Raw genomic sequence first — 56411 nt, forward strand, 5'->3', positions numbered from 1 at the left:
ATCAACGCCGCCGTCAATCTGCTGGAGGGACGCAGCAAGAATCTGCCGCACACCATCCTGATCAACCTCGGACTGGTCGACCAGCAGAACTACGCCAGCTATCCCTTCGATACCTCGATCGCGCCGGAAGGCTACAAGGTCGTATTGTCCTACGATCCGGCCAAGAACTGACCAGGGCTGCCGCTTCAGTGGCGCGCCGCCTGCGCCAGGGCGCGCGCCAGATAGGGCGCGGTGCGGCTATCCGCGCATGCGGCCACCGCGGACGGCGTGCCGGCGGCGACGATGCGGCCGCCTTCGTCGCCCGCCCCCGGCCCGACGTCCACCACCCAGTCGCTGGCGGCCAGCACTTGCACGTTGTGTTCCACCACGATCACCGTGTTGCCCGACGCGACCAGCCCCCGCAGCTGTTGCAACAGCAGGTCGATATCGGCCGGATGCAGGCCGGTGGTCGGCTCGTCCAACACATACAGCGTGTCGCCGCGGCTGGCCCGCTGCAGTTCGGTCGCCAGCTTGATGCGCTGCGCCTCGCCGCCGGACAACTCGGTGGCGGGCTGCCCGATACGCAGGTAGCCCAGGCCCACCGCGCGCAGCACCTCCAGCGCATGCCGCAGCGCCGGCACGTCGTCGAAGAATTCCCGGGCCGCGTCCACGGTCAGCGCCAATACATCGGCGATATTGTGGTCGCGGTAGCGCACCGCCAGCGTTTGCGGGTTGTAGCGCGTGCCGCCGCACTCGGGACAAGGCGTGTACACGCTGGGCAGGAACAGCAGCTCCACCATGACAAAGCCCTCGCCGGAACAATGCGCGCAGCGGCCCTTGGCGACGTTGAAGGAAAAGCGGCCGGCGTCGTAGTGCCGCGCACGCGCCGAGCGGGTGGCGGCGAACAGCTTGCGGACGTGGTCGAACAGGCCGGTGTAAGTGGCCAGGTTCGAGCGCGGCGTGCGGCCTATCGGTTTCTGGTCGACCTGCACCAGCCGCTTGATGCCCACCATGCCGTCCGCCACCCGCCCCTGCAGCGCGCCCGGTTCGGCGTGCGCCAGCACATCGTCGGGCGCATCGGCCGGCTCACGCGCGGGCTCGTGGCCCAGTCGCGCCTGCACCAGCTGCACCAAGGCCTGGCTGACCAGGCTAGACTTGCCGGAACCGGAGACGCCGCTCACGCTGCTCAGCACCCCCAGCGGAAAGTCGGCGTCCAGCCCGGCCAGATTGTTACGCACCACGCCGCGCAAGCGCAACCAGCCGCTCGGCGCGCGCACCGGCAGCTCCGCCACGGGCGCCCTGCCGAACAGATAGTGCGCCGTGCGCGACTGCGCCACCGCCGCCAGTCCGTCCGGCGCGCCGCTGTACAGCACCTGGCCGCCGTGCTGGCCCGCACCGGGGCCGACGTCGACGATCCAGTCGGCATGGCGGATCACCTCCAGCGCATGCTCGACCACGAACAGCGAGTTGCCGGCCGCCTTCAGGCGGTCCAGCGCCCGCAACAGCGCTTCGGTATCGGCCGGATGCAGGCCGGCGGACGGCTCGTCGAGCACATACACCACGCCGAACAGGCTGGAACGCACCTGCGTGGCCAGCCGCAGCCGCTGCAACTCCCCCGGCGACAGCGTCGGCGTGCCGCGCTCCAGGCTCAGGTAGCCCAGCCCCAGGTCGAGCAGCACCGCCAGCCGCGCCAGCAGATCGGCGGCGATGCGCTGCGTGACGATGGCCTTTTCCGGATGGCGCTTCGCATCCCTGCGGGCGCCGCCCTTGCCGTCGGCATAGGGTTGCAGCAGTTGCGCCAGCCGCTGCAGCGACAGGCGACCGATCTCGGTGATATCGTGGCCGGCAAAGCGCACCGCCAGCGCCTCCGCCCGCAGGCGCTTGCCCTGGCATAGCGGACAATCCATGCCGACCAGGTACTGGGCCACGCGCTTTTTCATCAGCGCGCTCTCGGTGCCGGCGAAGGTCTGCAGCAGGTACTTGCGCGCGCCCGTGAACGTGCCCTGGTAGCTGGGCGTTTCCCTGCGCTTGTGGGCGCGCCGCGCCTCGGCCGGCGTCAGCCCGGCGTAGACCGGCACCGTCGGCTGCTCGTCGGTGAACAGTATCCACTCCCGCGTTTTCTTCGGCAACTCGCGCCATGGCGTGTCGACATCGTGGCCCAGCGTGACCAGGATATCGCGCAGGTTCTGGCCGTGCCACGCGGTCGGCCAGGCCGCCACCGCCCGCTCGCGGATGGTCAGGCTGTCGTCCGGCACCATCGAGCGTTCGGTGGCCTCATAGATACGGCCCAGACCATGACACTGTGGGCACGCGCCCTGTGGCGTATTGGGCGAAAACGATTCGGCGTACAGCAAGGGCTGGCCGGCCGGATAGTCGCCGGCGCGCGAATACAGCATGCGCAGTGAGTTGGACAAGGTGGTGACGCTGCCGACCGAGGAGCGGGTGGTGGGCGTACCGCGCTGCTGCTGCAACGCCACCGCCGGCGGCAGGCCGTCGATGGCGTCGACCTCGGGCACCGGCATCTGGTGGAACAAACGCCGCGCGTACGGCGAGACCGATTCCAGATAGCGCCGCTGGGCTTCCGCATACAGGGTGCCAAACGCCAGCGACGACTTGCCCGATCCCGACACGCCGGTGAACACCACCAGCGCATTGCGGGGCAGGTCGACGTCGACGTTTTTCAGATTGTGTTCGCGCGCGCCCCGCACGCGCACGTAGCCTTCGTAGTCGGTGGCAGGGTCGGCGCGGCCGCCTGTTCTGGAGCGTGGCATGGTGGATTCCGTCGATATGGATGACGCCAGCATCGCCGATCGGCCCGCATCGGTATGTACGGCAACACACGCCAAACGCTACATTGAACTGCTCAGGCCTGCCGCTTCAACTCCACCACGCGGGCGGCGCGGAAGCGGGCCGTCAGCTCGGTCCACTGCGCGTCCGCCTTATCCAGCGCCGCCAGCTTCACGTGGCCGTAGCCGCGCACCTGGTCCGGCAACTGCGCCAGCTTCAGCGCGGCCTCCTTGTTGTCGGCCTTCAGGCTGGCCGCCAGTTCGGCGGTGAACGCCAGATAGCGGTCACGCAGCGCGCGTTCGCGCTTGCGCTCCTGCGTGTAGCCGAAGACGTCGAGCGGCGTGCCGCGCAGCGATTTGAACCTGGCCAGCACGCCGAAGGCCGGCATCATCCAGCCGCCGAGGCGCATCTTGACCGGCACGTCGGAACCCGGCTTGCGGCGCGCCAGCAGCGGCGGCGCCAGATGGAAGGCCAGCTTGTAGTCGCCGTCGAACTGCGCGGCGATCTGCGCGCGGAAGGCCGGATCGGCATGCAGCCGCGCCACTTCGTACTCGTCCTTGTAGGCCATGACCTTGAACAGATTGCGCGCCACGGCCTTGCTCAGCTGCCTGCGCGAGCCGCTGCCTTCGAGCGCGATCTCGCGCTGCTCGACGGCGGCCACCGCGTCCGCGTACTGGCGCGCGTAGGCGGCGTTCTGGTAGCTGGTCAGCCAGTCGACGCGGAAGGCCACGGTATCGGCCAGCGACTTCGGCGCGGCGAACTGGATCACCTGCTGCGACGGCTGCACCAGGCGGTCCAGCGCGGCGCGGTCGGCGGCGGCCAGGCGGCCCAGCGTGAAGGCGCGCTTGTTCATGTCGATGGCGACGGCGTTCAGTTCTATCGCCCGCATCAGCGCCTCCAGGCCCACCGGCACCAGCCCCAGTTGCCAGGCAAAGCCCATCAGCAGGATATTGCCGCCGATCGGATCGCCGAGGAAGCGCTGCGCGGTTTCCTGCGCATCGAGTTGCAGCACATTGGCCGCGCCGGCCGATGCGGCCAGTTTTTCCAGCAGGCCGGCCTTGTTGATCGAGGCGTCGCGCTCGCGGGTGAAATCGGCGGTCGGGATTTCGCGCTCATTGGCCACCACCCTGGTGTGACCTTCGCGCATCACGGACAGGCTGTCCGGCATGGCGGCCACCACCAGGTCGCAGGCGAACACCGCGTCGGCCTGGCGCAGATCGATGCGCACCTGGTTCAGGCGCGACGGCGACGACGCCACCCGCACATGCGACAGCACCGCGCCGCCCTTCTGCGCAAACCCCATGAAGTCCAGCGTCGAAGCGCCCTTGCCTTCCAGGTGGGCCGCCATCGAGATCAGGGCGCCGACCGTGACGATGCCGGTGCCGCCGACACCGGCCACCAAAAGCTCGAACGGCTTGGCCAGCGCATGGCGCGGCGGCGTTGGATAGGCGGCCAGCGCCCGTTCCAGGTCGGCCAACGACAGCTTCACGCTTTCCGGTTTGCGCAGCGCGCCGCCCAGCACCGAGACGAAGCTCGGGCAGAAGCCTTCGACGCAGGAGTAGTCCTTGTTGCAGGACGATTGCTCGATCTGGCGCTTGCGGCCCAGTTCCGTCTCCAGCGGCAGGATGGACAGGCAGTTCGACTGCACGCCGCAATCGCCGCAGCCTTCGCACACGGCCGGATTGACCACCATGCGGCGCGCCGGGTCGGGGAAGACCACCTTGTCCGGCTTGTTCTTCTTGCGGCGGCGGCGCTTCTCGGCGGCGCAGGTCTGGTCGTACACCAGCACCGTCACGCCGGCGATCTCGCGCAGCATGCGCTGCATCGCATCGAGCTCGCTGCGGTGGTGCACGGTCACGCCTTCCGGCAGGGTCACGCCCTGGTAGTTTTCCGGCGCGTCGGTCACCACCACGACCTTCTTCGCGCCTTCGCTGCAGACCTGCTGCACGATCTGCGGCACCGACAGGCTACCGTCCACCGGCTGCCCGCCGGTCATCGCCACCGCGTCGTTGTAGAGGATCTTGTAGGTGATGTTGGTGCGGGCCGCAATCGCCTGCCGTATCGCCAGCGATCCCGAATGGTAGTAGGTGCCGTCGCCCAGGTTCTGGAACACGTGCGGCTCGCCGACGAAGCGCGAGGAGCCGACCCAGGCGACGCCCTCGCCGCCCATCTGCGCCAGGTAATTGGTGTCGCGCTTCATCCACGTCGCCATGAAGTGGCAGCCGATGCCGGCCAGCGCGCGGCTGCCTTCCGGCACGCGGGTGGAGGTGTTGTGCGGGCAGCCGGAGCAGAAGTACGGCGTACGCTTGACGCCGTCGGCGCCATTCGACAACAGCTCGGCGGCGCAGAACTCGGGCAGCATGCGCGCCAGGTCCAGCTGCGCGAACTTCGGCGCCAGCCAGCGCACCAGCGCCGGCGCGATGCGCGACGGCCGCAGCTCGCCCAGCGCCGACAGCAGCTCGTGGCCGTCGCGGTCGGTCTTGCCGATGACAATGGGGCGCTGCTCCGAAGGCAGGTTGTAGAACAGGTTCTTGACCTGCTGTTCGATGACGGCGCCCTTCTCTTCCACCACCAGGATCTCGCTCAAGCCGGCCGCGAACGCCGACAGGCGGGTGCGCTCCAGCGGATAGGTCAGGCCCGGCTTGTACAGACGCACGCCCAGTTGCTCCAGCCGCGCCAAAGGCAGCTCCATGCGCTCCAGCGCCTCCAGCAGATCGAGGTAGGCCTTGCCGGCGCTGATGATGCCGATAGTGGCGCGCGGCGCCGGCACCACCAGGCGGTCGATGGAATTGGCGCGGGCGAAGGCCTGCACCGCTTCCAGCTTGGCGGCGGCGCGCTGCTCCAGCGCCAGGCCTGGCAGGTCCGGCCAGCGGTTGTGCAGGCCGTCGGCCGGCGCCACGTAGTCGGTCGGCGTGACGTACTGCGGCAGCGGCGGCAGCTCGACCACCGCGCCGCCCTCCACCGTTTCCGAGATCGCCTTGAAGCCGCTCCACGCGCCCGAATAGCGCGACATGGCCCAGCCGTACAGGCCGAATTCCATGTACTCCTGAATATTGGCCGGATTAATCACCGGCATGCTCCAGGCGATCAGCGCCTGCTCGCTCTGGTGCGGCATCGACGACGACACGCAGCCGTGGTCGTCGCCCAGGATCACCAGCACGCCGCCGGTCGGCGACGAGCCGTAGATGTGGCCATGTTTGAGCGCGTCGCCGGCGCGGTCCACGCCCGGCCCTTTGCCGTACCACATGGCGAACACGCCGTCGACCTTGCGCGTGGGGTCGGCCTCGACCTGCTGCGAACCCATGACGGCGGTCGCGCCCAGTTCTTCGTTAATCGCCGGCAGGAATTCGATGTGGTGGCCCTGCAGCAGGTCCTTGGCGCGCCACAGTTCCTGGTCCACGGCGCCCAGCGGCGAACCGCGGTAGCCGCTGACGAAACCGGCGGTGTTGAGTTGCCGCGCCTCGTCGCTGAGCTTTTGCATGCACAGCAGGCGCACCAGCGCCTGGGTGCCGGTCAGGAACACGCGGCCTTCGGCGCGGGTCAGGTTGTCGTCCAGCGCATAGTGGGGATCGGCCAGGAATGGCACGGGGAGGGTCATGGTGTTCATTGTCTCGTCTATATTTTTTTGATGAGAAAGGATATGTCCCCATAGGCGAAAAATTATTTCTATCTCATCGCCGGGGAGCGCTAAAATGGCAAAAATCTTTCCCAAAACGAGCAAAATGATGAAAAACGTGTCTATAGATCCCGCCTCGCTGAAAATCCTCGCCGAATTGCAGAAAAACGGCAGGATCTCGTCCAACGAGCTGGCGGAGAAGATCGGCATGTCGGCCAGCCCGTGCTGGCGCCGCCAAAAGGAGTTGGAGGACAACGGCTACATCGTCCGCTACACCGCGCTGGTGGATCGGCGCAAGCTGGGGCTGTCCGTGGTGTGCCTGCTGCACATTTCGCTGCTGCGGCATGCGGAAGGCGTGGTCGAGCAGTTCGAGGCGGCGATGCGCCTGCGGCCGGAAGTGGTGGAGTGCTACGAAACCACCGGCAGTTCGGACTACATGGTCAAGGTGATCGTGGCCGACATGGACGCCTACCACGACTTTTTGCACAACGTGCTGGTCAAGCTGAACGGCGTATCGCAGGTCAACACCAGCGTGGCGCTGCGCGAAGTGAAGTACGAGACGGCGCTGCCCTTGTAAGCGCCGCTATTCGTGGCGCAGCGCCTCGATCGGGTCCATGCGCGCCGCGCGGCGCGCCGGCACGTAGCCGAACACCACGCCGATCCCGGCCGAGAACACGAACGACAGCAGGTTCACGCCCGGGTTGAACAGGTACGGCAGCTGCAAGGCGGCGGCCAGCAAAGCCGTGGCCACCGCCGCCAGCAGCACGCCGGCCAGCCCGCCCAGCGCGGCCAGCACCATCGCCTCGATCAGGAATTGCAGCAGCACGTCGCGCTCCAGCGCGCCGATCGCCAGCCGCAGGCCGATCTCGCGGGTGCGCTCGGTGACGCTGACCAGCATGATGTTCATGATGCCAATGCCGCCCACCAGCAGGCTCACCGCCGCCACCGCCGCCAGCAGCGTCGTCATCACCCGGGTGGTGCCGGACATGGTGTCGGCCAGCTGGCGCGTATCGAGCACATTGAAATTGTCCTCGTCGGCCGCGCCCAGCTTGCGCCGCTCGCGCAGCAGCTGCGTCAGCCGCGCCTGCAGCGCCCTGGCATCGCTGCCTTCCTGCATCGAGATCAGCAGCGTGTTGACCCGCTGGTTGCCGGTCACGCGGCGCTGCAGGGTGTGCAGCGGCAGCAGCACGATATCGTCCTGGTCGTTGCCCATCGCCCCCTGGCCCTTGGCGGCCAGCAGCCCCACGACCACGCAGGAAAACTGCTTGATGCGCAGCCGCTCGCCCAGCGCCTCGCGGCTGCCGAACAGGGAGCGCGCCACCGTCGCGCCCAGCATGCATACGGCGCTGCCGGCGCGCTGCTCGCCCTCGTCGAAGGGACGGCCGGCGCTCAGCGTCCAGTTGGCGGCGGTCATCCAGTCGGCGCTGCCGCCGGTGACGGTGGTGGTCCAGTTGCGGCCGTTGGCCACCACGGTGGCGCCGCTGCGCGCCTCGGCCGCCACCGCGCGGACGCCGCCCAGCTGGCTGGCGATGGCGTCGGCGTCGGCTTCCTTGAAGGCCGGCGCGCCGCCGCCGCCCTGCCCCGGCCCCAGCCGCTGGCCGGTGCGCACCATCAACAGATTGCTGCCCAGGCTGGCGATCTGGTCGTGCACCGCCTGGGTCGCGCCGTTGCCCAGCGTGACCATGGCGATCACCGCGCCGACGCCGATCACGATGCCCAGCATGGTGAGGAAGGAACGCAGCAGGTTGCGCCGGATCGAGCGCAGCGCCAGCAGGATGGTGTTGAGCAGCATTAGCGCACCGCCATGTCCGCCACCGGCTGCGGGTTGGGTTCGTCGCTCTCGATGCGGCCGTCGCGGAAGCGCACGATGCGTTGCGCATACAGCGCCATGTCGGGCTCGTGCGTCACCATCACCACGGTGATGCCCTGCTCGCGGTTCAGGCGCACCAGCAACTCCATGATCTCGCGGCTGCGCTGACTGTCCAGGTTGCCGGTCGGCTCGTCGGCCAGCAGCAGCGCAGGCGCGCTGACGATGGCGCGCGCGATCGCCACCCGCTGCTGCTGGCCGCCCGACAGCTCGGACGGCGTATGCCCCTCCCAGCCGCCCAGGCCGACGGCGGCCAGCGCCTGTTGGGCCAGCACGCGGCGCCGGGCCGCGCCCTCGCCGCGGTACAGCAACGGCAGTTCCACGTTTTCCTGCGCCGAGGTGCGCGCCAGCAGGTTGAAGCCCTGGAACACAAAACCCAGGTAGCGCCGGCGCAGGCGCGCGCGCTGGTCGCGGCTGGCGGCGCCGACGTCGACCTGGTGGAACAGGTAGCGGCCGGCGCTGGGCGTATCGAGGCAGCCGAGGATATTCATCGCGGTCGACTTGCCGGAGCCGCTGGGCCCCATGATGGCGACGAACTCGCCCTGCGCGATATCCAGGCTGACCCGGTCCAGCGCCGTCAGCGCGGCGGCGCCGTCGCCGTAGCGCTTGCACACATCGCGCAGTCGTATCAGCGGCGCGGCCTCGCTCATGGCGCCGCCGCGCGCTGGTCGGTGATGACCGGCGTGCCCGGCCGCAGGCCGGCGCCGCTCACCTCCGTGTAGCGGCCATCGCTGATGCCCAGCACCACGCTTTGCTCCTGCGCCCGGCCATCGCGCAACACCCACAGCGTGCGCCGCGCCGCCTGCGCCATGCCGGCCTGGCGCGGCCCGCGCCCCGGCAGGCGCGGCATCAGGCGCGACACCAGCCCGGCCGACGCCGCCGCGCCGGCCTCGTTCGGCGTGAAGCGCAAGGCGCTGTTCGGCACCAGCAGCACGTCGTCGTGCTGGGCGGCGCGGATCACGGCGGTGGCCGTCATGCCGGGACGCAGGCTCAGGTCGGCGTTGTCGACCTCCAGGTAGGCGACGTAGGTGACCACGTTCTCGGTGATGGTCGAGCCATACGAGACGCGCGTGACCACCGCCGGATAGCTGCGCTCGGCATAGGCGCTGACGGTGAACGTGGCCGGCTGCCCCACCCGCACGGCGCCGACGTCGGCCTCGTCGATATTGACCAGCAGGCGCAGATGGCGCAAGTCCTCGGCCAGCGTGAACAGGGTCACGGCCTGCAAGGAGGCCGCCACCGCGTTGCCGGGTTCGACGCTGCGGCTCAGCACCACGCCGTCGATCGGTGAGCGGATCGAGGCGTGCGCCAGGTTGGTGCTGTCGGTCGACAGCGCGGCCCGGGCGCTCTGCACGCTGGCGGCGGCGCTCAGCATGGCGGCCTCGGCCCTGGCCAGCGTGGCCCGGCCGGCGTCCAGTTCCGCGCGCGACGGCACTTTGCCGCCGGACAGGCGCGCCACCTCCTCCAGCCGGCCCAGCGCGCTGCGCGCCTCGGCCTGGCTGGCCTGGCTCTGCGCCAGCTCGGCCTGGGCGGCGGCCAGCGCGGCGCGCGAACGCACGATCTGGTCTTGCAGCTTGGCCGTGTCCAGCTGCACCAGCACCTGGCCGGCGCGCACCTGGTCGTTGACGTCGACCAGCACCCGCGCCACGGTGCCCGACAGCTCGCTGCCGATGTTGACCGCGCGCGTGGGCTGCAAGGTGCCGTTGGCGGTGACGCTGAGCGTGACGCTGCCGCGCCGCACCGGCGTGGTCACGTAGCCCGGCGCGCGCGCCGCCTGACGCTGTAACTGCCATGCGTACAGCCCAGCGCCGGCAAGCAGCAGCGCCAGCAGCGCGCCCCACAAGGAAGCGCGGCGCCACCAGCGGCGCGGCGCCGGTTCGGCGATCTCCCGCAACGGCTCGGGCGCGGCCGCTGGTTCCGAAGCTCGGTTCATGGTGTTCCTCCCGGAGAGCTTGCAAGGTCGCCGTCGGGCTGCCAGCCGCCGCCCAGGGCCTGGTACAGCCGCACCAGATCGCCGCCCAGCGCCGCGCTGGTGGCGGCCACGCCGTCCTGCGATGTGTACAGCGCGCGCTGGGTTTCCAGCACCGTTTGATAATCGATCAGTCCGCTGGCATAGCGCTGCCGCGCCAGCAGGGCCGCGCTGTCGGCGGCGCCGGCTGCCAGCCGCAAATGCTCCAGGCGCGCGCGGTCGCCGGCCAGCGCCGAGAGCGCGTCCTCCACTTCCTGCAGGGCGCCCAGCAAGGTGGCCAGATGGATGGCCTGCGCCTGCGCCAGCGCGCCGCGCTGCGATGCCAGCTGCGCCTGGCTGGCACCGCCGTCGAGCAGATTGCCGGTCACCGCGCCCAGCAGGCTGCGCAGCAGGGCGCCGCCGCTGGCGCCCAGGCCCATGCCGCTCAATCCCAGCGTACCGTCGAGCCGGAACACCGGGTAGCGCGCGGCGTCGGCCTGGCCCACGCGCGCGCGGGCCGCCTCCAGCTGGAACTCGGCCGCGCGCACGTCGGCGCGCTGGCGCAGCGTGGCGGCCGGCAGGCTCAGGGCCAGGCGCGCACCGCCGTCCGGGATGGCCGCCGCCGGCGCCAGCGCGGCGTCGAGCGCGGCCGGCGCCTGGCCGCACAGCACGGCCAGCGCGTGCCGCAGCTGCGCCGCGCTGGTCTCGAGCAGCGGCAACTGGGCCGCGGCCTGCGCGGCGGCGGTGATGGCTTGCTGCTGCTCCAGCGACGTCAGCAGCCCGGCCTGGACGCGCCAGTTGGTGATGTCGAGCGTGCTTTGCTGGCTGGCCAGGTTGTCGCGCGCGATCGCCAGCCTGACCTGCACCCCGCGCAGCTCGATGTAGCTGCGCGCCGCCTCGGCGGCCACCGCCACCCGCGCGGCCGCCAGGCTGGCGGCACTGGCCCGCAGCGCGGCCGCGCTGGCCGCCAGCGCGTGCGCGTTGGCGCCGAATACGTCCGGCTCCCAACGCCCCTCGACACCGAGATTGTAGGAGTTGGCGACGGCCGTTCCATCGAGCTTGCTGCGCTGCGCCTGGCCGCTGCCGCTCACCGTGGCCGCCAGCGCCGCCGCCGAGGCGTCGCGCGCGGCACGCGCCTGCTGCAGCGCGGCTTGCGCCTGCGCGATGCTGGTGTTCGCTTGCAGCGCGCGCGCCACCAGCTGCTCCAGCAGCGGATCGTTGAAGCGGCGCCACCAGCCGGCCAGATCGGCAGCCGCCCCAGCCGGCTGCGCGGACGACCAGGCCGGCGGCGGCTGGAACAGCGGACCGGCCGGCGGCAGGCTGACCGGCCGCAACTGCGCACAAGCGGCCAGTGCCGCCAGGCCCAGCGCCGCCAGCGACCGGCACGTGAACAGCTTCATCGGGAGGTACTCCTGTCGGTAAGAAACGGCGCCATCCACCCAGGCCGGGCCGCCGGGCGTCCATCACCAAACTGTAAGCGCACACGGGGATGACGTCATCCGTCCGGCTTGATCCACCTCAAAAAGCTGCGACATTCAAGCCCACACCCGCCAGTTCGTCGCGCGCTTGATGTGGATCAATCAAATTTGCGAAGCGACTCTTTACGATGGTTCCCATTGAAGCGCCTCAATACCGGCGCCGCCCTTTCTGTTGCATCGATCACGGAGGCCGCATGTCCTACAAAACCATACTCGTGCACGCCGACGGCTCGCCGCAGGCGGCGCAACGCATCCGGCTGGCGGCGCAGCTGTCCCTGGCGCACGACGCCCATCTGATCGGCGCCGCCATGACCGGCCTGTCGCGCCACGCCTTGCCCGACGGTTCGATCGCCCCCATCGGCGCGCCCTTCCCCTTCGACCTGCGCCTGCTGCGCACCCGCGCCGACGCCGCCCTGACCCAGTTCGCCGATTGCGCCAGCCGCATGGGCTTGCCGTCCTTCGAGACCCGCCTGGTCGACGACGCGGCGGACGACGGCCTGATCCTGCAAAGCCCCTATGCCGACCTGCTGGTACTGGGCCAGGGCGATCCCGACGGCGATCCGCACGCGCTGCTGAACCGGTTGCCGCAGGACGTCATGTTCCAGTGCGCCCGCGCGCTGCTGATCGTGCCCCACAACGGCCAGTTCGAGCGGGTCGGAGAACATGTGCTGGTGGGTTGGGACGGCAGCGTGGCGGCCATCCGCGCCTTGACGGCCGCCCTGCCGCAGCTGCGGCGCGCGGCCCGTGTCACGCTGGCGGTCAGCCCGGCGCCACACAGCCACGGTCGTCAGGCCGAGCTGCCTGGCGTCGAGATGGCCCGCTATCTGGCCCGGCATGACGTGCGCGTCACGGTGAGCGAGCTGGACGGCGGACGGCAGGCCGGCGCGGCGCTGCTGGAGATGGCGTCCGAGGTGGGCGCCGACATGCTGGCCATGGGCGGCTACGGCCACTGGCGCGTGCGCGAATGGATGCTGGGCGGGGCCACCCGCAGCGTCCTGCGCGGCATGACGTTGCCGGTCCTGATGGCACATTGAGACTACACCCCAACCCAACGGAGCCCACCATGAGTCCCCTCTTCCCCGCCACCCTGCACATCCTGGGCGAGCGCCTGCAACAGCGGCGCGAGCAGCTTGCAAGCCAGCTGCGCCAGCGCCTGCATCAAAACCACGAGCAGCAGGAAATGGCGCTGTTCAACAACTACGCCGTCGACCTCGACCGGGCCGAGGCCTGCCAGCTGAGCGACACCGACATCGCGCTGCTCAACCATGAACTGGCGGAGTTGCGCACGGTCGACGAGGCGCTGGCCCGCCTGCGCGAGGGCGTCTACGGCCTGTGCGCGCATTGCGGGGAAGCGATCGGGGAAGCGCGGCTGCTGGCGCAGCCGGAAGCCGTGATGTGCCGCGACTGCCAGGCCGAGGCCGAGCAGCACGGCGACAGCCGCCCTGCAACGGCGGCCGGCCGGTACTAGGCGTTGGCCGCCTGCATGTAGATGGCGCCGGAACGCGCCGGCGCGGCGGCCGGCGCGGCAACCTGCGCGATGCCGGTGGCCAGCGACTCCAGCTTGGCGTGGTCGAGGATGCGCAGTTCGCGCTTGTCGACCGCGATCCAGCCGCTGGCGCGGAAGCGCGACAACAGGCGGCTGATGCTTTCGATGGTCAGGCCCAGGTAGTCGCCGATGTCTTCGCGCGACATGCGCAGCTGGAAGCTGCTGGGCGAATAGCCGCGCGCCGCGTAGCGGGTCGACAGATTCAGCAGGAAGGTGGCGAAGCGCTGTTCGGCGCGCATATTCCCGAGGAAGAGCATGGCGTTTTGTTCGCGCATGATTTCCTGGCTCATGATGCGATGGAAGTGGCGCAGCAGCTGCGGCACTTCGGCAAACAGTTCCTGCAGGCGGGAGAAAGGAATCTCGCACACTTCGCTGTCTTCCAGCGCCACCACGCCGCAAGCGTGCTGGCCGCTGCCGATGGCGTCCATGCCCAGCAGCTCACCCGCCATCTGGAAGCCGGTGATCTGCTGCTGGCCGCTGTGGTTGACGCGCGAGGTCTTGAAATGGCCGAAGCGCACCGCGTACAGGCTGTGGAACGGCTGCTCCATGCGGCACAGGTTCTCGTCGCGCTCGACCCGGCGGCGGCGGCCGATGATCTTGTCCAGCCGGCCGATCTCGCTGTCGCTGAGGCCCTGCGGCAGGCACAGGTTCTTGAACCCGCACATCCCGCACTTGCTCTGGCCTGCGCCCGCTGTGCCGCCGGATGCGGCAAGTTGTAGATTCGTCGTCATGTCCATGCTCCCTGTTGTGCTGTCCGTCGCATCGTAGCGATGGATTCGGTATGGGATCAGTATCGACGATGGTGGGCGCGCTGCGCATCGGGCTTCGCGGCCCTGTCGTGTAGGGGGCGGCCGACAAAATCCTGTAGGGGATCCCCTACAACGCCTAGATCAGCCCGTGTTCCAGGGCGTAGCGGGTCAGTTCCGCATTGCTATCGAGGCCCATTTTTTCCAGGATGCGGGAACGGTAGGTGGTCACTGTATTGGGGCTGAGGTGCAGGGTTTCGCCGATGCGCACCAGCGATTCGCCGGCCGCGATCAGCTTCAGCACTTCCAGCTCGCGGTTGGACAGGGCCTCGTGGCCGGCGTTGCCGCCGCCGCCGATCAGGCTGGCCAGCTTCTCCAGCAAGGCCGGACTGACGTGCTTGCCGCCCGAGGCGGCCTTGCGCACCGCCGCCACCAGCGTGGTGGTCGGGGCGTCCTTGATCAGGTAGCCGGCCGCGCCCAGCTTGAGCGCGCGCACCGCGTAGATGTCTTCCGAATAGGTGCTCAGCATCAGCACGGCCAGCTTGGGCCGCTCGCTGCGCAATTGCTTGAGCAGCTCCAGGCCGTTCTTGCCGGGCATGGTGATGTCGAGCAGCGCCACGTCGAACTCCTGCGCCAGCACCAGCTGCAGCGCCTCCTGCGCGTTGCAGGCCTCGCCGTCGACGCGGATATCGTCGGCCGAGCTCAGCATCAAACGCACGCCGTTGCGCGCGATCGCGTGGTCGTCGACCAGCAATACGCGGATGGGATTAGTACTCATGGTGATCGTCCAATGGCAGGCGCAGCAGCAGGGTCGTGCCCTGGCCGGGCCGGCCGGTTATTTTCAGTTCGCCGTCGAAGTGACGGCAGCGTTCATGCATGCCGAGGATACCCCAGCTCTCGCGGTTGAGCAGGCGTTCGGCCGCGATGCCCCGGCCGTCGTCGCTGATGCGCAGTTCCAGCAAGCCGTCGGCATAGTCGACCTGCAACGCGGCGTTGCTGGCGCCGGCGTGCCGCACCACATTGGTCAGGGCTTCCTGCGCGATGCGGAACAGCATGGTGCTGCGCCCGGCGTCGAGCTCCAGCTCGGCCGCCGCGGCCACCACCGTGCACTGGCAATGCAGGCCCGAGCGGCGTTCCACCTGTTCGGCATACCACTCCAGCGCGGCCCACACGCCCAACTGGTCCAGCACGCTGGGCCGCAGGTCGGTGATCACGCGGCGCACCGTGTCGATCGCGTCCTGGGCCAGCCCGGCCGCCTCGGCCAGCAGCGGTTCGGCCGGCGCGGCGGCGGCCGCGGCGCGCTCGATGCTGACCGCGATATACGCCTTGATGCCGGTCAGCAGGCCGCCCAGCTCGTCGTGGATTTCCTGGGCGATGCGCTTGCGCTCGTTTTCCTTGATCTGCTCCTGGTGCGCCGACAGGCTGCGCAGCGCCTGCTGCGACGCCAGCAAGGCCTGCTCGCCCAACTTGGTCTGCGTGATGTCGATCATGATGCCCTGCATGAACAGCGGCTGGCCCTGCTCGTCGCGCACCAGTTCGGCCTGGTCGCGCAGCCACAGCGCGCGGCCGTCGCGCGCGTGCAAGCGGTACTCCAGGTGCAGCGGGCTGCCGTCGCGGCGGCTCGCTTGCAGCGCCGCCAGCGTCGCCGCGCGCTGTGCCGGGTCCATCAGGCGGCCGTGCAGCGCGGCGTCGGCCAGCCATTCCGCCGGGCTGTAGCCCAGCAGGCCGATCTGCGGACTGATGTAGCGCAGCGCGCCGCTGCCGCCCAGCTCGGCGATGTAGCTGATCGCCTGCATCTGCTCGACCAGGGTGCGGAACTGCGCCTCGACCTGGCGCTTGTCGTCCAGCAGTTGCTGCTCGCGCAGCATGCGGTGGATCGCGCCCGGCAGGAATTCCAGGTAATAGCCGTCGACGTCCTTGACCAGGTAGTCGCGCGCGCCGCGCCGCATGGCCTCGGCCGCCACGGCGGCGCTGTCGGCGCCGGTCAGCATCATCACCGGGATGGCCTGCGCGGCGCCGTCCTCGTTCAGGTGGGCCAGGAATTCCAGCCCGGTCAGGTCGGGCAGATGGTAGTCGAGCAGGATGCAGTCGGGACGCTGGCGGCGCGCCAGTTCCAGGCCCAGCTCGCCGCTGTCGGCCTCTAGCAGCTCGAAGGCGGTGCCGCTGTCGGTTGCGGCGGCGGCCGCGAAGGCGCGCCGGCAGGCCATGCGGTCGACCGCGTCGTCCTCGACGATCAGCACGCGCAGAGGGGTACTCACGGCATCTCGCTGATGGTCCAGTACAGGTCGATCGAGCGCATCATCTCGACGAAGCGGCGATAGTCGACCGGCTTGGCCATGTAGCCGGCCACGCCCAGGTCGAAGCTGCGCACCTTGTCCTGCTGTTCCTCGGACGTGGTCAGCACCACCACCGGAATCCGCCGCAGCGACGCGTCGAGCTTGATCTGCTGCAGGAACTCGATGCCGTTCATGACCGGCATGTTCAGGTCGAGCAGGATGATGCAGGGGCGTTCCTGCGCCGGATCGCGCAGGTAGGCCAGCCCCGCCTCGCCGTGCTCCATGCTGACCACCGCGTTGCCGACATGGATTTCCTTCAGCGCGCGCTTGATGGTCATGATGTCGACGTGGTCGTCCTCGACCAGCAGGATGGGTTTGTTACTGACTTTCATGCAAGGCTTCCTGTTCTGGATAAATGGGCGGCGGACTTGGGCAGCGTGAACCAGAAGGTGCAGCCCTGCCCCATCTGCGATTCGAGCCAGATGCGTCCCTGGTACATTTCAACGATTTTCTTGGCCAGCGCCAGGCCGACGCCGGTGCTCTCGACCCGGTCGCGCGAGGCCAGCGTCTGGAACAGCTGGAAGATGCGCTCGAAATGGCGGGTCTCGATGCCGGGGCCGTTGTCGCGCACGCTGAAGCGCCAGTGGCTGCCGTCGTCCTCGCAGCCGATGTCGATCACGCCGTCGGGCTTGTCCATGTACTTGATGGCGTTGGAGATCAGGTTGTGGAACACTTGCTGGATGCGGGTCGGTTCGATCAGCACCGTCGGCAGCGCCGGCGCCACCGTGATGCGGAACTGCGGCGGCGGCGCCAGCAGGTCCACCACGTCCACCAGCAGCCGGTTCAGGTCGACCGGCAGCTGCGCCTCGCGCACCCGGCCCACGCGCGAGTATTGCAGGATGCCGTCGATCAGGCTACTCATCCGGTGCACCCGGTTGATCAGCAGCCGCATGTGTTCCTTGCCCTCGTCGTTGAACTGCTCGGCGTAGTCGGTGGCCAGCCAGTCGGCCAGCGAGCCGATGCCGCGCAGCGGCGCCTTCAGGTCGTGCGACACCACGTAGGCGAAGTTGGTCAACTCCTCGTTGGCGCTGGAAATTTCCTGCATCAGGCGGCGGTTGTGCTCCTCCGCCCGCTTGCGTTCGGAAATGTCGCGCACCATGCCGGTGAACATGCGGCGCGCGCCCAGCTGCATCTCCACCACCGACAGCTCCATCGGGAACACGCTGCCGTCCTTGCGCAGGCCCTCCACCTCGCGGCCCTTGCCGATGATGCGCTTCTCGCCGGTGTCGCGGTAGTGCGCCAGGTAGCCGTCGTGCAGCTGGCGGTGCGGCTGCGGCATCAGCATCGAGACGTTGTGGCCCGCCACTTCGGCCTCGGCGTAGCCGAACAGGCGTTCGGCGGCCGGGTTCAGCCGCTCCAGCACGCCCTGCTCGTCGATGGTGAGGATGGCGTCGACGGCGGTCTCGAAGATGGCGCGCATGCGCGCCTCGCTTTCCTGCAACGCCTGCTGGGCCAGCTTGCGTTCGGTGACGTCGCGCACCGTGGCCAGCACCAGCGGCAAGCCGTGCGAGGTGCGCAGCGGCGACAGGCTGACCTCGACGCCGAACTCGTGGCCGTCGCGGTGGCGTCCGAACAGCTCGGCCCCCGCGCCCATCGCGCGCGCGCGCGGCTGCTCAAAAAAATCGGCCCGGTGGCCGACGTGGGCGGCGTGGAAGCGGGCCGGCACCAGCGCCTCCAGCGCCAGCCCCAGCATCTCGCCGGCACCGTAGCCGAACATGCTCTCCAGCGCCGGATTGGCCAGCACGATGTTGCCGGCCTGGTCGACGATCAGCATGGCGTCGGTGGCCGACGCCAGCAGCCATTCCAGGCTCAAGCCCTCAATCCCGAGATTTTTCAACGACGCTTCCTGTAAAACGATGCCCATCCGGCATCCAGACCCAAATCATACGATTGAATGCTCCGGAATACAAAAAAAAATGCCAGATCGGCAAGCCGCGCCCCGGCGTCCGGGCTGGCGGGCCCCGGCCGCAGTATTTTTGGGCATTTTGATCTGGATCAACGGGGGCTACAGACGGCGCGCCGGCATGGCCTTACAGTGGGGCCATGTATCCGTCCCTCCCCCCCGAACCGGAAGCGCTGGCCGCCCGCCTGCAGCGCCAGCACGCCGAGCTGGCCGCCCAGCTGCGCCGGCGCCTGGCATCGGCGCCGCCGCCGCTGGCGTCCCTCCTTCTCGACGGCAAGGCGACGCTGGACGACCCGGCCGTGATCCGCCAGCTGCCGCACTGCGACCTGATGCGGCTGGCGGACGAGTTGGCCACGCTGCGCAGCCTCGACGCCGCCTGCGCGCGCCTGGCCGCCGGCAGCTATGGCCGCTGCGTCGGCTGCGGCGTGCCGATCGCGCCGGAGCGCTTGCGGGTCCAGCCCGCCGCCCAGCACTGCCTGCCCTGCCAGGAGGCGCACGAGCAGCGCCCGCGGCGCGGCAAGCGCGATTGACGCCGCCGCCATGTCCAGCGTCCCCTTGAAAGCCAGCGCAAGCGCACAACAACAAGCCGCCCTCCAGCGCTACGCGGCGGCCGACGCCGGCGCCGTGCCGGGCCTGCTCGGCAGCCGCGCCGCCGGCCTGTCGACGCCGGAAGCCCGCCTGCGCCTGCAGCAGAACGGGCCGAACGCGGTCGCCCACCAGGCCCGCGGCAACGCCGCGCTGCGCTTGCTGACGCTGCTGGCCAGCCCGCTGTCGCTGTTGCTGCTGGCCCTGGCCCTGGTCAATTTCCTCACCGGCCAGGCCTGGGGCGCGGTGGTGATCGCCATCATGGTGGTGCTGTCCTCGCTGCTGGCCTTTGTCCAGGAGCACCGCTCCGACCTGGCGGCCGAGCGCCTGCGCTCCCTGGTCGCCACCACCGCCAGCGTGCTGCGCGACGGCAAGCCTGCCGAGGTGCCGCTGGCGGCGCTGGTGCCGGGCGACATCGTCCAGCTGTCGGCCGGCGCGCTGGTGCCGGCCGACGTGCGCATCCTGTCCAGCCGCGACCTGTTCATCAGCCAGTCGGCGCTGACCGGCGAAGCGCTGCCGGTCGAAAAGCACGCGCAGGCGCTGGCGGCGGCCGGCGTGCCCGCGCTGGAGCTGGGCAATCTCGCCTACATGGGCAGCACCGTGGTCAGCGGCAGCGCCGCCGCGCTGGTGCTGGCCACCGGAGAGCGCACCTGCTTCGGCCAGATCGCCGCCGAGCTGGCCGGTGCGCGCCAGCTGACCAGCTTTGACCGCGGCGTCAACCAGTTCGTCTGGCTGATGCTGCGGGTGATGCTGGTCATGATGCCGCTGGTGTTCGTGCTCAACGGCTACAGCAAGGGCGACTGGCTGGAGGCGCTGCTGTTCGGCGTGGCGGTGGCGGTCGGCCTGGCGCCGGAAATGCTGCCGATGATCGTCACCATCAACCTGGCCAAGGGCGCGCTGGCCATGTCCGGCAAGCAGGTGATCGTCAAGCGCCTGAACGCGATCCAGAACTTCGGCGCGATGGACGTGCTGTGCACCGACAAGACCGGCACGCTGACCCAGGACCGCGTGATCCTGGAGCGCCACGTCGACATCGAAGGCCGCGACTCGGCCAAGGTCACCGAATACGCCTACCTGAACAGCTACTACCAGACCGGCCTGAAGAACCTGCTCGACGTGGCCGTGCTCAACTACGTCGAGGTGCACGAGCATCTCGACGCCGACCACGCCTTCCGCAAGATCGACGAGCTGCCGTTCGACTTCCAGCGGCGCCGCATGTCGGTGGTGGTCGAACGGCGCGACGGCAGCCGCGTGCTGATCTGCAAGGGCGCGGTGGAGGAAGTGCTGGCCGTGTGCGACCGCGCCGAGACCGGCGCCGGCGTGGTCGCCCTGCAAGACCACCACGGCGCCGCGCTGGGCCGGGTGGTGGAGGAGCTCAACCAGGACGGCTTCCGGGTGATCGCCGTGGCCTGCCGCGAACTGGCGGCCGGCGAACAGGCGCTCGACAACAGCGCCGAAGCCGGCCTGCTGCTGCTCGGCTACATCGCCTTCCTCGACCCGCCCAAGGACAGCGCGGCCGAGGCCCTGCGCGCGCTGCACCACTACGGCGTCGCGGTCAAGGTGCTGACCGGCGACAACGAGGCGGTCACCCGCAGCGTCTGCCGCCACGTCGGCCTGCCGGTGCGGCAAGTCATGCTGGGCGGCGAGATCGACACCCTCGACGACGCCGCGCTGGCGCTGCGGGTGGAAAGCGTGTCGGTGTTCGCCAAGATGGCGCCGCAGCAAAAGGCGCGCGTGATCCGCGCGCTGCAAAGCCGCGGCCATGTGGTCGGCTACCTGGGCGACGGCATCAACGACGGCGCCGCGCTGAAGGCGGCCGACGTCGGCGTCTCGGTCGACAGCGCGGTCGACATCGCCAAGGAATCGGCCGACATCATCCTGCTGCAAAAGAGCCTGATGGCGCTCAAGGACGGCGTGATCGAAGGCCGCAAGGTGTTCGGCAACATCAGCAAATACCTGCGCATGAGCGCCAGCTCCAACTTCGGCAATATGCTCAGCGTGCTCGGCGCCAGCGTGCTGCTGCCCTTCCTGCCGATGGCGCCGGTGCAGATCCTGCTCAACAACCTGCTGTACGACGTCTCGCAGACGGCGCTGGCTAGCGACCATGTCGACGCCGGCTATCTGCGCCGGCCGCGCCGCTGGGACATCGGTAATATCTGGCGCAGCATGCTGCTGCTCGGCCCGCTCAGCTCGCTGTTCGACTACCTCACCTTCGGCGCGCTGTGGTATCTGTTCGACGCCTCCCGGCAGCCGGCGCTGTTCCAGTCCGGCTGGTTCCTCGAATCGCTGCTGACGCAAACGCTGGTGGTGCACGTGCTGCGCACCGGCAAGATCCCCTTCGTGCAGAGCAAGCCCAGTGCGCCGCTGCTGGCGACCACGCTGGCGGTGTGCGCGCTGGGCGTGTGGCTGCCGCTGTCGGGCTTCGGCGGCGCGCTCGGCTTCGTGGCGCCGCCGGCCGGCTACTGGCTGGCGCTGCCGGCCATCGTCGCCGCCTATCTGGTGGCGGCCCAGCTGCTCAAGAGCTGGCTGGCGCGCCGCTATGGCCAGCTGTAGCGGAGAGCGGCCATGAGCCTCAGCGTCCACGTGATCGGACTGGCCGCCGCCCTCGGCAGCGGCACGCTGATCGGCATCGAGCGCGAGCGGCGCAAGGGTGGCAGCAGCGGCCATGCGCTGGCCGGCGTGCGCAGCTTCGCGCTGGTGGCGCTGTGCGGCGCGCTGGCCCAGCTCATCGACCTCAGGCTGAGCTTGATGGCGGCGCTGCTGGTGGCATCGTTCTGCGTCATCAGCTACTACCGCGCCAGCGCCGACGAAGCCGGCATGGTCACCGAACTGGCGCTGTTCCTCAGTTTTCTGCTGGGCGTGAACGCGGTCGCCAATCCGGCCCTGTCGGCAGGCCTGGCGGTGCTGGTGGCCACCATGCTGAACCTGCGCGCGCCGCTGCACCACTTCATCCGCGTCACGCTCAAAAGCGGCGAGCTGCGCGACGGCCTGATCCTGGCCGGCGCCGCGCTGGTGATCTGGCCGCTGCTGCCGGACGCCGCCAACAGCTGGCTGCTGGGCGTCAACCCGCGCCGCATGTGGGGCCTGGCGGTGTTGCTGATGACGCTCCAGGCCGGCGCCCATATCGCCCTGCGGCTGGCCGGCCCGCGCATGGGCCTGGCCCTGATGGGGCTGGCCTCGGGCTTCGTCTCCAGCGTCGCCGCCACCGCCGCCATGGGGCAGCGCTGCCGGCGCGAGCCGGCGCTGCTGGGCGCGTGCGCGGCCGGCGCGCTGCTGTCGAACGTGGCCACCTATTTGCTGCTGGTGGTCGTCACGCTGACCATCGCGCCGGGCCAGTTGCTGCCGCTCGCGCCCACCCTCGGCTGCGCGCTGCTGGCCACGCTGCTGGTGTCGGCCGCGCTGATGCATGCGGCGCCCGCGCCGGCCGCCCCCGCCGTGCGCGGCGGCCGCGTGTTCAGCCTGCGGCAGGCGCTGCTGTTCGCGCTGATCCTGAGCGGCGCCACCGCGCTGATGGCCTACGCCAACGCCTACCTGGGCACGGCGGCGGCCACACTGGGCGCCTTACTGGTGGGATTGGTGGACGTGCACGCCGCGGCCAGCTCCATCCTGTCGCTGGCCGGCAGCGGCGTGCTGACGCCGCAGGCCACACGGCACATCCTGCTGTTCGCGCTGGCGGCCAACACCGCCAGCAAACTGGCGGCGGCAGCGGCCGGGGGACGGCCCTTCCTGCGGCGGGTCGGCGGCGGCTTGCTGCTGATACTGCTGGCGGCCAGCCTGCCTGCGCTGCTGGCCTACCTCTGAAGCGCGCGCCCGCTCAGCGGAACACCAGCACCGGGATCTGGCTGTGGGTCAGCACCTTCTGCGTTTCACTGCCCAGCAACATGCCCTTGACGCCGCGGCGGCCGTGCGAGGCCATGCAGATCAGGTCGCAGCCCTGCTCGCGCGCGGACTCGATGATGGCCTCATACGGCTGCTGGTGATGCAGCGTCAAGGTCGTGCACGGCACCCCCAGCTCACGCGCGCACCGATCGATTTCCGCCAGATAGCGCTGGGCATGGGCGATGCTGTCCTGCTGAAACTGTTCACGCGTGGCCTCCAGCATTTCGACCTGGTAGGTCAAGACATGGAATTCGGGGATCACATGCACGGCCGTGATGCTGGCCCCGCAGTCCTTGGCGAACTGGATGCATGGACGCATGATGGCGCTGGAAATGGCCGAGCCATCGGTCGGAATCAAGAAATGTTTGAACATGATGTTTTCCTGTGCGGGTCAGAGTAGCCGGTGCATTGAAGGGGGCGCGCCGGCGGCCGCGCCTTGCTTCCCTCAACACTGTAGCAACGAACCGCGGCAGGGTCAGTGCGGAATTTTGATACAAGTCAAAGGGGTCCCAAAAATAGGCGCCGGGCGATGTCCAGCCAGCGCGCAGGCGCCGAAATTGAGCGTGATTTTGATGTGGATCAAGCAGCCGCCTGTGCCGCTACAGTGTCTGCCGCTACAGTCGACATGCGGGTCCGACCTGAAGCAGGCGGCGCCTGCCCCGCAAACCCACCGACCACTGCCTGGAACCGTCCCCTATGCGCCAGTTGCTGCTTGCCACCACCCTCGCCCTGGCGCTGCCGCCGGCGCCGGCCATCGACGGCGTGGTCTACAGCCAGGCCGGCCACGGCGCGATCGCCGGCGCCACGATCACGTCCGGCGGCGCCAGCACGCAGTCGGACGCGGCCGGACGCTTCCATCTGGTGGCGTCCGGCCCCAGCGTGGCGGCGCGGGCGGCCGGCTACGCGCGCCGGCAGTTCGCCGCCCCCGCCGACGGCGCCCCGCTGCGGCTGGAACTCAAGCCGTTCCAGGCCAAGGCCCTGTACCTGTCGGCCTACGGCGTCGGCAGCGACGCGCTGCGCGAGGCCGCGCTGGCGCTGGTCGAACAGACCGAGCTGAACGCGCTGGTGATCGACGTCAAGAGCGACCGCGGCATGATTCCCTATGCCAGCACCGTCGCGCTGGCCGAGCGCATCGGCGCCCAGAAAGTACGCACCGTCAGGGACATGCCGGCGCTGATCGCGCAGCTGCGCCAGAGGAACATTTATTTGATCGCCAGGATCGTCGTGTTCAAGGACGATCCGCTGGCCAATGCCCGGCCCGAGCTGGCGCTGAAGAATCGTCAGGGAGAGCTGTGGCGCGACGGCGAGCAGCTGTCCTGGGTCGATCCCATGCGCCAGGAGGTGTGGCAGTACAACCTCGACATCGCCGAAGAGGCAGCCCGGCTGGGCTTTGACGAAATCCAGTTCGACTATGTGCGTTTTCCGGACGCGCCCGGCGTGCAGTACGCCCAGCCCAGCACCCAGGCCAGCCGGGTCGACGCGGTCAGCGGCTTCCTCGGCGCGGCGCGCCAGCGCCTGGCGCCCTACAATGTGTTCGTCGCCGCCGACATCTTCGGCTACGTGCTGTGGAATACCGACGACACCGCGATCGGCCAGCAGCTCGAGCGCCTGACCGAGTCGCTCGACTATCTCTGCCCGATGCTGTATCCGTCCGGCTTCAAGTGGGGCATCCCGAACTACCGCAATCCGCTCGAGCATCCCTACGACATCGTGTACCGCTCCTTGCAGCGCGCCAGGCAGCGCACCGGCCTGGACGGCGCCCGCTTCCGGCCCTGGCTGCAGGGCTTCAGCGACTATGCGTTCGACCACCGGCCGTTCGGCGCCGCCGAGGTGCAGGCGCAGATCGACGGCGCGGCGGCGGCCCAGGCCAGCGGCTGGATGCTGTGGAATCCGCGCAATCGCTATTCCGGCGGCGGCCTGCAATGCGAGGGCAACGATTGCGCCACGCCGCCGCAGCGCGCCGAATGAGCCGGCTGCTCAACGGCAAGAATCCGCGGTCAAGCGCCAGCGCTCGGGGCGATCGATTGCGGCGCCGGCAGGCCGCCGTGGCTGGCGGTGCTCATCGCGGGTCCCAATAAAAATACAGCTCGCGCGCGCCGTTCGGCTTGATCACCACCGTCTGCTGCAATTCCGTGCCATGCATCGTGGCCACCACCCGATAGCTGCCGGGGTCCAGTTTCAGATAGCACCAGGGGCCGTCCGAAGTCGCCGTCGCCACCGGTGTGCCGGTCCGGTCGAACACGGTCAGCGCGACGTCGGCCAGGTACTCGCCGCTGATCCGGGTGGCAAACGTCATCCGCAGATTGTAGTCGTCGCGGACCGCCAGCATGGCCTGCCGCTCGTCCTCGCCCACGCCGCCGCTCAGGTAGTCCAGGCCTTGCGGCGTGCGCTGGGCCAGGTCGCCCGCCATCGCAGCGGCCTGGCAGCCCAGGGTCAGTATCAGGATCCAGCTTCTTACGTTGCGCATGATAACTCCTCCGTGTCATGCAACAACAATAGTGGTCCCGGCCCATAAAAGCACTAGCGGCTTCTGACCCAAATCAAAAAATCCAGCAATTGTTCGCGGCGAGGTGCAGCCCACCACCATGCCCTCACGGCGGAAAGCATTCATGTTCAAGACCATATGCCACGCACGGGCACGGCGGCCAGCAACGGCTGCTGCTCGGCAGTCAGACGCAGCGGGTGCTGGCCCATGCGACCATACCGGTGCTGGTGTTCCGCTGACCCGGCCGCCCCGGCGGTATCAAATACCAGCCCAGCTGGCGGCGGATTTCCTCCGGCGACGGTGGTGGCTCCGGCGTCGCCTGCGCGCGCCGCGCCAGATAGGCGCGGACGGTTTCTTTTGAGGGATGCGTGGTGCAGGTCATATGCATCGCCGGCGGCCAAGCCGGCGCCTCGGTAAAATTGAGATATACCGTTTATACGCACGCCGGCGCGCACGGTTTCACCAACTTCGAGCGGCTTCGCCATGGCAATCAAGCGGGAGTAGAATGAGGGCAATGCACGCCTTCAATGTCCCGAGACAGGACCGACCGTGAGATCTGCAGCCATATTGATGCTTTGCCTGGGCCTGATGCAGGCGTATGTCGCCAGCGCGCGCGAAACGATACTGCTTGCCCATCCCTACCCCAGGGAAACCAACTACGCCCCGCGCGTACTGACGCTGATTTGCACGGACGCTTTCGATCAACTGGGCAAGGATGTCGACGTGCGCCTCTATCCGCCCTTGCGTGGCGCGCTTGAGGCCGGGGCCGGCAAGATCGACGGCGAAGTCGGCCGGGCGTATGCCTACGGCGACAATCACCCGAATCTGATCCGGGTGGGCGAAGCACTGCTGTCATTCCGGGTGACGGCCTTCACCCGCATACCGGGTTTGAAGATAAGCGGCTGGGATAGCCTGAAAGGCACCTCGTACCGGGTGCAGTACCGCAGCGGCTACACCACCTTCAAGACGCAGCTCGAACAGATCTTGCCTGCGCGGCAAATTTCCTCGGTGGTCGACAGCCAGCTTGGCTTGCAAAACGTCGCGCTCGGCCGTACCGACATCTTTGTCGACCTGGAAGAGTTTGGAGAGCTTCAACTGGCCAGGCTGCAAAACCGCTACGGCGATGTCTACAACGCCGGCCTGGTGCAGGACACGCCGGTCTACATCTATCTGCACAAGCGGCATGCGGCGCTGGTGCCGCGCCTGGCGGAAATCGTGGCCAGGATGAAGTCCAGCGGCGCCATCAACCGTTACATCAGCCAGGCACTCGGCGAGGAACGCGGCGCAGCGCCTTAGCCCGGCTTGCCGTCCACGCGGCGGTTGGCCAGGTAAGGCGCATACACATGGACGTACAGGCAAAACGCGCCGGTCCAGCACAGCGCGCTGAGCGCCAGCAGCGCCGGGCCGCCGTCCCAGCCGAGCGCCGACAGCACGCGGCTCAGGGCGCTCAGCTGGATCAGGCCGAACATCGCCGTTTCCATTTTGCCCGCGCGCAGCGGGCGGCCGGTGTGGCCCAGCGTGGTGCGCGTCATCATGCCCAGGATCAGGCCGGCCATCGAGCCCACCGTCAACGCGTGGAAGCCGGCGCTGGCGCTGACCATTTGCCAGCGCGCCAGCACCAGCAACAACAGCCCGGCGGCGATCCACGCATACGACAGGTGCATGATCCACAGCAGCGGATAGCTGCCGGTGCGCAGCGCCTGCCAGCGCCACAGGCGCAACAACACCAGCGCCGCCGCCGCCACGCCAAGCGGCGTGATCAGCCAGGCGGGCACGCCTGCTGTCCAGGCCAGCGCAAATCCGACAATCAAGCCCAGCGACCAGCGATCGAGCCTGGGCTGGACCAGCGGCGTGCTGCCCGGCGCGCCATTGCGGGTGAACATGGGAATGATGCGGGTGCCGATCGCCGCCTCCATCAGCACGATGACCAGGATCGCCGCCTGCACCGGCGCGATCGGCGAGGCCGTCAACCAGCCCAGCGTGATGGCGTGGAACACGCCGTTGGCCGCCGCCATCAGCGCCAGCAGGCCGACCAGGAAGTAGTTACGCTTGTTGCCGGATTTCTCCAGCACCTGCCACAACGGCCAGGCCGCGGCCGGCAGGAACAGCCAGTCGATCGCGGCGGCGGCCAGCGGCGGCGCCGCCAGCATCGCCAGCCGGCCCAGCAGCCACAGGGCCACCAGCGCCGCCAGCCGGCCGCGCACCGGCGTCCACGAGCCGGTCCAGTTGAAGGCGGCGGTGTACAGAAACCCGACCACCACCGCCGCCGCCATGCCGAACACCATCTCGTGCATATGCCAGTTGAATCCCACGTGCAGCCAGGCTGCGGTGTCCCCGCTCCACCAGCCCAGGTAACGCAGCATCCACAACGGTATCGCCAGCGCGGCAAACCCCGCCGCCGCCAGATAGAAAGGCCGGAAGCCCAGTCCCCACAAGGGGTGGCTGCTGTCCCACGCGGACGTCGTGCCGGCGGGTTCTTCGATTTGAAGCAAGCTCATGATCTACATCCTGTAAGAGTACGCACCATTGTCGGCGCGGCATGGCGCGGCGTGAAGCCTGGCACCGGTATCGCATAACCTGGATCAAGAAAATCCAAAACACCTTCGCCCGTCGCGACGCTTTGGCTTAGGCTGTCGCTGTGGTTTTAATTTGGCTCAACATCAAAAGGAACGCTATGCAAACAGAACTTCTCATCGATGGCATGGACGGCGAAGCCTGTGCCGACACCATCTCCCGCCTGCTGGCCGAAATCGACGGCGTCAGCGATGTACGCGTCTCGTTGCGCGACCGCCTGGCGCGTGCGCGCATCGACGAAACGCGCACCTCGCCCCATCTGCTGATGCGCACCCTGGCGCTGGCCGGCTATCCCGCCAGCGCGCAAGCGGCGGAAGCGCCCGCCGCCACGGCCGGCGGCTGCTGCGGCGGTTGTTGCGGCGGCTGAGCTGCGCGGCGCCTCAGGCGCCGTGGTGCATGCGGTGCTCGACCGCGTACACGGCGGCCTGCACCCGGCTGCTCAGCTTGAGCTTTTTCAGCACGTTCTGCACATGGATCTTGACCGTGCTTTCGGCCAGGTCCAGCGTGCGCGCGATGCCCTTGTTGCTTTCGCCGCGCGCCAGGCAATCGAGGATTTCCCGTTCGCGCGGGGTCAGCTTGTCGAGCTCCGAGGCCACCGGCGGCACCGCGCCGGACTGCAACTGCGCCACCAGCTTGGCCGTCATCGACTCGGCCAGCACGGTCTCGCCGGCGGCGGCGCGGCGCAACGCCCGCACCAGGAATTCGGTGTCGATGTTCTTCAGCAGATAGCCGCTGGCGCCCGACTTCAGCGCCACGCTCAGGTCGTCCGCCTCTTCCGACACGGTCAGCATCACCACCGCGCTGTCCGGGCAATCCTGGCGCAGCAGTTCCAGCGTTTCCAGCCCCGACATGCCCGGCATGTTCAGGTCCAGCAGGATCACCTGCGGCTTAAGCTGCTGCGCCCGTTTGACGCCCTCGAAACCGTCGGCCGCCTCGCCCACCACGACAAACTCCGGATGGCGTTGCAGCAGCGAGCGTATGCCGCTGCGAAACAGCGTGTGATCGTCTACCAGCAACACGCTGATCGTACTAGCTTCCTTGTCCATCGACTCCAGCCTTTCTTGATAGGGTTAAGCCGCGCGGCGCTGGGCGCGCGGAAGGCGCAGCAGCACTTCGGCGCCGGCGCCCGGCGCCGACCGCAGTTGCAGCTGCGCGGCGATGCGTTGGGCGCGCTCGCGCATGATGTTGACGCCGACATGGGCCTCGCCCTGCGTCTCCAGCGACGCCGGGTCGAAGCCGTGGCCGTTGTCCTTGATGCTGAGCGTGAAGTCCTGGTCGTCCGTCAGCCTGACCCAGACCTGACTGGCCGACGCGTGCTTGCGCACGTTCGACAGCGCCTCCTGCACGATGAACAGCAGTTGCAGCTGGTGCTCACGCGGGAACGGCGCGCCGTCCGAATCAGCGGTGAAATCGACCGCGATGCCGCTCTGTCGGCGGAACTTGTCGACCACCGTCTCCAGCGACGTCACCAGGTTGCCCTCCTGCAGGCGGGTGCGGAAGTTGTGCAGCAGCTCGCGCACATCCTGGTAGCTCTCCTCGACGCCGGCGCGCAGGGCCGGCACGATGCTCTCGACCTCGTCCAGGCGTTGCCGTTGCAGCGACTGCTCCAGCATCTGCACCTGCAAATTCAGGAAGTTCAGACCCTGGGCGATGCTGTCGTGCAGGCCTTGGGCGACCAGGTTGCGCTCTTCCGAAATGGCCAGCTCGCGGTCGCGGCCCTGCAGGCGCTGGTTCTCGATCGCCGTGCCGAGCAGCTGGCCCAGCGTTTCCAGCAGCGCCGTCTGGGCCGCCGTGAACGTGGTGGCGGTGCGGAAGTGCAGGTTGAAAAAGCCCATGTGCTGGCGCTGCGCGAAAATGTGGAAGATCGAAATCGTCGCGAAACCCTCGCGGTGGCATTGCAGCGTGTGGCCGCCGTCGCGCCGCCGCAGGTCGTGGATCACCGCCAGCTTGCTGACCACCGCCTCGCCGCACAGGCACTCGCCCACTTTCAGGCAGCGCTCGGTCTCGACCAGCGCCTCCGAGATTCCCTGGTGCACCAGCATGTGCAGGTTGCCGCGCAGCGGATCCAGGATGCGGACCGAGCCGCCATCGGCGCGGAAATATTCACTGATCCGTTGCAGGAAGCCCTGGCACAGCGGCTCGGCCGGCTGCGGTTGCTGCAGGAATGAGGCGACGTCGTACAGCAGCGCCAGTTCGCGGTTCTGCAATTCCAGTTCGCTGGTCTTGAGCAGGACCCGCTGCTCCAGGTTGCTGTAGGAATCCTGCAGCTTGTCGGCCATCTGGTTGAAGCCGTTCGTCAGCTGGCCGAATTCGTCGTTGCTGTCGACCTCCAGCCGCACGCTGAAATCCTGCTCGCGCATGCGCTCGATGCCGCCCTGCAGCCGCGTCACCGGCGCCACGATCATGTCGAACAGCAGGTAGATGATGCTGACCGTGCCCACCAGGGCCAGCGCCAGCAGGGTCAGTTGCGAGGCGCGCAGCCAGAAGGTCCGGCTTTCGCTGTCGCGCTCGATGCGGTGCACCAGCTGGTCGACGCGCTGCACGAACTGCTCGCTGCGTTGCTGGATGAGTTTGATTTGCGCGCCATCGCGCCCGCCCGCCACCAGCAGGCCGCGCACCGGCGGCGCCAGGTCGGCCTGCCAGTGCTGCAGCACCTCGGCGTAGGCGCCGTGGATGGCCGTGGTCGGCGGCAGGAACAGCGGCCGCTGCGGGTCGCCGCGCCGCAGCAGCTCCAGCGTGCGCTCCATGCGGCGCAGCTGCTCGCCGACCTGCTGCCGGCCGGCGGCGCCGTCATCGGCTTGCGCGGCCTGCAGCGCCAGGCGGTAGCTATCCATGCGCAGGCTGCCGGCCACGTTGATGGCGGCGGCGCTGCCCTCCAGCTGCCAGGACAGCAGCAGCGTCGAGCCGATCACGATCAGCGCGATGGCGAGAAAACTCAGCAGCACGCCGACGATGCGGGTCGACAGCTTTTGCCAGCCGGCGAACAGTCCGGGCTTCAACATGGGGCGGCTCCTGATATCTGTGGCAACGGCTGAGTATACACGCGCAGCGCGTCCACCTAGCCGCCCGTCTGCGACATGAAACGCACGATCTTGGTCGGTTCCCGCCCAAAATCATGCTGCTGGGGCTTGAGTTCGATGGCTGCGCGGATCGCCTGCTCCAGTTCGGCGTCGCTGGCGCCGCCGCGCAGCAGCGGCGCCAGCGGATATTGTTGCTCCTGGCCCAGGCACAGGTACAAGGTGCCGTCCACCGCCAGCCGCACCCGGTTGCAGGTGGCGCAGAAATGCTGCGACAGCGGCGTGATATAGCCGATGCTGGCGCTGCCGTCGGCCGTGGACCAGTAGCGCGCCGGCCCGCCGCCCAGCTCCAGCGCCTGCGGCACCAGCTGGAATTTCTCGGCCAGCCGCTGCTGCACCGGCGCCAGGTCCAGAAACGACGTGTTGCGGCCGGTCTCGCCCATGGGCATGACTTCGATCAGGCGCAGCACGAAATGTTGTTCAATACAAAAGGCGGCCATGGCTTCGATCTCGGCGTCGTTGACGCCGCGCATGGCCACCATATTGATCTTGATCGGCGCCAGCCCCGCCGCCTTGGCGGCCTGCAAGCCGTCCAGCACCGCCGGCAGGCAGTCGCGCCCGGTGATGCCGGCCATGCAGTCGCGGTCCAGCGTATCGAGGCTGACGTTGACGCGGGTGATGCCGGATGCGGCCAGCGCCTCGGCGTGGCGCGCCAGCCGGGTGCCGTTAGTCGACAGCGACAGGTCGCGCACCCCTTCCAGGCTGGACAGGCGGGTCGCCAGCTGCGGCAGGTTGCGGCGGGTCAGCGGCTCGCCGCCGGTCAGGCGCACGCGCGTGGTGCCCAGGCGGGCAAAGGCCGCCACCACCCGCTCGATCTCGTCAAAGCTGAGCCAGTCGGGCGGGTCTTCATAACCCTTGAAATCCTTGGGCATACAATAGGTACAGCGCAGATCGCAGCGATCCGTGACCGACACCCGCAGATAGTCGATCGATCGACCAAACCGGTCGCTTAACATCGTCGCTCTCCTGTCATGATAGTGTGAGTCCATTGTAGCGGCCGGGAGCCGTCCTGCCACTGCGCATGACGGCTTAGCCGTCCTAGTTCGAAATGACTAGTCGGCGCTACGGCAGCAGGTTCAGGTAGAGGTTCAGGGAGCGCTCAACCGCCTCGGCGACGAGCTGCGTGATGGCGTCGTCATCGCCGCTGGTGCAGGCAATATCGAGCGCATCAAAGTAGGCAAGACGATCTTCCCTGCGGATCACCGCCGGGGGGTATCCCGCTTTCATCAATTCGAAGTTCAGCAGAAGCCGGCCGGTTCGGCCATTACCGTCGACGAAGGGGTGAATTTTTACGAACCGCGCGTGCAACCCGGCCGCGCGCCGGACCGGGTGCGCGCCGGCGTCATGCTGATGCCAGGCGATCAGCGCGCGCATCTCGTCGTCCAAGTGCAGGAGGCTCGGCGGCATCGTGCTCGCGCCGGCAATAGCGACGTTCTCCCGGCGATATCGCCCGGCCTCGCCGTTATCCAAGCCTTTCAGCACCAGGCTGTGGATGTTCTTGATTTGCCACTCGGTAAGCACCTCGTTGTGCGCAACAATCTCATCCACGTACAAGATCGCATCCCGGTGATTGACGGCCTCCAAATGTTCCTGCAGCGACTTTCCGCCGACAGTGATCCCCTCCAGCACTACCTTGGTTTCACGCAGGGTCAGCGTGTTTCCCTCGATAGCGTTGGAGTGGTAGGTCCAGTCAAGGGCAAGCTTTTCACGCAGCGATGCGACCGTGTAGGCCGGAAGAGGACGCGCGGCATCCAGCAAGGCCCTCAACGAATCTACGGTCCCGAGCAATAGTGGCAGCGCCGAGTTCATTTATTCCTTCATTGTCGAACCCAGAATAGCTGGCCGCTATCGCCTTGTCAAAGCGCTCCCCTACTGCACCAGCGGCGACTGCGCGCCGTCCAGTTCCACGCCCTGGATGTCGGCGCGGCCGACCAGGATGTGCAGGTACTGGTGCAGGGCGCGCTGCCAGGACTGGCGGCGCAGCTCGTCGGCGATCTGCGCCTGCACCGCGGCGAACGGCACCACGGCGCCGTTCACGCGCCGCTGGGCTTGCACGATATGCAAGCCGAAGCGGGTTTCCAGCAGCCGCCCGGCCAGCTCGCCCGCTTGCAGGCGGAACAGCAGCTCGTCGAACTCCGGCACGCACTGGCCGCGCGCCACCTGCCCCAGGCTGCCGCCGACCGCGCCCGACGGACAGTTCGAGTACTGGCGCGCCAGCTCCTCGAAGCGCTCGGGCCGCGCCTGCAACTCCGCCAGGATCAGCTCGGCCGTCTGGCGCAGCAGCTCCAGCGGCGCCGCCGGCGTCACCTGGAACAGGATGTGGCGCGCCTCGACCAGGTCGCCGCTGCGGAAGCGTTGCTGCTGGCTCTGGTAATAGCGCCGGCAGCTGGCCTCGTCCGTGTCCGGCACCGTGACTTCCTGCGCAAACAGGGCTTCGATGCGTTGGTCGTCGTCGGCGCCGGCAATCTTCAGCCGGTCCGCTTCCTGCAGCAGCACCGTGCGCAGCACCACCTCGTGCACCGCCCGGCGCAGCGGGTTGTCCGTGTGCGCCTGGTGCGGCAATTCCGCCGCGATGGCGTCGTCGTCGATGTCGACGCCGTTGACTGCGATACCCATGATCGTCTCCTCAGCGCGAACGCACCAGTTGATAAGCGCGGCTCAGGTAGGTGACGGCGCCGAAGCCGCTCCACACATGCACCAGGCGGGTGAACGGGAAGATCGCGAACAGCGACATGCCCATGAACAGATGCAGCTTGAACACCAGCGGCGCATCGACGATGAAGCCGGCGGCGTCGCCGCGCAAGGTGACCACGTGCTGCGCCCAGGTCATCAAGAGGACCATCATGTGGCCGTCCATGTGCGAGGCCGAGGCGAAGATCGAGGTCAGGCCCAGCAGCAAGGTGGCCAGCAGCCACACCAGCACCAGCTTGTCGCGGAAGGTGCTGCGGGCGCGCACCCGCTCGTTGCCCAGGCGGCGCGCCAGCAGCATCAGCAGGCCGATCAGGCAAAGCGAGCCCATCACGCCGCCGGCCACCATCGCCACCAGCTGCTTGGCGCCGTGGGTGACGCCCAGCGTATCCCACACCCACACAGGCGTCAGCAGGCCGGCCATGTGGCCGAAGAACAGGCCCAGCACACCGATGTGGAACAGCGGGCTGCCCAACCGCAGCATGCCGTTGTGTAGCGTCTGGCTCGATTCCGACTTCCAGCTGTACTGCTCGCGGTCGAAGCGGATCAGGCTGCCCACCAGGAAGATCGCCAGCGCGATATACGGGTAGATGCCGAATATGAATTGATGTAAATAGTTCATGTGATACTCCTCAATGACGCTGCGGCGCCGCCGCCTTGGGATAGAAATTCACCGGATGGGTGCCGCCGGCCATGACCGGCGCCAGCAGCGGTTCGATGCCGTCGGCGCCGGGGCCGAAGGTTTCCAGCGCCTCGTCCATGTCGCGCACCGGTGGTTCGCTCAGTTCCTCGGCCTGTACCGGCGTCAGCGTCTGCAACAGGTCGAACACGCAGGCGTACGGGCTGCCGTTGGCGCGCAGCTTGCGGCCGACGAAGGCCAGCACGTGGATGGCGTCGCCCAGCATGCGCTCGGCCTCGTCCGCATCCAGCTGCGACAGGAACTCCAGGAACAGCGGCACGTAGTCTGGCAAATCGTTGCCGACCATTTGCAGGCCGTGCTTGCTGTACTCGGCCAGCAGGTCCACCATGGCCTGGCCGCGGTCGCGCGATTCGCCGTGGATGTGCTCGAACAGATGCAGCGAGTGCGACGGATTGCGGTCGAAGGTCATCACGTACTGCTGTTGCAGGTCGATCAGCGCGCCGCGCCGCAGATGCGCCAGCAGCTCGGTCAGCGCGCCATGCCAGCGCGGCTGCGTATCCTGCAGGTAGCGCTCCAGCTGCGGTAGTTCGGCCAGCAGCTCGGGCTCGGGGTATTGCAGCAGGGCCGACAGGATGCAATAGCCTTGGCCGGTGATATCGAGCTCAGACATCGAGGTTCTCCTTTTTCTTCCGGGATTTCGGCATCGACATGAAGATCTCCGAACCGTGCTTGCGTTTGCCGAACAGGCTGGTGTCGCTGACGCCGTCCGAACAGCCGTTGCCGAAGCTGAAGCCGCAACTGCCCTTCTCGTTGAAGCTGTCCTCCGCCATTTCCTTGTGGCTGCTCGGGATCACGAAGCGGTCCTCGTAGTTGGCGATGGCCATGATGTGATACATGTCCTCCACCATCTCCGGCTCCAGCCCGACCTGTTGCAGCACATCGAAGTCCGGCGTGCCGGCCACGTGCTTGCTGCGCATGTAGGCGCGCATGGCCAGCATGCGGTCCAGCGCGCGGATCACCGGCTGCTGGTCGCCCGCCGTCAGCAGGTTGGCCAGGTATTGCACCGGAATGCGCAGGCTGGCGGTGTCCGGCAGGATGCCGTTCTTGCCCATGCGGCCGGATTCGGCGGCGGCCTGGATCGGCGACAGCGGCGGGATGTACCACACCATCGGCAGCGTGCGGTACTCGGGATGCAGCGGGAACGCCACCTTCCACTCGACCGCCATCTTGTACACCGGCGAACGCTTGGCCGATTCCAGCCACGAATCCGGGATGCCCTGGCGGCGCGCCTCTTCGATGACGGCCGGATCGTGCGGATCGAGGAACAGGCCCAATTGCGACGGATACAGGTCGCGCGGATCGGCCACCGAGGCCGCCTGCTCGATCTTGTCGGCGTCGTACAGCAGCACGCCGAGGTAGCGGATACGGCCGACGCAGGTTTCCGAGCATACGGTAGGCTGGCCCGCTTCGATGCGCGGGTAGCAGAAGGTGCACTTCTCGGCCTTGCCGGACGACCAGTTGTAGTAGATCTTCTTGTACGGGCAGCCGGAGATGCACATGCGCCAACCGCGGCACTTGTCCTGGTCGATCAGCACGATGCCGTCGTCCTCGCGCTTGTACACCGAGCCCGACGGGCAGGAGGCGACGCAGGTCGGATTGAGGCAATGCTCGCACAGGCGCGGCAGATACATCATGAAGGTGTTCTCGAAGGTGCCGTACATTTCCTTCTGCATGTTGTTGAACAGCGTGTCCTGGCTGCGCTGGGCGAACTCGCCGCCCAGGTCATCCTCCCAATTCGGACCCCACTCGATCTTCTCCATCTTCTTGCCGGTCAGGACAGAAATCGGCCGCGCGGTCGGCGGCGTTTCCGACAGCGGCGCGTTCTGCAGCCGCTCGTAGTCGTAGGTGAACGGCTCGTAGTACTCGTCGATCTGCGGCAGGTTGGGATTGGCGAAGATCTGCGCCAGGATCTTCAAGCGGCTGCCCTGGCGCGGCTCGATCTTGCCGGCGTCGGTGCGGCGCCAGCCGCCGTTCCACTTGTCCTGGTTTTCCCAGTGCTTCGGATAGCCGATGCCGGGCTTGGTCTCGACGTTGTTGAACCAGGCGTACTCGACCCCATCGCGACTGGTCCACACGTTCTTGCAGGTGACCGAGCAGGTGTGGCAGCCGATGCATTTGTCCAGGTTCAGCACCATGCCGATTTGTGCGCGAATTTTCATGCGAACTTCTCCTTCCCAGTTTGTTCCTTCAACGGACCTTCCAGCCAGTCGACCTTGTTCATCTTGCGCACCAACACGAATTCATCGCGGTTGGAGCCGACCGTGCCGTAGTAGTTGAAGCCCCACGACAGCTGCGCGTAGCCGCCTATCATGTGGGTCGGTTTGGTGACGGCGCGCGTCACCGAGTTGTGGATGCCGCCGCGCTTGCCCGACATCTCGGCGCCGGGCACGTTGATGATTTTTTCCTGGGCGTGGTACATCATCGTCATGCCCTCCGGCACACGCTGGCTGACGACGGCGCGCGCGGTCAGCGTGCCGTTGACGTTGAACACCTCGATCCAGTCGTTGTCGACGATGCCGGCCGACTTGGCGTCGGTCTCGGACAGCCACACGTGCGGACCGCCGCGCGACAGCGTCAGCATGCGCAGGTTGTCCGAGTAGGTCGAGTGGATGCCCCACTTCTGGTGCGGCGTGATGAAGTTCAGCGCCAGCTCCTTGTTGCCGTTCGGCTGCGCGCCCAGCATCGCGGCCGTGGTCTTGGTGTTGATGGCCGGCTTGTACACGCACAAGCCTTCGCCAAAATCGCGCATCCAGCGGTGATCCTGGTAGAACTGCTGGCGGCCGGTCAGCGTGCGCCAAGGGATCAGTTCGTGCACATTGGTGTAGCAGGCGTTGTAGCTGACTTCTTCCGACTCCAGGCCCGACCAGGTCGGCGAGGAGATGATCTTGCGCGGCTGCGCCTGCACGTCGCGGAAGCGGATGCTGTCGTGCTCGCGCGGCAGCGCCAGGTGGGTATGGTCACGGCCGGTGATCACCGACAGCGCTTCCCAGGCCTTGACCGCCACGTGGCCGTTGGTTTCCGGCGCCAGCGACAGGATCATCTCGGCCGCGTCGATGGCGGTGTCCAGCCGTGGCTGGCCGTGCGCCACGCCGGGCGCGGTCACGGTGCGGTTGATGCCGCGCAGTACCTCGACTTCATGGCCGGTCTTCCAGCCTATGCCCTTGCCGCCGTTGCCCAGTTTTTCCAGCAACGGGCCGATCGAGGTGAACTTCTGGTAGATCTGCGTGTAGTCGCGCTCGACCACGGTGAAGTTCGGCATCGTCTTGCCGGGGATGGGTTCGCATTCGCCGGCGCGCCAGTCTTTCGGGTCGAACGGCTGGCCCAACTCGCCGGGGGTGTCGTGCATCAGCGGCGTCAGCACCAGATCCTGCTGCGTGCCCAGGTAGGCGCCGCCGATTTCCTCGAACTTCTTGGCGATGCCCTTGTAGATTTCCCAGTCCGAACGCGATTGCCACAGCGGCTGCACCGCTTCCGACAATGGATGGATGAAGGGGTGCATGTCGGACGTGTTCAGGTCGTCCTTCTCGTACCAGGTGGCGGTCGGCAGCACGATGTCGCCGTACAGGCAGGTGGTCGACATGCGGAAGTCCAGCACCACCAGCAGGTCCAGCTTGCCTTCTGCGGCCGGGCGCACCTTGACGTCGCGCGGCTTGATGCAGTCGTCCTCGTTGCTCATCAGCGCGTTCTGCGTGCCCAGCAGATACTTCAGGAAGTATTCGTGGCCCTTGCCCGAGCTGCCCAGGATATTGGAGCGCCAGACGAACATATTGCGCGGGAAGTTGGCCGGGTTGTCCGGGTCGTCGCAGGAGAACTCCAGTTGCTTGTTCTTGATCTGGTCGACCGCGTAATCGACCGCACTCATGCCGGCGGCGGCGGCGGCGCGCGTCACCTCCAGCGGATTGGTCTGCAGCTGCGGCGCCGAGGGCAGCCAGCCCATGCGTTCGGCCTTGGCGTTGTAGTCCAGCAGCGTCATCGGCGCGACGTCGGGGCCGGCGGTCGGCGAGGAGATTTCCTCGGTGTGCAGTTTCTCGTGGCGCCACTGGCTGGTGTGGGCGTAGAAGAACGAGGTGCCGTTCATCTGGCGCATCGGACGGTTCCAGTCCTGGGCGAACGCCAGCGGCGTCCAGCCGGTTTGCGGACGCAGCTTTTCCTGGCCCACATAGTGCGCCCAGCCGCCGCCCGACTGGCCGACGCAGCCGCACATCATCAGCATGTTGATGATGCCGCGATAGGTCATGTCCATGTGGTACCAGTGGTTCAGCGCGGCGCCGACGATGACCATGCTCTTGCCACGGGTCTGGTCGGCGTTCTCGGCGAACTGGCGGGCCACGGTGATGACGTCGGCGGCCTTGACGCCGGTGTGCTTAACCTGCCACGCCGGGGTGTAGGGCACGTCGTCCTCGTAGCTGGTGGCGACGTTGCCGCCGCCCAGGCCACGGTCGATGCCGTAGTTGGCCAAGGTCAGGTCGAACACGGTGGCGACCAGCACGCTGCTGCCATCGGCCAAGGTCAGGCGCTTGACCGGCACGTTGCGCATCAGCAGGTCGCTGGCGTCCTTGCCGCCGAAGTAAGGGAAGCCGACCGCGACCACCTCGTCGCTACGGCCCATCAGCGACAGTTGCGGATCGACCGGGGCGTTGTTGCCGCCCTCCTTCATTTCCAGGTTCCATTTGCCGGCCTCGCCCCAGCGGAAGCCGATCGAACCGGCCGGCGCGACGATGCGGCCGCTGGTTTCGTCGATGACCAGGGTCTTCCAGTCGGGGTTGTTGGTTTCGTCGAGGTTGTCGGCCAGGTGGGAGGCGCGCAGGAAGTATTCCGGCGCCAGTGTGCCGTTCTGTTCTTTCAGCAGCACCAGCATCGGGAAATCGGTGTACTGCTTGGCGTAGTCCTTGAAGTACTGGGACTGGCTGTTGGTGTGGTATTCCTTCAGGATCACGTGGCCCATCGCCATCGCCAGCGCGGCGTCGGTGCCCTGCTTGGGCGCCAGCCAGATGTCGCCGAACTTGGCCATCTCGCCGAAGTCGGACGACACCGCCACCGTCTTGGTGCCCTTGTAGCGCACCTCGGTGTAGAAGTGGGCGTCCGGCGTGCGCGTCATCGGCACGTTCGAGCCCCACACCATCAGGTAGGTCGAGTTGTACCAGTCGGCCGATTCCGGCACGTCGGTCTGTTCGCCCCACACCTGCGGGCTGGCCGGCGGCAAGTCGCAATACCAGTCGTAGAAGCTCAGCGCCACGCCGCCGATCAGCGACAGGTAGCGCGTGCCGGCCGCGTAGCTGACCATCGACATGGCGGGAATCGGCGAGAAACCGACGATGCGGTCCGGGCCGTATTTCTTGATCGTCAGCGCGTTGGCGGCGGCGATCATCTCGTTGCTTTCGTCCCAGGTGGCGCGCACAAAGCCGCCCAGGCCGCGCACCGACTTGTACAGCGCGGCGCGTTCGGGATTCTGGCTGATGTAGTCCCAGGCCGTGACCGGGTCCATCGTCAGGCGCGCCTCGCGCCACATTTCCATCAGGCGGCCGCGCACCATCGGGTACTTGACGCGCTGCGCCGAATACACGTACCACGAATAGCTGGCGCCGCGCGGGCAGCCGCGCGGCTCGTGGTTGGGCAGGTCGGGACGGGTGCGCGGATAATCGGTCTGCTGGGTTTCCCAGGTAATCAGCCCGTTCTTCACATACACTTTCCAGCTGCAGGAGCCGGTGCAGTTGACGCCGTGCGTGGAGCGCACGATCTTGTCATGCTGCCAGCGCTGGCGGTAGGCGTTTTCCCAGGTGCGGTCCTCGTGCACGACGGCGCCATGGCCGTCGGAAAAGGTCGATACCGTTTTATTGAAGAACTTCAGGCGATCCAGAAAGTGACTCATGCTGCCTCCTAACTTGCACCCGGCGTCTGCCGGGCATGCGGTCGCATGCAACATGCATGGACTCGACGATGATTGCAGTCTAAGCAGCGCAGAGCCTGGTGGGAATCGGCATGATGGTGGCCGCGCGGCGCGAGAAGGACTAGGCGGACTAAGCCGAAGTGACTAGTTCGCTGCTCGCGGCAGCAGGCGCTGCGCCGCCAGCCAGCGGCCGTCGCCGCCGCGCACGTACACATTGCGCACCAGGCCAGGCTGCTCCATCGCCGCCAGCTGGGCGAACATGGCGTCCAGGCTGCAGTAGCGCAGCACCAGCCCGCTGTCATAGCGGATCTGGCCGGCGATCTGGCCGCCGGGATGATCGGCCGGCGCGTCGCAGCGCGCATCGGGCGGCAACGCCCACGCCGCGTCATACGCAGGTCCATAGTTGTGCCACAGGGCGCCGGTGGCGGCTGCGGTGAGCAATGCCAACACCAAGCGGCATGCGGGACGATAGTTCAGGTTGATACGCATAAGATCTCCTTTCGACGCGGCCCCAGCCTGGGTCGCGCGACCATTATTCGTCGCGGCCGACGCGCCGGTCCATGACCTGGGTCATGGCTTTTCGGGCCCCGCCTACGGCAAAGGAACTAGCCGGGCTAGTCATTCATGGCAATAGGCGGTCGCGCCGCAGCGGGTTATACATACAGGCTGGATCACCGACTACCGAGGAATCATATGAATATCGCCACATTTGAAGAATTACTGATCGCCGCCGCCCTGCAGCCGCAGCCGCAACGCCTGCTGCTGGCCTTTGCCGTGGCCGAGCCGGATCCGGACGCGCAGCCCGGTGCAACAGCGCGCAGCACGCTGGTGCCGGTCATGTGCGTGGACAAGCAGGTCGGTGAACTGGACACGTTCAAAAACCTGGCCGACGAGGCGCAAGGCATGGGCCAGGCCTGGGATGTGCTGCTGATCACCACCCTGTCCGGCACGGAGGGACGCCTGCCCGACCCGCAGCAGACCGACGCCGCCTTGAACAAGATGCTGAGCGCGATCCAGCAAGGGCAGATGGAGCGTTTCCTGGCGTTCGACCGCCAGGGCGATCTGATGAGCTACGCCTGAGATGGCCAAGATCTTTCCGCTGCGCCCGTCGAAGCCCGAGCTGATCTGCTGGGGCTGCGACCGCTACTGCCCGGCCAACGCCATGATCTGCGGCAACGGCTCGGACCGCAGCCAGCATCCATACGAACTGTTCGGCGAGGGTTGGGAAAGCTTCGGGCTCAATGCGCAAGACCAGCCACCAGCCGCCCCAGAAGATGGGGTCAACGAAGATGGCGAAGATGGGGTCAAGTCTGACATTCGGACACGACCTCTGCCCTAGCGACCGATACGGCAGAGGCCGTGTCCGAATGTCAGACTTGACCCCAGTGTTTTTAGGCAGTTATGGCTTCGCGCGCGGTCAGCGGGCAGACCAGCGGCAGGAATTGCTGGCGGCGCGGCGAGTACGCCATCAACGCCCCGCTCTGCAAGTCGAAGTACCAGCCGTGCAGCTTGAGCTTGCCCTCGTCGACGCGGCGCTTGAGCCACGGGTAGGTCAGCAGGTTGTCCAGCGACAGCAGGATGCTGGCCAGTTCGCAGGCGTGGTGCTGCTCGGCGCTGCCGCGATGCGCCAGGTCGCGCCGCACGCGCTGCGCCACCGGCTCGGCGATGCGCATCCACTGGCCGACAAAATCGGTCTCGCGCTGCGCCGGACGCGGCGCCAGCAGCGCGCGGATGCCGCCGCAGCCGGCGTGGCCCAACACGATCACCCGTTCCACCTCCAGCTCGCAGACGGCGAACTCGATCGCCGAGCTGACCCCGGCCGACGCCGTCGGCGTGCACGGCGGCACCAGGTTGGCGATATTGCGCACCACGAAGATGTCGCCCGGATCGCTGCCGGTCAGCAGCACCGGATCGACCCGCGAATCGCAACAGCCGATCAGCAAGGTGCGCGGGCGCTGGCCGGCGCGCAAGCTGCCGTAGGGGCTCTCGTCGTTGTTGAAATACTGCTGTTGAAAACGGCTGAAACCGCTGACGAATTTTTCGATGTCTTGCATAGTTGCCTCTCAGGCGGCGCAGCGCCGCAGCGCCGGCACGTCGAGTACGGTGACCTTGCGGCCCTTGAAGGTGATCAGCTGCTGCGTGCACAACTCGGCCAGGATGCGCGAGAAATGCTCGGGCGTCAGGTTCAGCCGCGAGGCCAGCACCGCCTTGGTGACGGGCAGCGTCAGCAGTCCCCCTTCGTCCTCGTGCAATTCCTTGAGCAGGTAACCGGCCACCCGCTGGGTGCCGGAGCGCAGCGAGAACGACTCCATGTCGCACATCAGGCCGTGCATGCGCTGGCTCAGGCCGGCCAGCATCTTGCAGGCGAATTCGGGGTCGTTGTGGATTTCGCGGTAGATCGCCGGCTTGGCCACGTGCAGCAGCAGCGTGTCCTCGGTGGCCTGGGCCGAGACGATGTAGGGACTGCCCATGAACATCAGCGCTTCGCCGAAACTCTGGCCCGGCCCGATCAGCTCGATCACCTTCTCGCCGCCGGCCAACGAGGTGAACGCCAGCTTGACCTGGCCATACAGCACCTGGTGGAAGCCCACGCACGGGTCGCCGCGCTGGAAGATCATGCCGCCCCGCTCGACCCGCACTTCGGTGGTGCCGAGCGCGATGCGCGACAGTTCTTCCGGCCCCATGGAATTGAACAGCGGCACCCGCGCCAGAAAGGTTTGCACCTTGATTTTGTTTTTTTCCATGATCAGCCCTTCAGATGGTGCGCGAATACCGCGTCGGCTGCGGACCTTCCACCGGCGGCGCATGCAGATAGCTGTCGAAGGCCATGCAGATATTGCGTATCAACAGGCGTCCGCGCATCTTCACCCGCAAGCCCTTTCTGCCTATGCACAGCAAGCCTTGCTCCTCCAGTGGCTTCAGCCGTTCCAGCGCGTCGGCGAAATAGTCGGCGGTGGCGATGCCGTCCGGCAGCGGCAGGCTGGCGTAGTCCAGCTCGAAGTCGCACATCAGCTGGCCGATCACGGCCCGCCGCAGCAGATCGTCCGCGCTCAGCACGATGCCGCGCGCGATCGGCAGCTCGCCCCGGTCCAGCCGCTCGTAGTAGGCGGACAGGATCTTCTCGTTCTGGCTGTAGCTGGCGCCGACCGCGCTGATGGCCGATACGCCCAGCGCCACCATCGGCGCGTCGGCATGGGTGGAATAGCCCTGGAAGTTGCGCTGCAACTTGCCCTCGCGCTGGCTGCGCGCCAGGTCGTCCTCAGGCAGCGCGAAGTGGTCCATGCCGATGTAGACATAGCCGGCCGCCGTCAGGCGCTCGATGCACAGGCCCAGCATGGCCAGCTTGGTTTCCGCACTCGGCAGGTCGACGCTGTTGATCAGGCGCTGCGACTTGAACAGCTGCGGCATGTGGGCGTAGTTGTAGATGGCGACGCGGTCCGGCCGGGCGGCGACGATCTTGTCCAGGGTCGGCCCGAAGCTGGCCACGCTTTGCAGCGGCAGGCCGTAGATCAGGTCGACGCTGATGGAGCGGAAGCCGCAGTCGCGCGCGGCCTGCAGCACTTCCATCGTCTCTTCATAGGACTGGATGCGGTTGACCGCCTGCTGCACCGCCGGATCGAAGTCCTGGATGCCCAGGCTGATGCGGTTGAAGCCCTGCTTTCGCAGCGTGGCGATGCGCGCCGGCGTGACGGTGCGCGGATCGACCTCGATCGAGAATTCGCCCTCCTCGTCCGGCGCGAAGTCGAACTGGCCGCGCAGCGTGGCCAGCAGCGCGTCCATCTGTTCGTCGCTGAGGTAGGTCGGCGTGCCGCCGCCGAAGTGCAGCTGGTCGACCCGCCGCCGGCTGCCCAGCACCCCGCCCTGCAGCGCGATCTCGCGGTACAGGTAGCCCAGGTACTCGACCGCCTTGTGGCGGTCCTGGGTGATGATCTTGTTGCAGCCGCAGTAATAGCACAGCGACGCGCAGAACGGGATGTGCACATACAGCGACAGCGGCGCCGCCGGATCGACGCCGGCCACGGCGGCCCGGTACTGCGCGGCGCCGAAGCCGCCGTCGAAGCGGTCGGCGGTCGGATAGGAAGTGTAGCGCGGCCCCATCTGGTTCAGCTTGCGCACCAGCGCGGCGTCGAATTCAACCGATGGGGTCAGCGCTATCACACGGGCGGATGGCATGGTCGTGGCTCCGTTCAGCAAGGCATGGCCGCGTTCTTGCGGGCGTAGCACCACCAGGTGATGGCGATGCAACTGACGTAGAACGTGATGAAACACCACAGCGCGGCGTCCGGGCCGCCGGTCATGGCGATCGAGGTGCCGTAGCTCTTGGGGATGAAGAAGGCGCCATAGGCCGCGACCGCCGAGGTGAAACCCAGCACGGCAGCGCCCTCCTTGTTGGCCTCGACGATGGCTTGCTGCTGCACGGCGGCTGGCTTGCCGGCGGCGGCGCGCTGGCGCTCGGTCAGGAAGATCACCGGGATCATGCGGAAGGTCGAGGCGTTGCCGACGCCGGTGCCGGCGAACAGCAGCATGAACATCCAGAAGAAGCCGTTGAAGCTGCCGCCGGTGCCGCCGTGCGGCAGGAAGGTGATGACGCCGAACACCGCGGCGATCATGACGGCGAAGGTCCAGACGGTGACGCGGGCGCCGCCCAGCTTGTCGGAGATGATGCCGCCGGCCACGCGCGCCAGCGCGCCGACCAGGGGGCCGAGGAAGGCGTATTGCAGCGGATTGATGTCCGGGAACTGGGTCTTGATCAGCAGCGGGAAGCCGGCCGAGTAACCGATGAAGGAGCCGAAGGTGCCGGTGTAGAGCCAGCACATCAGCCAGTTGTGCTTGCGCTTGAAGATCACCGCCTGGTCGGCGAAGGAGGCCTTGGCCGAGGCCAGGTCGTTCATGCCGAACCACGCCAGCAGGCTGCTGACGACGATGAAGGGCACCCAGATGAAGCCGGCGTTCTGCAACCACAGCGTGGTGGTGTGGCCGGCCTTGGTGGCGCTTTGCGGATCGCCGCCCAGGCTGCCGAACACGCCGGCGGTGATCACCAGCGGCACCACGAACTGCACCGCCGACACGCCCAGGTTGCCCAGGCCGGCGTTCATGCCGAGCGCGTAGCCCTTCTGCGCTTTCGGAAAGAAGAAGCTGATGTTGGCCATCGACGAGGCGAAATTGCCGCCGCCGAAGCCGCACAGCAGCGCCAGCACCAGCATGGTCGGATAGCCGGTGGTGACGTCCTGCACCGCGAAGCCGATGCCGATCGCCGGGATCAGCAGCGAGGCGGTGGAGATGGTGGTCCACTTGCGGCCGCCGAAAATCGGCACCATGAAGGAATAGAAAATCCGCAAGGTGGCGCCGGACAGGCCGGGCAAGGCCGTCAGCCAGAACAGCTGGTTGGTGCTGTACTGGAAGCCGATGGCCGGCAGGTTGACCACCACCACGCTCCACACCATCCACACGGCAAACGCCAGCGCCAGCGCGGGAATCGAGATCCACAGGTTGCGGTTGGCGGTGTTGCTGCCGCCGCTGCCCCAGAACGCGGGGCTCTCCGGCTCCCACGTGTTAATCATGTATTTGCTCATCATTTTCTCCTAGTAGGGTTTTGGCTTAGGCGGCGAGCGCGCCGGCCAGCGGCTGCGGCGCCGCAGCGGGGCGGAACGAGTAATGCATCCAGATCAGCGACACGCAGACCGTGCCGTACAACAGCATGAAGGCGCTGGAGCGCACGCCGGTCAGGTCCAGCAAGGCGCCGAACATGATCGGCAGCACGAAGCCGCCCAGGCCGCCGGCCAGGCCGACCACGCCGGACACGGCGCCGATGTTGTCGCTGAAGTCGTCGCCGATGAACTTGAAGACCGAGGCCTTGCCGATCGCCATCGCGGTGCCGACCACGAACAGCAGCGCGGTGAACATCCACGGCGTCAGCGCCAGTTGCAGCTGCAGGTCGCCATGGGTGGTCTTGACGATCATCGCGGTGGGCGGATAGGACAGCAGGAAGAAGCAAACCCAGCACACCCACATCACCCACCAGGTGACCTTGTAGGCGCCGTAGCGGTCGGCGATCCAGCCGCCCAGCGCGCGCAGCACGCCGCCCGGCAGCGAGAAGCAGGCCGCCAGCAATGCCGCCAGGCGCAGGTCGAAGCCGTATTCGCCGACGTAGTATTTGGTCATCCACAGCGCCAGGCCGACGTAGCCGCCGAACACCACCGAGTAGTACTGGCAGTAGCGCCATACGCGGCGGTCCTTGAGCACCTTGAGCTGCTCGGCGAACGGCACGCTGGCGCCGCTCTGGTGCGACGGGTCGGTGGCCGAGAACACCCAGAACAGCAGCGCCGTAACCAGCATGGCGACGGCGTACACGGTGGGCAGCATTTGCCAGCCCCAGCCGGCGATGATGGCCGGCGCGACGAACTTGGTCAGCGCCGAGCCGGAATTGCCGGCGCCGAAGATGCCCATCGCCAGGCCGCGCCGCTCGCGCGAGAACCAGCGCGCCACATACGGCGTGCCGACCGAGAACGAACCGCCGGCCAGGCCGATGAACAGGCCCAGCACCAGGAACTGCCAGTAGGCGGTGGCCAGGCCGACCAGGTAGATGGCCGGCACGGTCGACAGCATCAGCAGGAAGAACACGATGCGGCCGCCGTATTTGTCGCACCAGATGCCGAGCGGCACGCGCACCAGTGAGCCGCTGAGCACGGGCATGGCGGCCAGCAGGCCGAATTCGGTTTCATTCAGGCCGAGCATCTTCTTGATGGGGATGCCCAGCACGGCGAACATCATCCAGATCGCGAAGCAGATCGTGAACGACAGGGTGCTGCTGACGAGCACCTGGACGGCCTTGTTATTGTTAGACACTTTCAATCTCCTGACGGACATGGGGATGGCATCAGGTTAAGCGCTGCGGCCCGGTCCGGCTATCGGCAGGACGGCCAGCCGGACAAGGCAATCAGGCTAGCGCCCTAGTCCAAAAGAACTAGAGGGATCAGCCAGGTTGACCAGAAGCTGATCCCGCTCAAGCAACTGGTCAAACCAGCGGTGCGCGCGTTGTCTTGCTCCACCTTCGCGACCATACTTCAAGCCCCGGGCATAGTGAGAGCGGTCCCTCAACGGAGGCTGAGATGGCAGATGTGACGGAGTTGACTTTTACAGGCGACTGGCGGATCGGCGTCAGCAGCCGCGACGCCAGCTGGGACCAGCGCGTCGTCATCAGCGGCGCGGCCGGCGGCACGCTGACACTCGGCGGCAACCCCGGCGCCATGCTCGACGTCTACGCCAACGGGCAGGCGCCATGGACGCTGAAGATCGAACACAACGACGGCCAGCACGGCTGGCAAGCCAGCTTCCTGCGCGGCACCTCGGCCATCGCCGGCGTGCACTACTCGTGGCTGGTCGAGTCCGAGGACGATACCTCGCCGGCCAGCGACCGCGACTTCAACGACCTGGTGATACGGCTTGACAAGCTCGGCATGGTGGCGCAGCCGGTGCCGCCGTTCGCCGTCATGCCCGGCACCTTGCAGGCGATGCCCGAGGGCGTGTTCGAGGCAACGCTGGGGCGCTATCTGATGGCGGTGCGGGTGCAGAACATCTGGACGCTGCCATGGCCGGCCTCGGCCCGCGTCGGCCTGACCGACCGCAGCCGCGCCTGGCTGGCGGCGGCCGGCGTCAACGTGATCGACGCCTGGTCGGTGCGCGACCTGGAGGCGCTGGGCCAGTCCATGGCGGGCGGCCGCGTGCTGACGGGCGCGCTGGCGCCGTGGGACCAGCGGATGATTTATTTCAAGGTCGACGTCGCCCAGGCGACGGTGCGCAAACACTGGGTCGAACTGCAGATGGTCACCGACCAGGGCGCCGAGCAACTGGCGCTGATCAACAAGGCCGCGCGCGCGCCGATTTCCGTGTCGCGCACCACCTTCGATCCGATCCGCTCGGCGTTCGTGTCGCGCTGCGACGTCGGCGTGATGACGGCGTCGATCAAGAAGATGACGGTGGACCTGCAAACCTTCAAGCGCGCGGTCGACCTGGCGCGCCGCATGTGGAACGGCGGTACCGGCACGGGCGGCGGCGGGTCCGGCGGCGGCGGGTCCGGCGGCGGCGGATCCGGCGGCCCCGGCTCGTTGGGCGGATGCGACCGGCGGGCGCTGGAAAAGGCCCGCGACCAGTTGCGCGCCTTCCTCGACGGCAAGGACGTCGACTTGTGCGCCGTGTGGCGGCTGGTCGCCTGCTGCTGCGCCGGCGGCGGCGGCCAGGGCGACGACGGCGGCGGCGACTGGACCGGCGGGCTCGATCCGGGGCTGGGCTTCTTTGCCTGGCCGACCGTGGTCGACTACGGCGTCGACTACAGCCATCCGTTCCCCGGACAGTATGGGCCGATTCCGTTCCAGGACCCGTGGTGGAAAATCCTGCTGATCATCATCGCCATCATCCTGTCGCTGGCGGCGGCCGCGTCCGGCGGCTCCGACCTGGTCAACCGCAGCGACGACCGGGTCATCGGCACGCTGACGCGCTCCGTGCTGAATGCGCTGAAGACCAAGCCGGCCACCCCGCCGCCCGTCACCGACCCCGGTTCGGTCGACGCCGCCGTGGTCACCCTCAACGGCCACCGCGGCATGACCTCGGCGATCTTCACGGTGCTCGACGCGGCGGCCGGCGAAGCCGCGACCACGCCTATCGTCGCCCTCGGCGGACACATCGACACGCCGGGCACGATACTGAACAACGCCCAGATCAGCGCGATCTTCCAGAACCTGGCCGACCATCCGGGCGACCCGGCGGCCCAGGACGCGGTGCGCATGTTCAAGTCCGGCGCCCGCAGCGGCACCAGCACGGCGCTGCTGGCGTCGGTGGTGCCGGTCCAGCCGCGCGGGCCGGAAGACGATGGCAGCACCGTGTTCTTCCTCAACCAGCTGAAAATGGTGACCGACGAAACCGGCGCCGCCACGTCGTGCCCGGGCGATTCCGGCTCGCTGTGGTTCCAGAAAAGCAGCCTGGCCGTGATCGGCCTGAACCACGCCGGCGGCGACGGCGCGGAAGCGATCGCCTGCCGGATCGAAGACGTGCTCGCCGCGATGGCGATTCGTTTCGCATAAGGAGAGATCATGACAGCCCCAGCCAGCAAGGTCACACTCGAACAGGCCGCCGCGTCGGAAACGCTGCGCCTGGCCCACGACCCGAACATCGTCTGCGTTGGTTATGGCTTGAAGCAGGTGCGCGGACAGACCACCCTGGCGGCGGCGCTGCAGTACCACGTGCGCGCCAAGCTCGCCTCCGAGGCCGACATCCGCCAGCTGGGCAGCACGCCGGTCGCCGCCTCGGTGGAAGGCTACCAGACCGACGTGCTGCCCTGGACCCTGGCGCGGCGCACGGCCTGCCCCGACAACCACCGCCCGACCGGCAATCGCGGCGACAACGAGGAAGACCCGCTGGTCGGCGGCACCTCGACCGCCATCCTCGGCAGCTTCATGTCCTTCCCGACCGGCTACGGCACGCTGGGCGGCATCTGCTTCGACACCTCCAGCGGCGCGGCGATGGCCTTGTCCAACGCCCACGTCTACGGCAGCGACACCGGCCACGACGCCATCCAGCCGTACACGCCGGTGTCCGACTACGTGGGCGGCGCGGTCGAGTGGCTGGCCTGCGGCGGGCCGCTGTCGCACCTGTTTTTCTGGACCGCGCCGTCGCCGCTGACCGGCATCCTGACCACCGCCGCCGCGGCCGCCTGGGTGGCGGCCGCCGCCTCCGACGCCGAGGACCCGAGCCGCTGGGGCCAGCGCACCACGCCCGTGCCGGCGCCGGGCGTGACCACCAGCCGCGAGCAGATCCACCTGGAGGCCGACGTGCCGCGCATCCCCTTCCCGGGTCGCTACTGGAGCACCTCCACGCGCTGGGACTACAGCAGGGTGACCAGCGCCGGCGCCAGCGCCGCGTCGGTGGCGCAGGAGCGGCCCAACGAGCACGTGCTGATCGGCAAGCGCGTGTTCACCGACCGCGACGTGTATGCCGGCGGCGACGCGGTGCGCATCTGCGCGCAGATCTGGACCGGCGCCGGCGAGCGCAATCCGGAACGCTTCGTCGTCGCGCACAGTTTCCCGATCGCCGACCCCGGCCGCGTGGTGCAGCGCGTGCTGCACCGGGATGTCGTCTGCGCCCGTATCGACGGCGACCTCGACGGCCAGCGCAGCACGGTCTGCCTGCATGGTTTCTCGCATCAGGTGGCCGGCATGGCGCAGGTGAACTTCCCCATCGTCGCGGCGCCGTTCGTCTTCATCGGCGAGGATTCCTCGGTGCTGCTCGATCCCGGCCCGGGCAATCCGTCCGGCGTCACCGCGCTGCGGCTGCCGGGGCGCCCGCTGGCCTTCGCCTGCCCGCCCAGCACCCACGTCGAGCTGAAGGTGTTCCACTGTGGGACGACGATCCACGCCACGGCCATCAGCGCAAACAACAGCACGGTCGACCAGGCCGACGCCTCCGGCGGCGGCGGCGTGGTGCAGACCATCGCGCTGAGCGGTCCCGAGATCGTCCGCGTGGTGCTCGACGCCGGCGAAGGCGAAGGCGAAGGCGAAGGCTATCTGGCCGAAGTGTGCGTCGACAAGCGCCGCATCGATATCGACCGCTGGAAAGGCGTGTCGACCTACTACACCGGCAGCTTCACCTTGCCGCTGAACGAGCCGGACGGCAAATGGGCGGTGGTGGTGGTGACCCAGTCGCTGGACCATACCCCGACCGGCGGCGACCCGATCCAGGCGGCGCGCCAGCTGGGCGGCATCGTCGACTCCGCCAACGTGGTGGAAACCGGCGAGTGCGCGTGCGAAATCCTGTTCGACCACACCTTCGACGTGCGCAACGACATCATCCTGCTCAGGTAGGCGCCGGCTCGGCCGGGCACGCCAAGTCGGCCAGCGTGACCGCGTCCAGCGCCGTCAGGTAGGCGTGCACCGCCTGCCCCAGCATGCCCTGCACGCAGCAGCGCCCGGCGTGCACGCAGCTGGCCTGGCGGGCGTCGAAGCAGTCGGCCATGTAAAAATCCGGCTCGCTGCTGCGCACCACCTCGCCGATGCGGATCGCCGCCGCCGCGCGCGCCAGCGCAATGCCGCCGTGCCGTCCGCGCACGGTGCGTATCACCCCCGTCAATCCCAGCTGGTACACCACCTTGGTCAGGTGGTGCCTGGACATGCCGTGGCGTTCGGCGATTTCGGCGATGGTCACCAGCCGGTCTTGCTGGCCCGCCAGGTAGATCAGCGTGCGCAGCGTGTAGTCGGTGAAGGCGGTCAGGCGCATGGTTGGCTCCGGTTTTTGCTCCAGTGGAGACGGCAGCGCCATTATTCATGCATCCAAAATATTTGTTCATAACCTGCATCAAGAAAAACAGGGATCGAATATACATGTTTAAGCGCCGCGCCTAGAATCGGCCTCGTCGATCCGGTCATCACCGCTTCGCGCTCCATCCCAACCAGCCAACTTAAGGAACCATGCCATGCACGCCACACGCAAGCTCTGGACCTGGCTCGCCGTCATCTGCGCCCTCTCCTTCGCCGTCCTCGGCTGGGTGGGCGCGGAGATCTACCTGACCGCGCCGCCCATACCCAAACAAATCATCAGTGTCGACGGCGCCGTGCTGTTCGACGAAGGCCAGGTCGACCGCGGCCAGCAAGCCTGGCTGTCGGCCGGCGGCCAGCAGCTCGGCACCGTCTGGGGCCACGGCAGCTATGTCGCCCCCGACTGGTCGGCCGACTGGCTGCACCGCGAAGCGCTGGCGCTGCGCCAGATCTGGGCCCAGCGCGAGTTCGGCGCCCGCTTCGACGACCTCAGCAAGGCCAACCAGGCGGCGCTGAACGCCCGCCTGAAGGAAGAAATGCGCCACAACACTTATGACGCGGCCAGGGGCAGCATCACGCTGTCGGCCGACCGCGCCGCCGCCGTGCGCGAAGTGGCGCGCCACTACACCGGCCTGTTCGGCGACGACCGCGCGCTCGACCACCTGCGCGAACAATATGCGATGAACGCCAATTCGCTGACCGACCAGGACGACCTGAAGGCCTTGCCGGCCTTCGTGTTCTGGTCGGCCTGGGCGGCCGCCACCGACCGTCCCGGCGCCGTCGACCTGAGCTACACCAGCAACTGGCCGCACGAGCCGCTGATCGACAACCGTCCCAGCGCCGGCGCCGGCATCTGGTCGATCGCCAGCATCATCCTGATGATAGGCGCCATCGCCGCCATGGTGATGGTGCATTCGACCGCCAAGGAGGAAGCCGATCCGGTGCCGCCGAAGACCGATCCGCTGTTCAACCTGAAGCCGACGCCGTCGATGCAGGCGACCAAGAAATACTTCTTCGTCGTCATCGGCCTGATCCTGGCGCAGGTGGGCATGGGCGTCGTCACCGCCCACTACGCGGTCGAGGGACAGAGCTTCTTCGGTTATCCGCTGGCGCAGATCCTGCCGTTCGTGGTCAGCCGCACCATCCACACCCAGTTCGCCGTGCTGTGGATCGCCACCGCCTGGCTGGCCACCGGCCTGTACATCGCGCCGGCCATCTCCGGCCACGAGCCCAAATTCCAGAAGCTGGGCGTGAACCTGCTGTTCTACGCGCTGCTGTTCATCGTGGTCGGCTCGACCGCGATGGGCTGGATCGGTTCGCTGCAACACAAGGGCACGGCCTTCGCCTTCTGGATCGGCAACCAGGGGCTGGAGTTCACCAGCATGGGTCGCATCTGGCAGGTGCTGCTGTTCGTCGGCCTGCTGTTCTGGGTGCTGCTGCTGGGCCGCGCGCTGTGGCCGGCGCTGGTCAGGAAATCGGAAAGCCGGGGCCTGATCATGATGGTGTTCCTGGCCGCGCTGTGCATCGGCGGCTTCTACGCCACCTCGCTGACCTGGGGCCGTCACACCCACTACTCGATGATCGAGTACTGGCGCTGGTGGTTGGTGCACCTGTGGGTCGAGGGCTTCTTTGAGGTGTTCGCCACCGCCGTGATCGCGCTGCTGTTCACCCGCCTGGGCCTGATCCGCGCGTCCACCGCCAACAGCGCCATCGTGCTCGAGACCATCGTGTTCCTGTTCGGCGGCATCCTCGGCACGCTGCACCACCTGTACTTCACCGGCACGCCGACCTTCGTGATCGCCATCGGCGCCATGTTCTCGGCGCTGGAAGTGGTGCCGCTGTCGATGATCGGCGTCGAAGCCTGGCGCAACTACCAGCGCTCCAAGGCCGCGCCCTGGGTGCAGACCTACAAGTGGTCGATCCTGTGCTTCATCGCGGTCGGCTTCTGGAACACCATCGGCGCCGGTCTGCTGGGCTTCTCGATCAACACCCCGATCGCGCTGTACTACATGCAGGGCCTGAACATGACGGCGGCCCACGGCCATGCCGCGCTGTTCGGCGTGTACGGCATGCTGGGCATCGGCTTGCTGCTGTTCTGCCTGCGCGGCCTGAGCGACCGCCTGGCCTGGTCCGACGCGCTGCTCAAAGTCATGTTCTGGTGCCTGAACATCGGCCTGGCGATGATGGTGTTCATCTCGCTGGTACCGGCCGGCATCTACCAGGCCTGGGCCAGCGTCAGCACCGGCATGTGGTTCGCGCGTTCGCCGGAGGTGATCCATTCGAAGCTGATGGAAACCCTGGTCTGGATGCGCGTGCCGGGTGACGTGGTGTTCGCCATCGGCACGCTGTTCCTGGCGCTGTTCGCCTGGCGCCTGTTGACCGCGCGCGGCAAGACTCGCCTGGCGGCCGTCGCCGCCGACCGCGCCTGATCGTGCTCACCCCGCACGGCCACGCGGGGTCTGACCCCAAACGGGGTCAGACCCCTAAGTGGAAGCGCCAGCGTATGACTAAAGCATGCGGGGTATTCCGCCCTGCTCTACCACACAAGGAGTTCACCATGTCCCACGATTGTTCCCAGCCAGCCATCCCGGACGGCATCTATCCCTTCGACGCCCGCGGCGTCGCCCGCCGCATGCGCCACGCGGCCATCTTCGGCGCGCTCGACGCGCTCAATCCCGGCGAGATCATGCGCTTCTGTAACGACCACGATCCCGTGCCATTGCTGGCCCAGATCCAGCACCGCTACGGGCCGCGCGTCCAGGCGGCCTACGTGTCGCGCGTGCCCGGCCAGATCATCATCGACTTCCTGGTCACCGCGCACTGATTCTCGAAATCAATAATCCAGGTCAAGGACTTTGCTGTTTGCTTCCCCTAGCATGGGCACGCACTCATCACCGAGTGCGCTCCACAACTACAAGGCGACATAACAATGAAAACGCAATTGAAACTGGTCGCGGCCGGCCTTGCCAGCGCCGTACTCGCCATGATCCCGGCCACGGCGGCCACCCCGGCCGAGCCGGCCCTGCCCACCATCACCCAGGAACTGCTGGCGCCGCCGCTGCTGCCGCCGCCGATCACCCGCAAGACCCCGGCCAAGGTGGTGGTCAACCTGACGGTGGAGGAAGTCGAACGCGAGATCGCGCCCGGCAGCCGCTACACCTTCTGGACCTTCGGCGGCACGGTGCCGGGCAAGATGATACGGGTGCGCGAAGGCGACACCGTCGAGCTGCACCTGCTCAACCTGCCGGACAACAAGCTGCCCCACAATATCGACCTGCACGCCGTGACCGGCCCCGGCGGCGGCGCCGCGCAGACCCTGATCGCGCCCGGCAACGAGGCCAGCTTCACCTTCAAGGCGCTGGCGCCGGGGTTGTACGTGTACCACTGCGCCACCGCGCCGGTCGGCATGCACGTGGCCAACGGCATGTACGGCATGATCCTGGTCGAGCCCAAGGAAGGCATGGCGCCGGTCGACCGCGAATACTATGTGATGCAGGGCGACTTCTACACCAGCGGCGCCTACCGCGCGCCCGGCGTGCAGGGCTTCGACATGCAGAAGGCCATTGATGAGAAACCGACCTACGTGCTGTTCAACGGCGCCGACGGCGCGCTGACCGGCAACAACGCGCTGACCGCCAAGGCCAACGAGAAGGTACGCTTGTACTTCGGCGTCGGCGGTCCCAACATCACGTCCAGCTTCCACATCATCGGCGCCATCTTCGACCGCGTGTACACCGAGGGCGGCAGCAAGTACCAGGAAAACGTGCAGACCACGATGGTGCCGGCCGGCGGCTCGACCATCGTCGAATTCGTCCCGCGCGTGCCGGGCAACCTGACCCTGGTCGACCATTCGCTGACGCGCGCGTTCAACAAGGGCGCCATCGGCCTGCTGGCAGTCAGCGGACCGGAGCGGCCGGAAATCTACGGCAAGGGCGTGAAGAAGGCGCTGGCCGGCACGGCCGCGCCGGCCGCAGCCAAGGCCGCGCCGCCGGCCGCCAAGCCCGCCGTGGCGGGCGTCGACCGCGCCCAGCAACTGCGCGGCAAGGCGGTCTACGACAGCAACTGCTCGGCCTGCCATCAGGCGGACGGCAAGGGCGTCGCCGGCGTGTTCCCGCCGCTGGCCAATTCCGACTTCTTCCAGCAGCGGCCGTATGAGATGGCGCACATCGTGCTCAACGGGCGCAACGGCGAGATCGTCGTCAATGGCGAGCACTACAACGGCGTCATGCCGCCGCAGGACCTGAGCGACGACGACATCGCCGCCGTCATCAACTATGTCGGCGTCGAGATGAACAAAGGCACGCCTGCGGTCACGCCGGCCCAGGTGCGCGACATGCGCAAGTCGCGCCAGCCATGAAGCCGCGCGCTGCGTCCGGCGGCTTGCTGCCGATGCTGCCCATGCTGCCGGTACTGCCAATGCTGCTGACACTGGCGGCGCTGGCGGTGTCGGCCGGCGGCGCCAACGCTGCCGACGCCGGCTACGTCGCCATCGCCGGCGGCACGCTGCGCAGCGTGCTGCCGGCCGACGGCGTGGACGCGCCGGCGCTGGTGGCGCCCTACCTGCTGCGCAGCCGGCTGGTCACCAACGCCGAGTATGCCGACTTCGTGCAGCGCACGCCCGCCTGGCAACGCGGACAGGCGCCGGCGCTGCTGGCCGCGCCGACCTATCTGTCCGGCTGGCGCGACGCCACCGACCACGCGCCGCTGGCCGCCGACGCGCCGGTGGTCCATGTGGGCTGGTTCGCCGCGCAGGCATATTGCGCCTCCGAAGGCGGCCGCCTGCCACGCTGGTACGAATGGGAGTTCGCGGCCGCCGCCGACGAGCACCGGCCCGACGCCCGCGACGATCCGGCCTGGCTGGCCCACATCCTCGGCTGGTATGCCGACGCCGGCAAGCAGCCGCCGCACAGCGTGGCGACCGGCCATGCCAACTACTACGGCATCCACGACCTGCACGGGCTGGTGTGGGAGTGGGTCGAAGACTACAGCGGCCTGTTCGTCAATGCCGACAGCCGCGCCAGCGGCGA

The 56411-nt window shown here is 67.7% G+C and carries 48 protein-coding genes and 1 pseudogene (2 of these 49 running past the window's edge); 19 read left to right on the forward strand and 30 right to left on the reverse strand.

Annotated features, from left to right (window positions below; genetic code table 11):
- A protein-coding gene (gene torT, locus RUGAMON1_RS19740) for a TMAO reductase system periplasmic protein TorT (protein ID WP_445232130.1) crosses the window boundary here: on the forward strand, positions 1 to 171 show its 3' portion. It extends 990 nt beyond the left edge of the window; the window shows 171 of its 1161 coding nt (coding positions 991-1161); its start codon lies beyond the left edge, outside the window; it ends in the stop codon at positions 169 to 171.
- Between the two features lie 14 nt (positions 172 to 185).
- On the opposite strand, the gene RUGAMON1_RS19745 is transcribed toward torT, so the two are convergent.
- Complete coding sequence (locus tag RUGAMON1_RS19745; RefSeq protein WP_445232131.1) at positions 186 to 2750, reverse strand: excinuclease ABC subunit UvrA; 2565 nt, start codon at positions 2748 to 2750, stop codon at positions 186 to 188.
- 92 nt (positions 2751 to 2842) lie between these two features.
- Positions 2843 to 6373 (reverse strand): indolepyruvate ferredoxin oxidoreductase family protein, encoded by a 3531-nt coding sequence (locus tag RUGAMON1_RS19750; protein ID WP_445232132.1) that lies wholly within the window; start codon positions 6371 to 6373, stop codon positions 2843 to 2845.
- A gap of 118 nt (positions 6374 to 6491) precedes the next feature.
- Between RUGAMON1_RS19750 and RUGAMON1_RS19755 the strand changes: the two genes are divergently transcribed.
- Positions 6492 to 6959 carry an Lrp/AsnC family transcriptional regulator gene (locus RUGAMON1_RS19755; RefSeq protein WP_116991027.1) on the forward strand — a complete coding sequence of 156 codons (468 nt, stop codon included), beginning with the start codon at positions 6492 to 6494 and terminating at the stop codon, positions 6957 to 6959.
- 6 nt (positions 6960 to 6965) lie between these two features.
- Here the strand turns inward: RUGAMON1_RS19755 and RUGAMON1_RS19760 are convergent, their stop codons facing one another.
- The 4 genes from RUGAMON1_RS19760 to RUGAMON1_RS19775 are packed head-to-tail and all read right to left on the reverse strand — an operon-like array spanning position 6966 to position 11597.
- Positions 6966 to 8174: an ABC transporter permease gene (locus RUGAMON1_RS19760; RefSeq protein ID WP_445232133.1), complete on the reverse strand. Its 1209-nt coding sequence runs from the start codon at positions 8172 to 8174 to the stop codon at positions 6966 to 6968.
- Positions 8174 to 8899 carry an ABC transporter ATP-binding protein gene (locus tag RUGAMON1_RS19765; RefSeq protein ID WP_445232134.1) on the reverse strand — a complete coding sequence of 242 codons (726 nt, stop codon included), beginning with the start codon at positions 8897 to 8899 and terminating at the stop codon, positions 8174 to 8176. Before RUGAMON1_RS19765 ends, RUGAMON1_RS19760 begins: the two co-directional genes overlap by 1 nt.
- Complete coding sequence (locus RUGAMON1_RS19770; protein ID WP_445232135.1) at positions 8896 to 10182, reverse strand: efflux RND transporter periplasmic adaptor subunit; 1287 nt, start codon at positions 10180 to 10182, stop codon at positions 8896 to 8898. Before RUGAMON1_RS19770 ends, RUGAMON1_RS19765 begins: the two co-directional genes overlap by 4 nt.
- The gene (locus tag RUGAMON1_RS19775; protein ID WP_445232136.1) at positions 10179 to 11597 is read right to left on the reverse strand and encodes an efflux transporter outer membrane subunit; all 1419 of its coding nucleotides are present in this window, start codon (positions 11595 to 11597) and stop codon (positions 10179 to 10181) included. The genes RUGAMON1_RS19770 and RUGAMON1_RS19775 overlap by 4 nt, the downstream gene beginning before the upstream one ends.
- 272 nt (positions 11598 to 11869) lie before the next feature.
- Between RUGAMON1_RS19775 and RUGAMON1_RS19780 the strand changes: the two genes are divergently transcribed.
- Together RUGAMON1_RS19780 and RUGAMON1_RS19785 are read left to right on the forward strand one after the other, a co-directional pair.
- On the forward strand, positions 11870 to 12709 hold the full coding sequence (locus RUGAMON1_RS19780) for a universal stress protein (RefSeq protein WP_445232137.1): 840 nt from the start codon (positions 11870 to 11872) through the stop codon (positions 12707 to 12709).
- A 29-nt stretch (positions 12710 to 12738) separates the two neighbouring features.
- Positions 12739 to 13143, forward strand: a complete 405-nt coding sequence (locus tag RUGAMON1_RS19785) for a TraR/DksA family transcriptional regulator (RefSeq protein WP_445232138.1) — start codon at positions 12739 to 12741, stop codon at positions 13141 to 13143.
- Here the strand turns inward: RUGAMON1_RS19785 and fnr are convergent.
- The 5 genes from fnr to RUGAMON1_RS19810 all read right to left on the reverse strand — a co-directional run bounded on the left by fnr (position 13140) and on the right by RUGAMON1_RS19810 (position 18167).
- The gene (gene fnr, locus RUGAMON1_RS19790) at positions 13140 to 13952 is read right to left on the reverse strand and encodes a fumarate/nitrate reduction transcriptional regulator Fnr (RefSeq protein WP_445232139.1); all 813 of its coding nucleotides are present in this window, start codon (positions 13950 to 13952) and stop codon (positions 13140 to 13142) included. The two genes, RUGAMON1_RS19785 and fnr, sit on opposite strands and share 4 nt — an antisense overlap.
- 154 nt (positions 13953 to 14106) lie before the next feature.
- Positions 14107 to 14745 (reverse strand): response regulator, encoded by a 639-nt coding sequence (locus RUGAMON1_RS19795; RefSeq protein WP_116991030.1) that lies wholly within the window; start codon positions 14743 to 14745, stop codon positions 14107 to 14109.
- On the reverse strand, positions 14735 to 16225 hold the full coding sequence (locus RUGAMON1_RS19800) for a response regulator (protein ID WP_445232140.1): 1491 nt from the start codon (positions 16223 to 16225) through the stop codon (positions 14735 to 14737). Before RUGAMON1_RS19800 ends, RUGAMON1_RS19795 begins: the two co-directional genes overlap by 11 nt.
- Complete coding sequence (locus RUGAMON1_RS19805; RefSeq protein ID WP_445232141.1) at positions 16222 to 16635, reverse strand: response regulator; 414 nt, start codon at positions 16633 to 16635, stop codon at positions 16222 to 16224. Before RUGAMON1_RS19805 ends, RUGAMON1_RS19800 begins: the two co-directional genes overlap by 4 nt.
- Entirely contained in the window at positions 16632 to 18167 is a 1536-nt protein-coding gene (locus tag RUGAMON1_RS19810; protein WP_445232142.1) for a sensor histidine kinase, read from the reverse strand. The genes RUGAMON1_RS19805 and RUGAMON1_RS19810 overlap by 4 nt, the downstream gene beginning before the upstream one ends.
- A gap of 179 nt (positions 18168 to 18346) precedes the next feature.
- Between RUGAMON1_RS19810 and RUGAMON1_RS19815 the strand changes: the two genes are divergently transcribed.
- Genes RUGAMON1_RS19815 through RUGAMON1_RS19825 form a run of 3 tightly spaced genes read left to right on the forward strand, consistent with a single transcriptional unit; the run spans position 18347 to position 22592 of the window.
- Positions 18347 to 18736 (forward strand): TraR/DksA family transcriptional regulator, encoded by a 390-nt coding sequence (locus tag RUGAMON1_RS19815; protein WP_445232143.1) that lies wholly within the window; start codon positions 18347 to 18349, stop codon positions 18734 to 18736.
- Between the two features lie 10 nt (positions 18737 to 18746).
- A complete protein-coding gene (gene mgtA / locus RUGAMON1_RS19820; RefSeq protein WP_445232144.1) occupies positions 18747 to 21344 on the forward strand; it encodes a magnesium-translocating P-type ATPase in 2598 nt (865 codons plus the stop codon).
- A 12-nt stretch (positions 21345 to 21356) separates the two neighbouring features.
- The gene (locus RUGAMON1_RS19825; protein WP_445232145.1) at positions 21357 to 22592 is read left to right on the forward strand and encodes an MgtC/SapB family protein; all 1236 of its coding nucleotides are present in this window, start codon (positions 21357 to 21359) and stop codon (positions 22590 to 22592) included.
- Positions 22593 to 22605: 13 nt separating this feature from the next.
- On the opposite strand, the gene RUGAMON1_RS19830 is transcribed toward RUGAMON1_RS19825, so the two are convergent.
- Complete coding sequence (locus tag RUGAMON1_RS19830; protein WP_445232146.1) at positions 22606 to 23043, reverse strand: universal stress protein; 438 nt, start codon at positions 23041 to 23043, stop codon at positions 22606 to 22608.
- Positions 23044 to 23366: 323 nt separating this feature from the next.
- On the opposite strand from RUGAMON1_RS19830, the gene RUGAMON1_RS19835 reads away from it, so the two are divergent.
- Positions 23367 to 24638: a putative glycoside hydrolase gene (locus RUGAMON1_RS19835; RefSeq protein ID WP_445232147.1), complete on the forward strand. Its 1272-nt coding sequence runs from the start codon at positions 23367 to 23369 to the stop codon at positions 24636 to 24638.
- A 91-nt stretch (positions 24639 to 24729) separates the two neighbouring features.
- Here RUGAMON1_RS19835 and RUGAMON1_RS19840 read toward each other — a convergent pair whose 3' ends face one another.
- Positions 24730 to 25137, reverse strand: coding sequence for a carboxypeptidase regulatory-like domain-containing protein (locus tag RUGAMON1_RS19840; RefSeq protein WP_445232148.1), 408 nt, complete (start codon positions 25135 to 25137; stop codon positions 24730 to 24732).
- 158 nt (positions 25138 to 25295) lie between these two features.
- Here RUGAMON1_RS19840 and RUGAMON1_RS19845 point away from each other — a divergent pair.
- Both RUGAMON1_RS19845 and RUGAMON1_RS19850 read left to right on the forward strand, forming a co-directional pair.
- A pseudogene (locus tag RUGAMON1_RS19845) lies at positions 25296 to 25394 on the forward strand (universal stress protein); the annotation flags it as partial.
- A gap of 310 nt (positions 25395 to 25704) precedes the next feature.
- Positions 25705 to 26451, forward strand: a complete 747-nt coding sequence (locus RUGAMON1_RS19850) for a substrate-binding periplasmic protein (RefSeq protein WP_445232149.1) — start codon at positions 25705 to 25707, stop codon at positions 26449 to 26451.
- Here RUGAMON1_RS19850 and RUGAMON1_RS19855 read toward each other — a convergent pair.
- A complete protein-coding gene (locus tag RUGAMON1_RS19855) occupies positions 26448 to 27653 on the reverse strand; it encodes an NnrS family protein (protein WP_445232150.1) in 1206 nt (401 codons plus the stop codon). The genes RUGAMON1_RS19850 and RUGAMON1_RS19855 overlap by 4 nt on opposite strands.
- 176 nt (positions 27654 to 27829) lie before the next feature.
- On the opposite strand from RUGAMON1_RS19855, the gene RUGAMON1_RS19860 reads away from it, so the two are divergent.
- A complete protein-coding gene (locus RUGAMON1_RS19860; RefSeq protein ID WP_445232151.1) occupies positions 27830 to 28096 on the forward strand; it encodes a heavy-metal-associated domain-containing protein in 267 nt (88 codons plus the stop codon).
- Between the two features lie 13 nt (positions 28097 to 28109).
- On the opposite strand, the gene RUGAMON1_RS19865 is transcribed toward RUGAMON1_RS19860, so the two are convergent.
- The 10 genes from RUGAMON1_RS19865 to RUGAMON1_RS19910 form a co-directional block, all read right to left on the reverse strand.
- Complete coding sequence (locus tag RUGAMON1_RS19865; RefSeq protein ID WP_445232152.1) at positions 28110 to 28775, reverse strand: response regulator; 666 nt, start codon at positions 28773 to 28775, stop codon at positions 28110 to 28112.
- Positions 28776 to 28799: 24 nt separating this feature from the next.
- Positions 28800 to 30731: a type IV pili methyl-accepting chemotaxis transducer N-terminal domain-containing protein gene (locus RUGAMON1_RS19870; protein ID WP_445232153.1), complete on the reverse strand. Its 1932-nt coding sequence runs from the start codon at positions 30729 to 30731 to the stop codon at positions 28800 to 28802.
- A 56-nt stretch (positions 30732 to 30787) separates the two neighbouring features.
- A complete protein-coding gene (gene moaA / locus RUGAMON1_RS19875; RefSeq protein ID WP_445232154.1) occupies positions 30788 to 31762 on the reverse strand; it encodes a GTP 3',8-cyclase MoaA in 975 nt (324 codons plus the stop codon).
- A 106-nt stretch (positions 31763 to 31868) separates the two neighbouring features.
- Positions 31869 to 32615 carry a Fic family protein gene (locus RUGAMON1_RS19880; protein ID WP_445232155.1) on the reverse strand — a complete coding sequence of 249 codons (747 nt, stop codon included), beginning with the start codon at positions 32613 to 32615 and terminating at the stop codon, positions 31869 to 31871.
- A 60-nt stretch (positions 32616 to 32675) separates the two neighbouring features.
- Positions 32676 to 33422, reverse strand: coding sequence for a peptidylprolyl isomerase (locus RUGAMON1_RS19885; RefSeq protein ID WP_445232156.1), 747 nt, complete (start codon positions 33420 to 33422; stop codon positions 32676 to 32678).
- A gap of 10 nt (positions 33423 to 33432) precedes the next feature.
- Complete coding sequence (gene narI / locus RUGAMON1_RS19890) at positions 33433 to 34116, reverse strand: respiratory nitrate reductase subunit gamma (RefSeq protein WP_445232157.1); 684 nt, start codon at positions 34114 to 34116, stop codon at positions 33433 to 33435.
- Between the two features lie 10 nt (positions 34117 to 34126).
- Positions 34127 to 34804: a nitrate reductase molybdenum cofactor assembly chaperone gene (gene narJ, locus RUGAMON1_RS19895; protein ID WP_445232158.1), complete on the reverse strand. Its 678-nt coding sequence runs from the start codon at positions 34802 to 34804 to the stop codon at positions 34127 to 34129.
- Positions 34797 to 36353: a nitrate reductase subunit beta gene (narH, locus tag RUGAMON1_RS19900; protein ID WP_445232159.1), complete on the reverse strand. Its 1557-nt coding sequence runs from the start codon at positions 36351 to 36353 to the stop codon at positions 34797 to 34799. Before narH ends, narJ begins: the two co-directional genes overlap by 8 nt.
- Complete coding sequence (locus RUGAMON1_RS19905; RefSeq protein WP_445232160.1) at positions 36350 to 40063, reverse strand: nitrate reductase subunit alpha; 3714 nt, start codon at positions 40061 to 40063, stop codon at positions 36350 to 36352. Before RUGAMON1_RS19905 ends, narH begins: the two co-directional genes overlap by 4 nt.
- Positions 40064 to 40225: 162 nt before the next feature.
- On the reverse strand, positions 40226 to 40570 hold the full coding sequence (locus tag RUGAMON1_RS19910; protein WP_445232161.1) for a hypothetical protein: 345 nt from the start codon (positions 40568 to 40570) through the stop codon (positions 40226 to 40228).
- 204 nt (positions 40571 to 40774) lie between these two features.
- On the opposite strand from RUGAMON1_RS19910, the gene RUGAMON1_RS19915 reads away from it, so the two are divergent.
- Positions 40775 to 41161 (forward strand): hypothetical protein, encoded by a 387-nt coding sequence (locus RUGAMON1_RS19915; RefSeq protein WP_445232162.1) that lies wholly within the window; start codon positions 40775 to 40777, stop codon positions 41159 to 41161.
- Between the two features lies 1 nt (position 41162).
- Positions 41163 to 41420: a DUF3079 domain-containing protein gene (locus RUGAMON1_RS19920; RefSeq protein WP_445232163.1), complete on the forward strand. Its 258-nt coding sequence runs from the start codon at positions 41163 to 41165 to the stop codon at positions 41418 to 41420.
- 52 nt (positions 41421 to 41472) lie between these two features.
- Here RUGAMON1_RS19920 and RUGAMON1_RS19925 read toward each other — a convergent pair whose 3' ends face one another.
- The 5 genes from RUGAMON1_RS19925 to RUGAMON1_RS19945 are packed head-to-tail and all read right to left on the reverse strand — an operon-like array spanning position 41473 to position 46948.
- Positions 41473 to 42135, reverse strand: coding sequence for a carbonic anhydrase (locus RUGAMON1_RS19925; protein WP_445232164.1), 663 nt, complete (start codon positions 42133 to 42135; stop codon positions 41473 to 41475).
- A 9-nt stretch (positions 42136 to 42144) separates the two neighbouring features.
- Entirely contained in the window at positions 42145 to 42825 is a 681-nt protein-coding gene (locus RUGAMON1_RS19930) for a Crp/Fnr family transcriptional regulator (protein WP_445232165.1), read from the reverse strand.
- Between the two features lie 10 nt (positions 42826 to 42835).
- Positions 42836 to 44254, reverse strand: coding sequence for an oxygen-independent coproporphyrinogen III oxidase (gene hemN / locus RUGAMON1_RS19935; protein WP_445232166.1), 1419 nt, complete (start codon positions 44252 to 44254; stop codon positions 42836 to 42838).
- 14 nt (positions 44255 to 44268) lie between these two features.
- Positions 44269 to 45654: a NarK family nitrate/nitrite MFS transporter gene (locus tag RUGAMON1_RS19940; protein WP_445232295.1), complete on the reverse strand. Its 1386-nt coding sequence runs from the start codon at positions 45652 to 45654 to the stop codon at positions 44269 to 44271.
- 25 nt (positions 45655 to 45679) lie between these two features.
- Positions 45680 to 46948 (reverse strand): MFS transporter, encoded by a 1269-nt coding sequence (locus RUGAMON1_RS19945; protein WP_445232167.1) that lies wholly within the window; start codon positions 46946 to 46948, stop codon positions 45680 to 45682.
- Between the two features lie 242 nt (positions 46949 to 47190).
- Here RUGAMON1_RS19945 and RUGAMON1_RS19950 point away from each other — a divergent pair, with 242 nt between their 5' ends.
- Both RUGAMON1_RS19950 and RUGAMON1_RS19955 read left to right on the forward strand, forming a co-directional pair.
- Entirely contained in the window at positions 47191 to 49158 is a 1968-nt protein-coding gene (locus RUGAMON1_RS19950) for a hypothetical protein (protein ID WP_445232168.1), read from the forward strand.
- Between the two features lie 9 nt (positions 49159 to 49167).
- Positions 49168 to 50934 (forward strand): hypothetical protein, encoded by a 1767-nt coding sequence (locus RUGAMON1_RS19955; RefSeq protein WP_445232169.1) that lies wholly within the window; start codon positions 49168 to 49170, stop codon positions 50932 to 50934.
- Here RUGAMON1_RS19955 and RUGAMON1_RS19960 read toward each other — a convergent pair.
- Entirely contained in the window at positions 50927 to 51346 is a 420-nt protein-coding gene (locus tag RUGAMON1_RS19960) for an Rrf2 family transcriptional regulator (RefSeq protein ID WP_445232170.1), read from the reverse strand. The genes RUGAMON1_RS19955 and RUGAMON1_RS19960 overlap by 8 nt on opposite strands.
- Before the next feature lie 196 nt (positions 51347 to 51542).
- Between RUGAMON1_RS19960 and RUGAMON1_RS19965 the strand changes: the two genes are divergently transcribed.
- The 4 genes from RUGAMON1_RS19965 to RUGAMON1_RS19980 form a co-directional block, all read left to right on the forward strand.
- Entirely contained in the window at positions 51543 to 53813 is a 2271-nt protein-coding gene (locus RUGAMON1_RS19965; protein WP_445232171.1) for a nitric-oxide reductase large subunit, read from the forward strand.
- Positions 53814 to 53941: 128 nt separating this feature from the next.
- Positions 53942 to 54208 (forward strand): DUF2249 domain-containing protein, encoded by a 267-nt coding sequence (locus tag RUGAMON1_RS19970; protein ID WP_445232172.1) that lies wholly within the window; start codon positions 53942 to 53944, stop codon positions 54206 to 54208.
- A gap of 105 nt (positions 54209 to 54313) precedes the next feature.
- Positions 54314 to 55741, forward strand: coding sequence for a copper-containing nitrite reductase (nirK, locus tag RUGAMON1_RS19975; RefSeq protein WP_445232173.1), 1428 nt, complete (start codon positions 54314 to 54316; stop codon positions 55739 to 55741).
- Positions 55738 to 56411: the 5' portion of a formylglycine-generating enzyme family protein gene (locus tag RUGAMON1_RS19980; protein WP_445232174.1), read on the forward strand. It continues 178 nt past the right edge of the window; 674 of the gene's 852 nt are visible here — the first part of the coding sequence; the start codon lies at positions 55738 to 55740; the stop codon falls past the right edge of the window. Before nirK ends, RUGAMON1_RS19980 begins: the two co-directional genes overlap by 4 nt.

This window comes from Duganella rhizosphaerae (assembly GCF_040364205.1).
GTDB lineage: Bacteria > Pseudomonadota > Gammaproteobacteria > Burkholderiales > Burkholderiaceae_D > Rugamonas > Rugamonas rhizosphaerae.

Coding starts and splice junctions, on each gene's coding strand:
- RUGAMON1_RS19745 (WP_445232131.1), bottom strand. CDS start 2,750: ATGCCACGCTCCAGAACAGGCGGCCGCGCCGACCCTGCCACCGACTAC.
- RUGAMON1_RS19750 (WP_445232132.1), bottom strand. CDS start 6,373: ATGAACACCATGACCCTCCCCGTGCCATTCCTGGCCGATCCCCACTAT.
- RUGAMON1_RS19755 (WP_116991027.1), top strand. CDS start 6,492: ATGAAAAACGTGTCTATAGATCCCGCCTCGCTGAAAATCCTCGCCGAA.
- RUGAMON1_RS19760 (WP_445232133.1), bottom strand. CDS start 8,174: ATGCTGCTCAACACCATCCTGCTGGCGCTGCGCTCGATCCGGCGCAAC.
- RUGAMON1_RS19765 (WP_445232134.1), bottom strand. CDS start 8,899: ATGAGCGAGGCCGCGCCGCTGATACGACTGCGCGATGTGTGCAAGCGC.
- RUGAMON1_RS19770 (WP_445232135.1), bottom strand. CDS start 10,182: ATGAACCGAGCTTCGGAACCAGCGGCCGCGCCCGAGCCGTTGCGGGAG.
- RUGAMON1_RS19775 (WP_445232136.1), bottom strand. CDS start 11,597: ATGAAGCTGTTCACGTGCCGGTCGCTGGCGGCGCTGGGCCTGGCGGCA.
- RUGAMON1_RS19780 (WP_445232137.1), top strand. CDS start 11,870: ATGTCCTACAAAACCATACTCGTGCACGCCGACGGCTCGCCGCAGGCG.
- RUGAMON1_RS19785 (WP_445232138.1), top strand. CDS start 12,739: ATGAGTCCCCTCTTCCCCGCCACCCTGCACATCCTGGGCGAGCGCCTG.
- fnr (WP_445232139.1), bottom strand. CDS start 13,952: ATGACGACGAATCTACAACTTGCCGCATCCGGCGGCACAGCGGGCGCA.
- RUGAMON1_RS19795 (WP_116991030.1), bottom strand. CDS start 14,745: ATGAGTACTAATCCCATCCGCGTATTGCTGGTCGACGACCACGCGATC.
- RUGAMON1_RS19805 (WP_445232141.1), bottom strand. CDS start 16,635: ATGAAAGTCAGTAACAAACCCATCCTGCTGGTCGAGGACGACCACGTC.
- RUGAMON1_RS19810 (WP_445232142.1), bottom strand. CDS start 18,167: ATGGGCATCGTTTTACAGGAAGCGTCGTTGAAAAATCTCGGGATTGAG.
- RUGAMON1_RS19815 (WP_445232143.1), top strand. CDS start 18,347: ATGTATCCGTCCCTCCCCCCCGAACCGGAAGCGCTGGCCGCCCGCCTG.
- mgtA (WP_445232144.1), top strand. CDS start 18,747: ATGTCCAGCGTCCCCTTGAAAGCCAGCGCAAGCGCACAACAACAAGCC.
- RUGAMON1_RS19825 (WP_445232145.1), top strand. CDS start 21,357: ATGAGCCTCAGCGTCCACGTGATCGGACTGGCCGCCGCCCTCGGCAGC.
- RUGAMON1_RS19830 (WP_445232146.1), bottom strand. CDS start 23,043: ATGTTCAAACATTTCTTGATTCCGACCGATGGCTCGGCCATTTCCAGC.
- RUGAMON1_RS19835 (WP_445232147.1), top strand. CDS start 23,367: ATGCGCCAGTTGCTGCTTGCCACCACCCTCGCCCTGGCGCTGCCGCCG.
- RUGAMON1_RS19840 (WP_445232148.1), bottom strand. CDS start 25,137: ATGCGCAACGTAAGAAGCTGGATCCTGATACTGACCCTGGGCTGCCAG.
- RUGAMON1_RS19855 (WP_445232150.1), bottom strand. CDS start 27,653: ATGAGCTTGCTTCAAATCGAAGAACCCGCCGGCACGACGTCCGCGTGG.
- RUGAMON1_RS19860 (WP_445232151.1), top strand. CDS start 27,830: ATGCAAACAGAACTTCTCATCGATGGCATGGACGGCGAAGCCTGTGCC.
- RUGAMON1_RS19865 (WP_445232152.1), bottom strand. CDS start 28,775: ATGGACAAGGAAGCTAGTACGATCAGCGTGTTGCTGGTAGACGATCAC.
- RUGAMON1_RS19870 (WP_445232153.1), bottom strand. CDS start 30,731: ATGTTGAAGCCCGGACTGTTCGCCGGCTGGCAAAAGCTGTCGACCCGC.
- moaA (WP_445232154.1), bottom strand. CDS start 31,762: ATGTTAAGCGACCGGTTTGGTCGATCGATCGACTATCTGCGGGTGTCG.
- RUGAMON1_RS19880 (WP_445232155.1), bottom strand. CDS start 32,615: ATGAACTCGGCGCTGCCACTATTGCTCGGGACCGTAGATTCGTTGAGG.
- RUGAMON1_RS19885 (WP_445232156.1), bottom strand. CDS start 33,422: ATGGGTATCGCAGTCAACGGCGTCGACATCGACGACGACGCCATCGCG.
- narI (WP_445232157.1), bottom strand. CDS start 34,116: ATGAACTATTTACATCAATTCATATTCGGCATCTACCCGTATATCGCG.
- narJ (WP_445232158.1), bottom strand. CDS start 34,804: ATGTCTGAGCTCGATATCACCGGCCAAGGCTATTGCATCCTGTCGGCC.
- narH (WP_445232159.1), bottom strand. CDS start 36,353: ATGAAAATTCGCGCACAAATCGGCATGGTGCTGAACCTGGACAAATGC.
- RUGAMON1_RS19905 (WP_445232160.1), bottom strand. CDS start 40,063: ATGAGTCACTTTCTGGATCGCCTGAAGTTCTTCAATAAAACGGTATCG.
- RUGAMON1_RS19910 (WP_445232161.1), bottom strand. CDS start 40,570: ATGCGTATCAACCTGAACTATCGTCCCGCATGCCGCTTGGTGTTGGCA.
- RUGAMON1_RS19915 (WP_445232162.1), top strand. CDS start 40,775: ATGAATATCGCCACATTTGAAGAATTACTGATCGCCGCCGCCCTGCAG.
- RUGAMON1_RS19920 (WP_445232163.1), top strand. CDS start 41,163: ATGGCCAAGATCTTTCCGCTGCGCCCGTCGAAGCCCGAGCTGATCTGC.
- RUGAMON1_RS19925 (WP_445232164.1), bottom strand. CDS start 42,135: ATGCAAGACATCGAAAAATTCGTCAGCGGTTTCAGCCGTTTTCAACAG.
- RUGAMON1_RS19930 (WP_445232165.1), bottom strand. CDS start 42,825: ATGGAAAAAAACAAAATCAAGGTGCAAACCTTTCTGGCGCGGGTGCCG.
- hemN (WP_445232166.1), bottom strand. CDS start 44,254: ATGCCATCCGCCCGTGTGATAGCGCTGACCCCATCGGTTGAATTCGAC.
- RUGAMON1_RS19940 (WP_445232295.1), bottom strand. CDS start 45,654: ATGAGCAAATACATGATTAACACGTGGGAGCCGGAGAGCCCCGCGTTC.
- RUGAMON1_RS19945 (WP_445232167.1), bottom strand. CDS start 46,948: ATGTCCGTCAGGAGATTGAAAGTGTCTAACAATAACAAGGCCGTCCAG.
- RUGAMON1_RS19950 (WP_445232168.1), top strand. CDS start 47,191: ATGGCAGATGTGACGGAGTTGACTTTTACAGGCGACTGGCGGATCGGC.
- RUGAMON1_RS19955 (WP_445232169.1), top strand. CDS start 49,168: ATGACAGCCCCAGCCAGCAAGGTCACACTCGAACAGGCCGCCGCGTCG.
- RUGAMON1_RS19960 (WP_445232170.1), bottom strand. CDS start 51,346: ATGCGCCTGACCGCCTTCACCGACTACACGCTGCGCACGCTGATCTAC.
- RUGAMON1_RS19965 (WP_445232171.1), top strand. CDS start 51,543: ATGCACGCCACACGCAAGCTCTGGACCTGGCTCGCCGTCATCTGCGCC.
- RUGAMON1_RS19970 (WP_445232172.1), top strand. CDS start 53,942: ATGTCCCACGATTGTTCCCAGCCAGCCATCCCGGACGGCATCTATCCC.
- nirK (WP_445232173.1), top strand. CDS start 54,314: ATGAAAACGCAATTGAAACTGGTCGCGGCCGGCCTTGCCAGCGCCGTA.